General features: G+C 69.5%; 45 protein-coding genes and 6 pseudogenes (1 of these 51 only partly in view). 26 read left to right on the forward strand and 25 right to left on the reverse strand.

All coding sequences use genetic code 11. The annotated features are described in order from the left end of the window. The 4 genes from AB0E98_RS27440 to AB0E98_RS27455 all read right to left on the reverse strand — a co-directional run. On the reverse strand, window positions 1–310 hold the 5' portion of the coding sequence (locus AB0E98_RS27440; RefSeq protein WP_361707549.1) for an amino acid adenylation domain-containing protein. 1,424 nt of this gene lie to the left of the window's left edge; the window shows 310 of its 1,734 coding nt (coding positions 1–310); its start codon is at window positions 308–310; its stop codon lies beyond the left edge, outside the window. Then, window positions 307–2,121 carry an asparagine synthase (glutamine-hydrolyzing) gene (gene asnB, locus AB0E98_RS27445; protein ID WP_361707551.1) on the reverse strand — a complete coding sequence of 605 codons (1,815 nt, stop codon included), beginning with the start codon at window positions 2,119–2,121 and terminating at the stop codon, window positions 307–309. Before asnB ends, AB0E98_RS27440 begins: the two co-directional genes overlap by 4 nt. Window positions 2,122–2,258: 137 nt before the next feature. After that, window positions 2,259–3,527, reverse strand: a complete 1,269-nt coding sequence (locus tag AB0E98_RS27450; protein WP_361707553.1) for a cytochrome P450 — start codon at window positions 3,525–3,527, stop codon at window positions 2,259–2,261. 110 nt (window positions 3,528–3,637) lie between these two features. Next, complete coding sequence (locus AB0E98_RS27455) at window positions 3,638–7,423, reverse strand: beta-ketoacyl synthase N-terminal-like domain-containing protein (protein ID WP_361707556.1); 3,786 nt, start codon at window positions 7,421–7,423, stop codon at window positions 3,638–3,640. 899 nt (window positions 7,424–8,322) lie between these two features. Here AB0E98_RS27455 and AB0E98_RS27460 point away from each other — a divergent pair. Both AB0E98_RS27460 and AB0E98_RS27465 read left to right on the forward strand, forming a co-directional pair. Next, window positions 8,323–8,535, forward strand: a pseudogene (locus AB0E98_RS27460) (hypothetical protein); the annotation flags it as partial. Between the two features lie 147 nt (window positions 8,536–8,682). After that, entirely contained in the window at window positions 8,683–9,000 is a 318-nt protein-coding gene (locus AB0E98_RS27465; RefSeq protein ID WP_361707558.1) for a LuxR C-terminal-related transcriptional regulator, read from the forward strand. Window positions 9,001–9,063: 63 nt separating this feature from the next. On the opposite strand, the gene AB0E98_RS27470 is transcribed toward AB0E98_RS27465, so the two are convergent. Then, window positions 9,064–10,521, reverse strand: coding sequence for a prolyl oligopeptidase family serine peptidase (locus AB0E98_RS27470; RefSeq protein ID WP_361707560.1), 1,458 nt, complete (start codon window positions 10,519–10,521; stop codon window positions 9,064–9,066). Between the two features lie 72 nt (window positions 10,522–10,593). Then, window positions 10,594–11,067, reverse strand: coding sequence for an ArsR family transcriptional regulator (locus tag AB0E98_RS27475; RefSeq protein ID WP_361707562.1), 474 nt, complete (start codon window positions 11,065–11,067; stop codon window positions 10,594–10,596). A 331-nt stretch (window positions 11,068–11,398) separates the two neighbouring features. Here AB0E98_RS27475 and AB0E98_RS27480 point away from each other — a divergent pair, with 331 nt between their 5' ends. Together AB0E98_RS27480 and AB0E98_RS27485 are read left to right on the forward strand one after the other, a co-directional pair. Next, the gene (locus AB0E98_RS27480) at window positions 11,399–11,962 is read left to right on the forward strand and encodes a sigma-70 family RNA polymerase sigma factor (protein ID WP_361707565.1); all 564 of its coding nucleotides are present in this window, start codon (window positions 11,399–11,401) and stop codon (window positions 11,960–11,962) included. Continuing rightward, complete coding sequence (locus AB0E98_RS27485; RefSeq protein ID WP_361707568.1) at window positions 11,959–12,636, forward strand: hypothetical protein; 678 nt, start codon at window positions 11,959–11,961, stop codon at window positions 12,634–12,636. Before AB0E98_RS27480 ends, AB0E98_RS27485 begins: the two co-directional genes overlap by 4 nt. A gap of 123 nt (window positions 12,637–12,759) precedes the next feature. Here the strand turns inward: AB0E98_RS27485 and AB0E98_RS27490 are convergent, their stop codons facing one another. The 3 genes from AB0E98_RS27490 to AB0E98_RS27500 form a co-directional block, all read right to left on the reverse strand. Next, the gene (locus AB0E98_RS27490) at window positions 12,760–13,236 is read right to left on the reverse strand and encodes a DUF3592 domain-containing protein (RefSeq protein ID WP_361707571.1); all 477 of its coding nucleotides are present in this window, start codon (window positions 13,234–13,236) and stop codon (window positions 12,760–12,762) included. 338 nt (window positions 13,237–13,574) lie between these two features. Beyond that, a complete protein-coding gene (locus AB0E98_RS27495; protein ID WP_361707572.1) occupies window positions 13,575–14,753 on the reverse strand; it encodes a Cmx/CmrA family chloramphenicol efflux MFS transporter in 1,179 nt (392 codons plus the stop codon). 721 nt (window positions 14,754–15,474) lie between these two features. Then, the gene (locus AB0E98_RS27500) at window positions 15,475–16,278 is read right to left on the reverse strand and encodes a hypothetical protein (RefSeq protein WP_361707575.1); all 804 of its coding nucleotides are present in this window, start codon (window positions 16,276–16,278) and stop codon (window positions 15,475–15,477) included. Between the two features lie 451 nt (window positions 16,279–16,729). Between AB0E98_RS27500 and AB0E98_RS27505 the strand changes: the two genes are divergently transcribed. Beyond that, window positions 16,730–17,188 carry a DUF6221 family protein gene (locus AB0E98_RS27505; protein WP_361707667.1) on the forward strand — a complete coding sequence of 153 codons (459 nt, stop codon included), beginning with the start codon at window positions 16,730–16,732 and terminating at the stop codon, window positions 17,186–17,188. Here the strand turns inward: AB0E98_RS27505 and AB0E98_RS27510 are convergent. Both AB0E98_RS27510 and AB0E98_RS27515 read right to left on the reverse strand, forming a co-directional pair. Beyond that, window positions 17,166–17,369: an NUDIX hydrolase gene (locus AB0E98_RS27510; protein ID WP_361707577.1), complete on the reverse strand. Its 204-nt coding sequence runs from the start codon at window positions 17,367–17,369 to the stop codon at window positions 17,166–17,168. The genes AB0E98_RS27505 and AB0E98_RS27510 overlap by 23 nt on opposite strands. Window positions 17,370–17,391: 22 nt before the next feature. After that, a complete protein-coding gene (locus tag AB0E98_RS27515; RefSeq protein WP_361707578.1) occupies window positions 17,392–19,293 on the reverse strand; it encodes an ABC transporter ATP-binding protein in 1,902 nt (633 codons plus the stop codon). Between the two features lie 173 nt (window positions 19,294–19,466). On the opposite strand from AB0E98_RS27515, the pseudogene AB0E98_RS27520 reads away from it, so the two are divergent. Beyond that, window positions 19,467–19,822: pseudogene (locus AB0E98_RS27520) on the forward strand (transposase); the annotation flags it as partial. 18 nt (window positions 19,823–19,840) lie between these two features. Here AB0E98_RS27520 and AB0E98_RS27525 read toward each other — a convergent pair. Further along, the gene (locus tag AB0E98_RS27525) at window positions 19,841–20,311 is read right to left on the reverse strand and encodes a contact-dependent growth inhibition system immunity protein (RefSeq protein ID WP_361707580.1); all 471 of its coding nucleotides are present in this window, start codon (window positions 20,309–20,311) and stop codon (window positions 19,841–19,843) included. Window positions 20,312–20,422: 111 nt separating this feature from the next. Here AB0E98_RS27525 and AB0E98_RS27530 point away from each other — a divergent pair, with 111 nt between their 5' ends. Then, the gene (locus AB0E98_RS27530; protein ID WP_361707670.1) at window positions 20,423–21,169 is read left to right on the forward strand and encodes a dienelactone hydrolase family protein; all 747 of its coding nucleotides are present in this window, start codon (window positions 20,423–20,425) and stop codon (window positions 21,167–21,169) included. Window positions 21,170–22,180: 1,011 nt separating this feature from the next. Here AB0E98_RS27530 and AB0E98_RS27535 read toward each other — a convergent pair. Further along, window positions 22,181–23,041 carry a leishmanolysin-related zinc metalloendopeptidase gene (locus tag AB0E98_RS27535; protein WP_361707583.1) on the reverse strand — a complete coding sequence of 287 codons (861 nt, stop codon included), beginning with the start codon at window positions 23,039–23,041 and terminating at the stop codon, window positions 22,181–22,183. Between the two features lie 712 nt (window positions 23,042–23,753). After that, on the reverse strand, window positions 23,754–24,125 hold the full coding sequence (locus AB0E98_RS27540) for a hypothetical protein (RefSeq protein ID WP_361707586.1): 372 nt from the start codon (window positions 24,123–24,125) through the stop codon (window positions 23,754–23,756). A 197-nt stretch (window positions 24,126–24,322) separates the two neighbouring features. On the opposite strand from AB0E98_RS27540, the pseudogene AB0E98_RS27545 reads away from it, so the two are divergent. Next, window positions 24,323–24,472 (forward strand): annotated as a pseudogene (locus AB0E98_RS27545) (serine/threonine protein phosphatase); the annotation flags it as partial. 817 nt (window positions 24,473–25,289) lie between these two features. On the opposite strand, the gene AB0E98_RS27550 reads toward AB0E98_RS27545, so the two are convergent. Both AB0E98_RS27550 and AB0E98_RS27555 read right to left on the reverse strand, forming a co-directional pair. Then, on the reverse strand, window positions 25,290–27,086 hold the full coding sequence (locus AB0E98_RS27550; protein ID WP_361707587.1) for an asparagine synthase-related protein: 1,797 nt from the start codon (window positions 27,084–27,086) through the stop codon (window positions 25,290–25,292). Between the two features lie 28 nt (window positions 27,087–27,114). After that, window positions 27,115–27,255, reverse strand: coding sequence for a lasso RiPP family leader peptide-containing protein (locus tag AB0E98_RS27555; RefSeq protein WP_361707589.1), 141 nt, complete (start codon window positions 27,253–27,255; stop codon window positions 27,115–27,117). An 817-nt stretch (window positions 27,256–28,072) separates the two neighbouring features. Here AB0E98_RS27555 and AB0E98_RS27560 point away from each other — a divergent pair. The 4 genes from AB0E98_RS27560 (at window position 28,073) to AB0E98_RS27575 (ending at window position 30,781) form a co-directional block, all read left to right on the forward strand. Continuing rightward, window positions 28,073–28,300: a lasso peptide biosynthesis PqqD family chaperone gene (locus AB0E98_RS27560; protein ID WP_361707591.1), complete on the forward strand. Its 228-nt coding sequence runs from the start codon at window positions 28,073–28,075 to the stop codon at window positions 28,298–28,300. Then, window positions 28,297–28,746 carry a lasso peptide biosynthesis B2 protein gene (locus AB0E98_RS27565; protein WP_361707593.1) on the forward strand — a complete coding sequence of 150 codons (450 nt, stop codon included), beginning with the start codon at window positions 28,297–28,299 and terminating at the stop codon, window positions 28,744–28,746. The genes AB0E98_RS27560 and AB0E98_RS27565 overlap by 4 nt, the downstream gene beginning before the upstream one ends. Before the next feature lie 14 nt (window positions 28,747–28,760). Further along, window positions 28,761–29,747 carry an ATP-binding cassette domain-containing protein gene (locus tag AB0E98_RS27570; RefSeq protein ID WP_361707596.1) on the forward strand — a complete coding sequence of 329 codons (987 nt, stop codon included), beginning with the start codon at window positions 28,761–28,763 and terminating at the stop codon, window positions 29,745–29,747. A gap of 197 nt (window positions 29,748–29,944) precedes the next feature. After that, complete coding sequence (locus AB0E98_RS27575; RefSeq protein ID WP_361707600.1) at window positions 29,945–30,781, forward strand: ABC transporter permease; 837 nt, start codon at window positions 29,945–29,947, stop codon at window positions 30,779–30,781. A 703-nt stretch (window positions 30,782–31,484) separates the two neighbouring features. Here the strand turns inward: AB0E98_RS27575 and AB0E98_RS27580 are convergent. Next, window positions 31,485–32,228: a class I SAM-dependent methyltransferase gene (locus tag AB0E98_RS27580; RefSeq protein ID WP_361707602.1), complete on the reverse strand. Its 744-nt coding sequence runs from the start codon at window positions 32,226–32,228 to the stop codon at window positions 31,485–31,487. Between the two features lie 1,171 nt (window positions 32,229–33,399). Here AB0E98_RS27580 and AB0E98_RS27585 point away from each other — a divergent pair. Beyond that, entirely contained in the window at window positions 33,400–33,939 is a 540-nt protein-coding gene (locus AB0E98_RS27585) for an HD domain-containing protein (protein WP_361707605.1), read from the forward strand. A 663-nt stretch (window positions 33,940–34,602) separates the two neighbouring features. Here AB0E98_RS27585 and AB0E98_RS27590 read toward each other — a convergent pair. Together AB0E98_RS27590 and AB0E98_RS27595 are read right to left on the reverse strand one after the other, a co-directional pair. After that, window positions 34,603–35,043, reverse strand: coding sequence for a hypothetical protein (locus AB0E98_RS27590; protein ID WP_361707608.1), 441 nt, complete (start codon window positions 35,041–35,043; stop codon window positions 34,603–34,605). A 44-nt stretch (window positions 35,044–35,087) separates the two neighbouring features. After that, entirely contained in the window at window positions 35,088–35,972 is an 885-nt protein-coding gene (locus tag AB0E98_RS27595; RefSeq protein ID WP_361707610.1) for an aminoglycoside phosphotransferase family protein, read from the reverse strand. A 329-nt stretch (window positions 35,973–36,301) separates the two neighbouring features. On the opposite strand from AB0E98_RS27595, the gene AB0E98_RS27600 reads away from it, so the two are divergent. Continuing rightward, on the forward strand, window positions 36,302–37,417 hold the full coding sequence (locus AB0E98_RS27600) for a serine/threonine protein kinase (protein WP_361707613.1): 1,116 nt from the start codon (window positions 36,302–36,304) through the stop codon (window positions 37,415–37,417). Here the strand turns inward: AB0E98_RS27600 and AB0E98_RS27605 are convergent. Both AB0E98_RS27605 and AB0E98_RS27610 read right to left on the reverse strand, forming a co-directional pair. Beyond that, window positions 37,387–37,659, reverse strand: coding sequence for an OB-fold nucleic acid binding domain-containing protein (locus tag AB0E98_RS27605; RefSeq protein ID WP_361707672.1), 273 nt, complete (start codon window positions 37,657–37,659; stop codon window positions 37,387–37,389). The two genes, AB0E98_RS27600 and AB0E98_RS27605, sit on opposite strands and share 31 nt — an antisense overlap. A gap of 90 nt (window positions 37,660–37,749) precedes the next feature. Beyond that, window positions 37,750–38,406, reverse strand: a complete 657-nt coding sequence (locus AB0E98_RS27610) for a rhomboid-like protein (RefSeq protein WP_361707615.1) — start codon at window positions 38,404–38,406, stop codon at window positions 37,750–37,752. 469 nt (window positions 38,407–38,875) lie between these two features. Between AB0E98_RS27610 and AB0E98_RS27615 the strand changes: the two genes are divergently transcribed. From AB0E98_RS27615 to AB0E98_RS27640, 6 genes and pseudogenes are all read left to right on the forward strand, one after another. Further along, a complete protein-coding gene (locus tag AB0E98_RS27615) occupies window positions 38,876–39,436 on the forward strand; it encodes a hypothetical protein (RefSeq protein WP_361707618.1) in 561 nt (186 codons plus the stop codon). Between the two features lie 6 nt (window positions 39,437–39,442). After that, window positions 39,443–42,301 carry a M48 family metalloprotease gene (locus AB0E98_RS27620; RefSeq protein WP_361707621.1) on the forward strand — a complete coding sequence of 953 codons (2,859 nt, stop codon included), beginning with the start codon at window positions 39,443–39,445 and terminating at the stop codon, window positions 42,299–42,301. A 106-nt stretch (window positions 42,302–42,407) separates the two neighbouring features. Continuing rightward, window positions 42,408–42,610, forward strand: a pseudogene (locus AB0E98_RS27625) (IS5/IS1182 family transposase); the annotation flags it as partial. A gap of 316 nt (window positions 42,611–42,926) precedes the next feature. Next, window positions 42,927–43,598, forward strand: a complete 672-nt coding sequence (locus AB0E98_RS27630) for a hypothetical protein (RefSeq protein WP_361707674.1) — start codon at window positions 42,927–42,929, stop codon at window positions 43,596–43,598. Further along, window positions 43,595–43,768 (forward strand): hypothetical protein, encoded by a 174-nt coding sequence (locus AB0E98_RS27635; RefSeq protein ID WP_361707623.1) that lies wholly within the window; start codon window positions 43,595–43,597, stop codon window positions 43,766–43,768. Before AB0E98_RS27630 ends, AB0E98_RS27635 begins: the two co-directional genes overlap by 4 nt. A 304-nt stretch (window positions 43,769–44,072) precedes the next feature. Beyond that, window positions 44,073–45,296, forward strand: coding sequence for a glycosyltransferase (locus AB0E98_RS27640; RefSeq protein WP_361707624.1), 1,224 nt, complete (start codon window positions 44,073–44,075; stop codon window positions 45,294–45,296). 77 nt (window positions 45,297–45,373) lie between these two features. Here the strand turns inward: AB0E98_RS27640 and AB0E98_RS27645 are convergent, their stop codons facing one another. Then, entirely contained in the window at window positions 45,374–45,997 is a 624-nt protein-coding gene (locus tag AB0E98_RS27645; RefSeq protein WP_361707627.1) for an SMI1/KNR4 family protein, read from the reverse strand. A 103-nt stretch (window positions 45,998–46,100) separates the two neighbouring features. On the opposite strand from AB0E98_RS27645, the pseudogene AB0E98_RS27650 reads away from it, so the two are divergent. Together AB0E98_RS27650 and AB0E98_RS27655 are read left to right on the forward strand one after the other, a co-directional pair. Beyond that, window positions 46,101–46,735 (forward strand): annotated as a pseudogene (locus AB0E98_RS27650) (IS5 family transposase); the annotation flags it as partial. Window positions 46,736–46,996: 261 nt separating this feature from the next. Next, window positions 46,997–47,344: a VOC family protein gene (locus AB0E98_RS27655; protein ID WP_361707630.1), complete on the forward strand. Its 348-nt coding sequence runs from the start codon at window positions 46,997–46,999 to the stop codon at window positions 47,342–47,344. Window positions 47,345–47,796: 452 nt separating this feature from the next. On the opposite strand, the gene AB0E98_RS27660 is transcribed toward AB0E98_RS27655, so the two are convergent. Beyond that, the gene (locus tag AB0E98_RS27660) at window positions 47,797–48,837 is read right to left on the reverse strand and encodes a vWA domain-containing protein (protein ID WP_361707633.1); all 1,041 of its coding nucleotides are present in this window, start codon (window positions 48,835–48,837) and stop codon (window positions 47,797–47,799) included. A gap of 549 nt (window positions 48,838–49,386) precedes the next feature. On the opposite strand from AB0E98_RS27660, the gene AB0E98_RS27665 reads away from it, so the two are divergent. Beyond that, entirely contained in the window at window positions 49,387–49,854 is a 468-nt protein-coding gene (locus AB0E98_RS27665) for a hypothetical protein (RefSeq protein ID WP_361707635.1), read from the forward strand. On the opposite strand, the pseudogene AB0E98_RS27670 reads toward AB0E98_RS27665, so the two are convergent. After that, window positions 49,835–50,307 (reverse strand): annotated as a pseudogene (locus AB0E98_RS27670) (GNAT family N-acetyltransferase). The gene AB0E98_RS27665 and the pseudogene AB0E98_RS27670 overlap by 20 nt on opposite strands. A 142-nt stretch (window positions 50,308–50,449) precedes the next feature. Between AB0E98_RS27670 and AB0E98_RS27675 the strand changes: the two are divergent. From AB0E98_RS27675 to AB0E98_RS27685, 3 genes are all read left to right on the forward strand, one after another. Continuing rightward, the gene (locus tag AB0E98_RS27675) at window positions 50,450–51,133 is read left to right on the forward strand and encodes an IS5 family transposase (RefSeq protein ID WP_361707638.1); all 684 of its coding nucleotides are present in this window, start codon (window positions 50,450–50,452) and stop codon (window positions 51,131–51,133) included. Window positions 51,134–51,197: 64 nt separating this feature from the next. Next, a complete protein-coding gene (locus AB0E98_RS27680) occupies window positions 51,198–52,433 on the forward strand; it encodes an IS4 family transposase (RefSeq protein ID WP_361707641.1) in 1,236 nt (411 codons plus the stop codon). 246 nt (window positions 52,434–52,679) lie between these two features. Beyond that, window positions 52,680–53,555, forward strand: coding sequence for an IS5 family transposase (locus AB0E98_RS27685; RefSeq protein ID WP_361707644.1), 876 nt, complete (start codon window positions 52,680–52,682; stop codon window positions 53,553–53,555). Between the two features lie 21 nt (window positions 53,556–53,576). Here AB0E98_RS27685 and AB0E98_RS27690 read toward each other — a convergent pair whose 3' ends face one another. Further along, window positions 53,577–54,032: a VOC family protein gene (locus tag AB0E98_RS27690; protein WP_361707646.1), complete on the reverse strand. Its 456-nt coding sequence runs from the start codon at window positions 54,030–54,032 to the stop codon at window positions 53,577–53,579. Between the last annotated feature and the right edge of the window lie 146 nt (window positions 54,033–54,178).

The following is a 54,178-nucleotide window of genomic DNA, read 5'->3' on the forward strand; positions in this document are numbered from 1 at the left end:
CGGCCCCGCGCTCCAGGTGCAGCCCGACCAGCGCCCCGGGCCGCGGGCAGCGACGGTGCAGCTCGGCCGCCAGCCAGTCGGAACGGAGCCTGAGCCGGGCGTAGGTGAGCGAGCCGTGGGCGTCGCGCAGCGCGACCCGGTCGGGGTGGCGCCCGGCACGCTCGTCGAACAGCTCGTGCAGCAGCGGACGGTCGGGTCCGGTCATCGTCACGTGGGCCTTCGCTGGTGTGGGGGTGGGGGTGGTGGGGTGCGCCGGGCCGGCGGAGTACGAGGCCGGGGCGGTGACGCCGGGCGCGGGAAGGGCGTTCACAGCGCCAGCACGATCTGGCGGGTACGCAGCCAGCCGTCCAGTTGGAGCACCATCTCGACGTCGGCCCGCCCCAGCCAGCCGCCGCGGTCCAGCGACTTGGGATCGTCCGCCGTGCGTTGGGCGGCCGACAGGTCCAGCAGCGGCAGCACCGGCGCGCCCGGGTCCTCCAGGACCCGGCGCAGTCGGGCGGTCAGCGACTCCTTGTAACCCGCGTGGTAGGTGATCGGGAACGGCACCTTGGGCCGGTCCAGCACGGAGGCGGGCAGCAGGTCCCTGGCGATCGTCCGCAGCAGGCTCTTGTCCCGGCCGTCGAAGGACTTCATCCGCCACGGGACGTTGTACAGGTAGCCGAACAGCCGGTGGTCGGAGAACGGGAAACGGACCTGGAGCCCGGCGGCGGCGCCCAGCCGCTCGGAGTGGTTGACCGCCTGCTCGTACAGCCTGGTCATGTGGAGGTGGTCGATCTCGCGGGCCCGCCGGTCGTCGGCGGGCGCACCGGGCAGGTGCACCACCTCGTCCACGGCCTCCTCGTAGCGCTCAGCGCAGAAGGACGCGAAGCCCAGCTCGTCCAGCAGCTCCGCGTCGAAGAGCCCGTTGCCGATGCCGTGCGTCATGCCGAAGGTGCGGGCCCGTTCGATCCACGGGAAGGTGCGGTGCCCGGCGGACGCCCGCTCCTGCTCGCTGATCAGCCCGCCGAACACCGCGTCGGCGGCCTCCCCGCTGAGCGCCACCGGAGAGTGCTCGGCGACGCGCCGGTAGAACAGGTACGGGGTGAGGTTCTTGTCGCCGAACGGCGAGGGGAAATCCTTGGCGGCCAGGACCGCGTCGAGCACCAGCGGATCGGTCAGCTCTCCCGGCTCGACCAGGACCTCGCGGTGGTCGCAGCCGACGCGGTCCACCACCGCCTGGGCGAAGGGCCGGTCGGGCACCGCCGCCGCGCTGTCCCCGAAGGACACCGTGAACGTGCGCGGGGCACCGCCCGCGACCCCGGCGACCAGCCCGGTCAGGGCGCTGGAGTCCAGGCCCCCGGAGAGCAGCACCGCCGGCGTGCCCGCACCCGCCTCCCGGGCGATCGCGTCGTCGAGCAGACCGCGCGCGGTCTCGACGGTCCGCGCCAGGTCGTGGGTGTGCGGACGGGCCTCCAGCGCCCAGTAGCGCCGCTCGGTGATCCCGTCCCGGCCGAACCGCACCACGTGCGCGGGCCTGACCTCGCGCAGCCCGCGCAGCACCGCGTGCCCGGGACGGCGCACCTGGGCCAGCACCGAGCACAGCCCCTCGGCGTCCAGCTCGGTGCTCACCAGCGGGTGCGCCACCAGCGCCGCCACTTCCGAGGCGAACAGCACCCCCTCGGGCAGCGGCAGATAGCTCAGCGGCTTCACCCCGAAGCGGTCGCGGCACAGCAGCAGCGCCGACTCCCGCACGTCCCACACCGCGAACGCGAACAGTCCCTCCAGACGCTCGGCCACCCCGGGGCCCCAGCGCAGATAGGCCCGCAGCACCAGCTCCGCGTCGGTTTCCAGCGGCCCCCGGCGACCGTCCGAGGCCAGCAGCGAGCGGAGCTCGGAGGCGTTGTAGAGCACCCCGTCGAAGGTGATCACGGCGATCGGCTCGCCGTCCTCACGGAACACGGCGGGCTGCGCGCCCACCCGGTCCAGCGCGTCGGAGCGGTGGCCGAGCACGGCGGAGCGGCTGGACCACAGCCCCTCGCCGTGATGGCCGCGGGTGACGAGGCGGGCCGTCATCACAGCGGCGGCCGCACCTTCACGGGTCAGGTCGCGGCCGCGGTCGACCCAACCGGCGATCCCGGACATAGCAGTACCTCTCGGAGGAAGAACAGAGCGGAGAGCAGAGCGGAGAACGAAGCGGAGAACGAAGCGGAGAACGGAGGGAATGACGAGGGGAGCCGGCGGCGCGCCGCGCTACGGGCGCCGGTGCCGGCCGGCCCCGGTCAGTCGACGCGCAGCGGAAGCTCGGACACTCCGCGCACCGACCCGGCCCGCCACTGGAGCTTGTGGGCCGGCACCGCGAGCCGCAGCCGCGGGTAGCGGCGCAGCGCCGTGGCGAGGGTGATCTCGACCTCCAGCTGCGCCAGCCGGGCACCGATGCAGTAGTGCAGTCCGTAGCCGAAGCCGAGCTGCTTGGCGGTCGCCGTCCGGGTGACGTCGAAGCGGTCGGGCTCCGGCCAGTGCCGCGGATCGCGGTTGGCGGCGGCCACCCCGAGGACCACATAGGAACCCTGGGGGATCGTCACACCGCCGATCTCGACATCCTCCAGCGCGTAGCGGTTCAGACCCGGGTTGACCGGGCCCTCGAAACGCAGCACCTCGTCGACGGCGCCCGCCAGCAGCGCGGGGTCGGCGCGCACCGCCGCCAGCTGGTCGGGATGGCGCAGCAGCGAGAGCACCGCGCTGCTGATCAGCTGCGCCGAGGTCTCGTAACCGCCGAAGAGCAACAGCCCCGCCATGCTGACCAGTTCGTCGTCGGTCAGCCCCTGCCCGTCCTCCGGCACCTTGGCGAGCTCGCTGAACAGGTCGGGTCCGGGCTCGGCGCGGCGCGCCTCGACCAGCGAGCGCACATAGGCGTCGAAGGCGTCCAGCGCCTCGATCGTCCGGCGGGCGGCCTCGTCGTCCGGCACGAAGCCGCCGAGGACCCGCGCGGCGGTGCGGAACAGGTCGGCGTCCGAGGACGGCACGCCGAGCAGCTCACAGATCACCGTGATCGGCAGCTGGTTGGACACCGCCTCCACCAGGTCGAACTCGGTGCGCCCGGCGAGCGCGTCGAAGAGTTCGTCGGTGATCTCCTGGATCCGCGGGCGCATGCCCTCGATCCGCTTGGCGCTGAAGGCCCGGACCACCAGCTTGCGCAGCCGGTCGTGGTCCGGCGGGTCGAGGTTGGCCATCGCGCGGCCGAGCAGGGCGCTGGTGCGCAGCGCAACCTGCCAGCTCGGCGGCAGCGGCTCGGGCGGCAGCACCTTCCCCAGGCCGCGGGCCAGCTCGTTGCTGAGCCGGGGGTCGGCCAGGGCGGCCATCACCTCGTCGTAGCGGGTGATCAGCCAGCGCTCGGTGCCGTTGGGCAGCCGCACCCGGTGGACCGGGCCGGCCTCGCGCAGCCGGGCCAGGTCGGGGAAGGGGTTCTGGGTGAAGCCTGCGCCCAGTTCCTGGACGGTGTCGGCGGCGCCCGCGAGGTGCGGACAGCTCGCCCGGTCGGTATCTGACACGGGAATCCTCGTCTCGGATCGGTGGGTTTCGTCGGTGTTCATCAGGGGATCGCTGGGGTGGGCCCGGTGGGCCCGGTGGGCCCGGACCGGCCTGGGCGCCCCGGACGCGCTCAGTCCAGCGCGTCGAGGTGCGCGCTCAGCCGGTCGGCGAGGCCGGCGGCGTGCTCGGGGCCCAGCGCCGACCAGTGGTCGCCGGGCACCGGCTCGACCCGTACCCCGCCCCCGTACAGCGGGGTGAGACGCCGGACGAGCTCGGCGCACGTGGCCTCGTCGGCCGCCGCCTTGAACAGCACCAGGTCGCACGGCGCGGGCCGGGGACGGTGCCGCAGCATCGCGGTGAGGTTCGCGTTGTGCACGCGGACGAGATCGGGAACCCCGGCGGAGCGGCCGGTCCGGTGCCCCGCGCCCCGCGCCGGGCCGCCGTCGCCGATGAGCCTGGAACGGCCGCGCTTGACGCTTGCCTCCAGCTGGAAGGAGAGGGCCTGCTTCAGCCAGCCCGGCCGCGTGGCGACCGGGCGGCCGCCGGTGTCCGGCAGGAAGCCGTCGATCGCCAGCAGAAGTTCCACCCGGGCGCCCTCGGCGGCCAGTTGACGGGTCATCTCATGGGCCACCATCGCGCCGAACGACCAGCCTCCGAGCAGATAGGGGCCGTCCGGGCGGGCACGGCGCAGGACGCCGATCTGGTGGGCGGCGATCTGCTCCAGCCGGTACAGCGTGCGGCGCCGGTCGAGCATCCCCGGCGACTCGATGCCGTAGACGGGACGGGAACCGTCCAGCGCCGCCGCCAGGTGGCGGTAGCTCATCGTGCCGCCGTCCGACGCCGCGAGCAGGAACAGCGGCGCGCGCGGTCCGCCATCACGCAGCAGCGTCAGCCCCGGCACGTCGGGCACGGTTGTGCGGGCGGGCGCCGTGGCGGTGACCGTGGGCACGGCGGGTCCGGTGACGTCCGGTGCCCGCTCCCGCACCATCGCGACGAGCTGACCGAAGGTCAGGGAGGTGGCCACGGCCGCGGCGGGGATCTGGACCCCGGTCCGCGCCCGGACCTCGCCCAGCAGCCCCACGACCATCAGGGACGAGCCGCCCTGGTCGTAGTAGTCGTCACCGGCGAGCGCCGAGCCGGTTCCGAGCGAGGCGCGCCACACGCCGGCCAGCTGCTGGGTGAGGGCGTCGGCTGCGTCCGGGCCGGTCCCGGTCCGTCGTACGGCAGCGGCCGGACGTACGGGCGTCAGCCCGACCTGGACGGGCTCCGCCCCAGCGGCGTCCACCCGGTCCCGTTGCGGCGCCGGACGGCTGCGGCTCCCCGCCATCGGATGGGCCGGCAACGACACCATCCGGCCCCGGCCACTGCCCGGACGCGGCTCGTCCTGACCGAGCTCGTCCCAGGGCACCTCCACCCCGCTCTCCCACAGCCGGCCCAGACCGCGCAGCACGGCGGACTCCTCCCGCTCGGGGTCACGGCCGAGCAGGGGCACGGCCGTGACCCCGTCGGTCCGCGCATCGCCGATGGCCTGCCGGCTCAGCCCGTCGCCCGGCCCGAGTTCCACCAGGACCCGCGCGCCGCCGTCGGTGAGGGTGCGCAGCCCGTCCGCCAGCCGGACCGTGCCCAGGAGCTGTCCGGCCCAGTACGCGGGGTCGCCCACGGCAGCCGGTTCGGCCCAGCCGCCCGTGAGGTTCGAGACGAACGGCACCCGGTGCGCCCGGTGCGCGGTCCCGGCCACGGCCCGGCGCAGTTCGTCGGCCGAGGGGGCCATCAGCGGCGAGTGGAAGGCGTGCCCGGTCGTCAGGAGGCGCCCTTCGACGCCCCGTTCGCGCTGTGTCACGGCCAGCTCGGTGATGGCCCGTACCGGCCCGGAGAGGACGACGTGGTCGCCGCCGTCCACGGCGAGGGACACGTCCGCGCTGAGCAGGGCGGCGGCCCGCTCCGCGTCGATCCGCAGCGCCAGCATCCGCCCCGGAGGGGCCTCGTGCATGGCCCGGGCACGCTCCCAGACCAGACCGAGCGCGTCCGCCGGGCTCCAGACCCCGGCCACCGCGGCGGCGGTGTACTCGCCGACGCTGTGCCCGAACAGCGCGGCCGGCCGTACCTCCCAGCTCTCCAGCTGCCGGGCGAGGCCGTAGCCCAGGACGAACAGGCCGAGCTGCTGGTGCCTGGTGTCGGCGAACCACTCCGCCGGGGTGGCCGGGTCGAGCACGGGCGCGAGCTCCACCCCGAACCGCCGCCGCGCCTGCGCGCGGAAGTCCTCGAAGACGTCCCGGAACACCGGCAGCAGGGCGTGCGCCCCCCGTCCGTACCCCGCCCGCAGCGCGCCCTGGCCGGGGAAGAGGAAGGCCGTCTCGGGATCCCGCCCGGCGACCGCGGACCGCTCGGCCTCGCGCAGCCGCAGCGCGGCCGTGGCGGGCCGGTCGGCCACCACCGACACCCGGTGGCGGAACCGGCGCCGGGCGGCCAGGGTGCGGGCGACGTCGACGAGGGCGGGGGCGTCCGGCGCGTCGAGCCGGTCGGCGAGCCGCTCGCGCAGCGAGCCGAGCGCCTCGTGCGAGGACGCCGACAGGCACAGGACGGCCGGCTCCGCCACCGGCTCGCCCCCGGGCCCGGCCGGTGGCGCCTCCCCGAGCACCAGGTGCGCGTTGGTCCCGCCCACCCCGAACGAGCTCACCCCGGCCAGCCGCGGACCCTCGCTCACCCAGGGCCGCAGCTCCGTGCTGATCCGGAACGGCGTGGTGTCCAGCTTGAGTTCGGGGTTGGGACGCTCGAAGTGCGGGGTCGGCACGAACTCGCGGTGCTGGAGCATCAACGCGGTCTTGATCAGCCCCGCGACTCCGGACGCGGCACCGGTGTGACCGATGTTGGCCTTCGCGGCACCGAGCAGACAGGTCCCCGCGCCGCCGGCTTCCGTCCGGTACGCGGCGGTGAGCGCGGCCAGCTCGACGGGGTCGCCCACCCGCGTCCCCGTCCCGTGGGCCTCCACATAACCGATCCGCTCCGGCTCCACCCCGGCCTGGGCCAGCGCCAGCTCGATCACGTCGCGCTGCCCGGTCACCGAGGGAGCGGTGAACCCGATCTTCTCGCCGCCGTCGTTGTTGACCGCCGAACCGTGGATCACCGCGATGACCCGGTCCCCCTGGGCCAGGGCGTCGGACAGCCGCTTGAGCACCACCACGCCGACGCCGCTGCTGCTGACCGTTCCGCTGGCGGAGGCGTCGAAGGGACGGCAACGCCCGTCCCGGGAAAGGATGTTGCCGTCCTGATACAGATATCCTCCGGCCTCCGGCAGCCGCACCGTCACACCTCCGGCCAGCGCCGTGTCGCACTCGTAGCCGAGCAGCGCGCGGCAGGCCTGGTGCACGGCGACGAGGGAGGTGGAGCAGGCGGTCTGGACGGTGACGGCGGGCCCGCGCAACCCCAGTTTGTAGGCGACGCGGGTGGCCAGGAAGTCCTTCTCGTACCCGATGATCCGCATGGTGGCCCGGGCCGGATCGCCACCGGGCACCGGCGGCGCGGCGGCGATGTCGCACCCCGCGTACACACCGATCCACCCCTCGGCCCGGGCGGGGTCGACCCCGGCGTCGTCCAGCGCCTGGGCCGCGCATTCCAGGAACACCCGCTGCTGCGGGTCGATCCCCTCGGCCTCGGACGCGCTGTACCCGAAGTGCGCCCAGTCGAACCGGTCGCCGTCGGCGATCACACCACGGGCCGGTACGAAGTCGGGGTGGTCGGCCAGCGCCGGGTCCACGCCCGCGGCGAGCAACTCGTCCCGGCCGAACCGGCTGATGCTGTCCGTACCGGCCCGCAGGTTGCGCCAGAACTCCTCGACGTCCCGGGCGCCGGGGAGGCGGCAGGACATTCCGGTGATGGCGATCGCGTTCTCCTGGCCCGTCGCGTCTTCAAGGCCCATCGGGACAACCCCTCTCCGGGGCAAACACGTATTCGCCCGCTGACGTCCTGGGACGCTAGCCGCGGGATATCTATGGAAGATCTACGCGGGGTTGATGAATCCCGGCACAGCCACTACGCGAGCAGCGCGCGACCTGGCGGCGGACCGTCCTCACACCACCCGTCAATTCACCGGGCCCTGATCAAGTTGCGGACCGTACTGGTCATCCTCGCCGACCGTCCACCACTACTACGAGCAACCCCTCACCCGGCGCTGGGCCCGCCCGAGGCGAAACCTGCCCTCCGGCACCGACTCCACCCTCCCTGCACCGGTCGAGTGAGCCACCAGCCCCGTTCCACCGTGGCGACTGTCGCCAGGCCCGGCACGGAGGCGATCGCGAATCGTTCGCTCGACTGACCGGGGTGCCGTTGGCCGAATGGCCGCAGCGGCCGGACGGCCGGGCGTGGTGCTGCTTCCAGCGTTGCCGCTGGCCGCCGTCGACGCGCTGCTCGGCCTGGAGCGGGGGGTACGCCGCGTGGAACAGGTGGGACGGCCGTGGTGCAGGCTGCGGGTACGGACGTGTGGACCGGGTTCCGGCGGGCGGCGTCTCGACCGGCCAAGGCGGCCCGGCCGCTGGTGGGGACCTATTGGTCACCGCCAGCGGCGTCGGCGCGATCGCGGTGGGCGGCAGCGTCACCGGACCCGTCACCAGCAACGCTCCGCGCCCGGGCCCCAAGGCCGGGGCTTCCTCCTCGCCTCCCGCACCGGGCCCGCAGCCGAGCCGAGCGGCCACCCGGACGGCACTTCCGGCTCCCCGCACGCGGCAGCCAGTGGCGCGGGGTCGACGGCCGTTGGCCGTGACTTCCACCAGCGGACACACCACCATCACTACGTGGGAGTGCCTGCCGCCCCCGCACCTCGACGGGAACCAGCACGGCTTCTACTGGTGGAACAGGCTGCCCAGCGGTGTTGAACTCGACCTGACGCGGGAGCAGTTCCGGCAGGGACAGTCCGTCACCGCGGCCCGTGTCGTCGAGCGTCCGCCGGGCCCCCTCCGCCGCCGGGAGGAGTACCTGCTGCTGCGTAAGCGCGTGACCAAGCATCTCGGCGACCTGCCGGGACCTGCCATCTGACCTTGCGGGGGGGGGAGCGGGGTCACGATCGAGCGTCGTCCGTGGGCAGTATCGGACCACTCGGTGGAACGCTTCGGCTGCTGCCTGCCGAGGGACGGCCCCGAGGTCGAAGGCGGCTTCACGCGCACGTTGTACTGATCCCTGCGCGTGGAGGGACGGCCTCGAAGCCCCGCAGAGCGCAGAGGTGATCCCGGGGCGGTAGGGACAGCGAAGCAGCGCGGCCGGCGGCAGTGCAGCCAGGGTGAAGGTGACGGCGCGCAGCCAGGGCCACTGGCCCCGGGCGGTCGGCAGGGTGGGCCGGCGGCGGACGGCCTCACCAACGCCGAGATCGCCGAACGCCTGCATATCTCCTTCGGCACGGTCAAGAAACACCTCGCCGGCGCACTGCTGAAACTCGACGTCCGCAATCGGGTCGAACTCGCCGCCTGGGGCTACCGCCACGGCGACATGGACGGACCTTCGTAGTCGCTGGAGCACCGATGGCCGTCCATCCAGCGCGAGCGGGGGCCAGCGTTCTCCCGCAGACTGTCAGGGGCGTAGCAGGCCCCACCACGGCGCCCAGAGCGCGAAGCCTGCCGTCGCCGTCAGGGCCGTCAGCGTCTGGAGGCGTAGGGTGCGGCCCAGTGCCTGTCGTTCGCGCCAGGCCGTCGCCGCCGTCGTGGCCGCAAGCGCGAGCAGCCCGATGGCGAGTGCCTTCAGGAGCAGCCAGATTGCCGGGCTTCCCGCCACTACGGGCGTGGCCGTCGCGTCGCCTGCCGCGAAGACGGCGAGCGGGCAGAGCAGTGCGCCGGAGACCTCGATGATGCCCAGCACGGTCAGCCAGCGCAGCAGGATCGTGCTGCGGATCGTGCGGGTGCGGGTGCGGGTGCGTGGACGCCGGGCGATCCGTCGTAGTGCCCCGACCGCCGGGTGGATGGCGAAGCCGAGGAGGAGCAGCGCTGGGGCGAGCCATGCGTACTGCCCTTGGGGGATGGGGGTGCTCGTGACGGCCTGTGGCGGGGCGGGGGCCGCGTGGGAGATGGGCGGGTGATCGGCGGCCACTTCGTTCACCCACGAGGTCATGGTGTCGGCATAGCCGGGGGCGAGGGCGCCCAGGGGTTTGCCGTGGTAGAGGGGGCCTCCCAGCCGGTCGAATCCGTCGGATGTGCGGTGTCCGTTGTGCGCGGCGCCGGCGACGAAGCCGATGACGGCGTGCTCGTTGCCGGCCCCGGCGAGGGCGCGCTGGAAGATCTGGGCGCTTTCCTGTGGGGGTACTTGTGTGTCGTGCCGGCCCCACAGGGCCAGTACCGGTGTGTGCCGTAGGCGTTCCAGGACGGGCAGCGGGTCGTGGTCCGCTGCGGGGAAGGCTCCTATGGAGGCGATGAGTCGGGCGGCTGGTCCTGCGACGGTGTCCGGGAAGAAGCCGGTGACTCCGCGGTGTCGCAAGTGGGTGCTGAGATTCCATGCCTGGGTGCGCAGCGGGGAGTGTCCCGGGCCGCCGATGGTGATGACGAAGGCGACGTCGGAGGAACGGGTGGCGGCCAGTGGTGCCACCCAGCCGCCTTCGCTGAACCCCCACAGACCCACGTGGTGCGGATCCACGCCGCCCCGGCCGCGCAGCAGGCGCACTCCGGCCAGGGCGTCGTCGGCCAGCAGCCCGAAGTCCCGGTGCGTCGTGGAATAGCGAACCGTCCGCTTGTCGAAGACGAGCGTCGTGACGCCTGCGCGGGCGAAGGCTTCGGCCTCTTGCCGGTATTCCTCCCGGGGGCCGGGGCCCGAGCCGCCGACCAGGACGATGCCCGGCCGTTTTCCCGGGGCTGTCGCGGAGGCGAGGACGGTGCCGTGCAGAGTGAGGCCATCGCCGCCGGCGAAGGAGACCTCTTCACGGACCAGACCGTCACCGTCGGCACGGGCCTCGGCCACCGGCAGGAGGAGGATGCCCAGCACGGCCCACACCAGGGCGAAGGACGGCAGGCGTATCAGGGCTCGGGACGAGAGCAGGAGCACGCTGCTCTCCCTTTTGAAAGTCTGTGGACGTCCGTTCGCAGGACGGTGTCAGGGCCCGGGCTCGGGCCCTGGTCAGTCGGTCTCGGGCAGGCGGACCAGGCGGACCAGGACGGCACGCGTATCCGGCGCCTGGTCCTGCTGCGGTGCGGAATAGCGCTGGATCAGCGCGACGTACTCCTCGAAGAACTCCGCGAGCCGAGCCGGGTCCACGCGCAAGGTGGCGCGGGAGAAGAGGGCAGCGTCCGCCCATGGGCCGAGGGCGTCGCGGGCGCTCTCGAATTTCCTGGCTTCCTCCACCAGTTCGGCCAGGTTCAGCTTGTGCATCTGCGTCAAGGCCTCCCGCATCTCGGGGCTCTGACGGCTGTACGGCGGGAACCTGCGGTCACTGGGCACGGCGCGCCACCAGCGCTCCCGGCCCTTGGCCAGCTCGGGCACCTCCTCGACGAACCCGTGCTCTGCCATCCGGCGCAGGTGGTAGCTGGTCAGACCGGCTCCGTCGGCGGCCACAGCACCGTCACCGGCCTCCGTCGGCAGCTCGCCAGACACATGAGGTGAAGACTGCGGCGGACTTCCTTGAGCTCACGGCCCGGCAAGCAGCATCGCCGCTGGGCGCTTCTGTCGGAATTGGATCAAGCCTGCCATCTCCTGCACTCCAAGTGCCCGATGAGACGCGAGTGCCGACTGAGCCTGCCGCTGATTTGATGTAAATCTTCCGATGGGTGACGGCGTGAGTATTCGGAGCCTTGAACCGCTTCGATAGGAGATAGGAGGCGTTCCACTCGCCTCCACCGCCACAGGGGTCAACCGTCGGAGGTCCGATGAATGCCTTGCCCCACATGAGTCTTTCGACGCGTGCCTCAACTCCGGCAGCAGCACAGTGACCGACGTCAGCACCGGCCGCTTCGAGAACGACCCCTTCGACCTGCCGCTGGACTTCCAGGCCTTTTATCTGAACTCCCAAGAGTTCTTCCACTCCTACGCTGCCGAGCTCCTCGGAAGCCGTCGTGACGCTGAGGAAGCCGTTCACGAGGCCTTCTGCTTAATCCACACTGAATGGAACGATCTGCTCGGAAGCAGAAGTTTCGAGGAAGAGACATGGTCCATCCTGCGGATGATCACCATGCGGTGGCTGCGCGCGAAGGGCACCCGGCCCGCGTTCCTGGCCAAGGGCGCCTTCACCCAGACCATGGACGCCACCCGTGACCAGCTGACGGTCCTGGAGGAGAGCATCGGCCTGTACTCCGCCATCGCCCAGCTTCCGGACAGACAATTCGACGTCATCGTCCTGAGGTACGTCCTCGGCTACCCGACACGCAAGATCGCCTGGCTCCTGGGCCTCGACGAGCGCACTGCCGACTACCACGCCCGGAAGGGGAAGGAACACCTGCGACGACAGCTGCACCTGCCGGAGAGCCCCCGGATCAAGGAGGCCAACGTATGACCGGCGGATCCAGCGGATGGGGAACCGGGATCGACGAGCTGCTGGCGGACGCCACGGTCCCCGCGCCCCCGGTAACGGGTTTCGATACGGCCACAGCGCTCAGCCGATTGGCCCACGACACGTCAAAGCCGAGCCCCCGTCGTCAGGTACGCGACTGGCAGGCGCGAGAGGCACGAACAGCGCAGGTCGCGCTCGACTGGATCTGCCGGTGGTCGGTCAACGACACGGAAGCACGGAACCGCCTCAGCCACTTCGCGAGCGGGGCCGGCATCGAGGCGGAGGGCGCCTTCGCCTTCGCGTGTCTGCTGGCCGTCCTTGGCTACCCGCGCAGCGCCACATTCTGGTGGCAGCTGGCAGCGGGCGCCGACCACCGGGGCGCCGCCTACTGCCTGCACCTGCACCACCTACAGGCTGACGTGACCCATGAGGCGAGCTGGTATTGGTACGAGCAGTTCGCAACCTTGCCGGCGGAGTTCAGTGATGACGGGGTGGTCCACTACGAGCTACTGGCCGCGGAATCCCGATACCGGCGTCGGCACCTGCCACCCGGCGGCGGGGTGCCTGAACCGGTAGTGGACGAGGTCCACCGCTTGGCCGCAGCCACCCTGCACAGCTTCGGCGTTGTCGGCCGCCCCGGGGAACGCCTTACTCAGTCCCTAAAAGCCATCCTGTGACATGGCCAACGAGCACTCCGCCGGCCACCTGGGCGTTGCCGTCAGCACGGTCGCCGCCTCCAGCCCCCGCTGCGGGGCCGGCGTGGGGAGCCGGCATCCTGCGCGCCTACGGCAGCGACTTCCCTAGGAGCGTCGGCGGGTCACCAACGCGATACCTGTGCCGATCCCCGTGAACACCAGCCCGACCCCACCGAAGATCAGCGGCAGCAACCACAGCGAGAGAAATCCCTTGATCCGCGCATCCTCAGGGGCATCCGGGCGGTAGAGCACCTCGACCTGCTCACCGACCTCGTACGCCGGTGGATTGGATCCTGAGGAGTCCCGGAACTTCCTCGGCGTGCCGTCCGCCGGGGTGAACTCGACCACCGGGTACGCCGCGGGCGAGTTGTCGGCCCGTGTCCTGCGAGATCCGCCGTCGTGGTCCTCTCGCCAGTCCAGGGCCACCACCGTGCCTCGGACCCGCTTCGCATCCGTCAGGAAGGAAACCGAAACACCGGCAAAGATCAACCCGACGACCAAGGACAGCGTCCCGATTGCGATCATCCCAAACGTCAGCCACCGGCGGGCGCCCTGCCCACGCGTCTGAAACTGGATCTCCATACGTCCCCCTTACTCCGGACAAGCGAGAGGGACGTTATCCCAGGTGTACCGGCCGCCGTGCTTCCGCCCCAGACGGTCCGGCACGGGGCTGCCACGGACCGGCCGGCCTATGACGTTCACCATGACCAAGATCACTCTGCCTCACGCACGTATGACTGAGCGCTGTAGGCGGCAGTAATCGCCGACTGGAGTACCCAGCCCCTTCGGCGCCGACTGTGAGGTGGGCGAGGCGGTGGTCCGACAGGTCTCCACGAGGTGAAAGCCGATGTGGCTGGTGAGGCGCAGTACGTCCTGGTGGTATCGGCCTCCCTCGACACGCAAGCAGGCGTTCGCAAGCGCTATCGGAGCACCTCGCTGCTCCGGCCTTCCACGATCGCGCCGCGGAAGCTGAATGCGACCAGCACCGCGATCGCGACAAGCAGTCCGCTTGCCCACAGCGGTCCGATGCCCCCGGCTTTGGTGCTGAGGGTGGCCGCGGCGATGAGCGGACCGACAACGGCGCCGATGTTGAGTGCGGCGGTCGCGTAGGAGCCGGCCATGGTGGGGGATCCCGCCGCCTCGTAGAAGACCCGCGTGATCAGCGTGCTGCCCAGAGCGAACGACAGCACGCCCAGTACGAATACCAGGGTGAGCAGAAAAACCGGCCTGTCGGCCAGCACGGCCAAGGTCGGCCAGCCGAGGAGCAGCAACGGACCGCCGACCGCGATGACCGGACCGGGGCGCTGGTCGGACAACCGACCGGCGATGGTGACCCCGATGAAGGAACCGACGCCGAAGAGCACCAGGGTGACAGAGATCCACAGCTCGCCCAGCCCCGCGGTATCGGTCACGACGGGGGCGAGAAAGGTAAAGCTTGCGAACGTCGCCGCGTTGACCAGCGCACCGAGCAGCATGACCAGGATCAACCGCGGGTTCGCGAGCTGTGTGAGCTCCGATCGCAAGGCCGGCTTGTAGACAGCGTCCTGCTGCACACGACCTGCGGGGATTCCTGTGAGAATGCCGATGGCTGTGGGCAGGCAGAGCGCGGCGATGGCCCAGAACGTGGCCCGCCAGCCGAGCAGCGCGCCGAGTATCGATCCCCCCGGGACACCGGCGATCGTGGCCACCGTAGTGCCCGACAGCAGCACGGCGAGCGCACGCCCCTTGTTGCCGGCAGGGACCAGCGTGGCGGCAGTTGTCAGAGCGACGGCGAGGAATCCCGCGTTTGCGACTGCTGAGACCACCCGGGTTATGAACAGGACAGGAAAGTTGGAAGTGGCGGCGCCCACGGCGTGGGCTGCCGAGAACACGAGGACGAAGACAAGCAGGCTGGCGCGTCCGGGCCAGTTGCGGGCAAGTGCTGCCATGAGCGGGGCACCGACGATCATTCCGATCGCGAAGGCCGGGGTGAGCATGCCTGCTGCCCCGACGGTGACGTCGAGGTCCGAGGCGATGTCCGGCAGGAGGCCGGCGAGCATGAATTCCGAGGTGCCCATGGCGAAGACCGCCATGGCGAGCAGGTACAGCGGAAGAGGCATCGAGTCGCTCCGAGGTGAGGAGAGGTACGAGAACGTCATCTCGTCACCGCGGTCAGCCCCAAGGGCGTGTTCGTCCGGCCGCAGAACGCGGTGGGACGGCAGAACTACGATCTCAGGGGCGCAGGGGGCTGACGGCGTGACCGAAAGCCCCCACCCTGTCCGACTCAGGACTCGACATGGTCCGCACGCTACCCGACTGATGCCCGTCGAAGCACCCCGATTCCCAGCGCGGAGGCGAACACTCCAGCGGTCGGCACCGAAGTTCGCGCACCTTACGACCAGGTGGATCGCGTCGGTGCCCGTGCCCTCCAGCGGGGGCCAGTTCGTCGAGTGTGCGGGCGAGATGCGGCAGACGGGCCAGAGCAGCAATGGCAATGCTGGAAGCACTCATGCTGCTCGGAGCGATCCGGGCGCCGGGCCATCTTCGGTATCGGCCGGCCACGGCCGGGCAGCGACATCAGCTTTCTCGAGCCTGGTCGTCGCGTGTCCGGCCCGTGGTCACAAGAACAGCGGACGACACTCACCGGCAGCGGCTCTCTGTCACGACTCGGCCGGCGCCCGCTGGCGGAGCGACTGGGCGCAGACGCCGAAATAGGGTGAGATGGCGGTGGCTCGGTCTCCTGACCGGAGGCCAGGCTGGTCATGAGGTACGACAAGCGTGCAGTGCGCTACGAGGCCACCATGCTCGTCGCGGCCATCAACGCGTGGCTGTAAGACCTGGTCACAGTGGCATGGGAACCCACTTGACCGCCTCGCGCCATCCCTGTTGATCATGCGCCCAATCATCCATCAGCTTTGCGATGGGGGCGGGGCCGATCATTTCAGGTGGCGTCGGGACGTGGGCCTGGTAGTGCTTGTCCGCGCCGCCTTCGCGGTACTCGATCTGGTAGCTCATGTCGTCGTTCAGGTAGACCTGCATGTAGTGCTGATCCGCAGGTTCGAGGTCGAGCCTTTCAAAGATCACGAAGCGATGGCGCAGGTTCATGTCCGCCAGTAGGTCGTGAAGGTCTTCCACGGTCGGGTTGTCCGCCGTGCGCCCACCCGCCTCGATCGCCCGTAGCCAAGGGTTCGGCCAGAACTGGAGCAGCCAGTGCTCGACGGGGTCTTCCGTCGGCCCGTCGAGCTCGGCTTCCTCGGTGGTTTCGGCAATGAACTGCGGCGGTTCTTCCTCTCGGACCGGTGGTTCGTCGTGTCGCCTCAGGAGGCGCAGGTTGTAGCGGCCGTCGGGGAGGTTGAGCCGCCCGAAGTGGCCGCCGAACAGGCTGAGTACTGACACATGGCCGCCGACCACAACACCGGTGAAGGTTCGCTGGTAGTCCCAGTTCCCGGTTGGTGTGCTCTGCGGGTCTCGGGAGAGGTGCTCCAGCCTCACCATGGGGTAGCCGGACTGGTCGTGACTGCTGAGGCGCAGTCCGTCTCCGGGTATCGCCACGACATCGTCGTCGTTGGGGCGTTCGGTGAAAACGATGGTGCCGATATCGATGGTGCTGTATTCGAGGAGAGGACGTATGTCGGCAGAAGACACCAGGGGCATGTTGTGGGACCTTACATCTTGCGGTGTGCTGACGAGGTCAGGTCGTGCTTGTGATCGCCTTGGGGCGGGAACCGGCCGGTAGCGATGAGAGCTTGCCAGCCGCTGTCACCATCGGCTGAACGCCGCTCGGCTTGTGGCTACGAACCGATACTGCGGCCGCATGCCCACCGAGACCGACGCCCCGTCCCCGCGCCGCCCCGGCGTGACACTGCCTGAACGCCTGCCTGAGGGCCCTTTGGCCAAGGCTCCGGGGGCGAGAGGTGACAGACGACCTGGTGGCTGGTGACCTTCCTGCGCGCCCGCCTCGATGAGGACGAGCGGAAAGCCTGCGCCGCCTTCCCCGCACTGTGGATCCGCCATGAGCACGTGGCCGGCGTGCACGGCGCAGGTGCCTCCGAGCATCGGCTGAACGGCACCGTGATCGCCGACTGCCGTCGCGTACATCGTCCGCCACCAGCCCGCGCGCGTCTTCGCAGAGGTCAATGCACGTCGAGCGCTCATCGACCTGTACGAGAACCCCGAAGCGAGCGATGCGCTGCCCGACTCCTTCAACCGCCTGACAAGCGCCACGCGGCGCAATGGACTCGCTGGAGTCTTCCGCCACCTTGCACTCCCGTACGCCGACCACCCGGACTACCGTGAGGAGTGGCGCCCGTTGGCGCTCGCAGGGGCGTCGGAGGCGACTTCGGCGGCGCGCGCTCGGGGACGGGAGATCGATCCGTCGGCATGCCGTCACGCTCGCTGTGTCCGCCAGCGGAGTCCGGACCGGAGTCCGGACCGGAGTCCAGACCGGAGTCCAGATTGGTGTCCGCGCGAGCGGAAGCGGCCCGCGGCCTGTCCCGAAGTACCAGCCGCAGCCGCAGCCGCAGCCACAGCCGTCAGGCGCGAGCGCGCTCGGTGACCGCGACCGTGCCCTTCTTGATGACGGCGCACTCACTCAACGTCTCGCCAGGCTGCTGACCACCGCCGGGCAGGAAGAAGGTGTCCGGGCGCGGCCAGTCCTCGCGGACCATCAGCAGATGCTGCTCCTTGACGACGATCCCGGTGGTCGCGTTCCTGATCCGCTCCTTGGAATCGGGCACGATCGATTCCCCCCATTGCCACTCATCGGTCGTGCGAGAGTTCGTACAGTTCCTGGAACAGCCCGCCCGCGGTGACGAGCCGGTCGAACGGCCCCTGCTCGGTGACCCGGCCGTGCTCCATGACGACGATCCGGTCCGCGATCCGCGTGTTGTCGAGCCGGTGCGTGACCACGACGGTGATCCGGTCGCGCGCGACCTTCTTCAGCTCGGTGAAGATCTGGTGCTCGCCGCGGGCGTCCATCTCGGACGTGGGCTCGTCCAGCACCAGGAGTGCCGGCTGCCGGTACAAGGCTCGCGCGCAGGCCACGCGCTGCCACTGCCCGCCGGAGAGGGTGACCCCGCCCCACAGCTCACGGGCGAGAAGCGTGTCGAGCCCGCGGGGGAGTTCCCGGACGACGTCCACCATGCCGACCTGCGCCAGGGCCTCCCACACCGCTTCGTCGTCCCATGTGCGGGGCTGGCCCAGGGTCACGTTCTCCCGCACCGACAGCGGCCAGCAGGCGAATTCCTGCGGAACCACGGCGGTCCGGTCCGACAACGTCCCCTGGTTCGCTTCGGCGAGGTCGATACCGTCCCACGACACGGTGCCCTTTTCGGCCGTGTACAGGCCGAGGAGGAGGCGGATGAGCGTGGACTTGCCCGAGCCGTTCTCCCCGACGACGGCCACGACCTCGCCCCGCTGGAACGTCAGCGAAACCTCGTCGAGTGCCGGGGCCGGCTTGTTCGGGTACCAGTAGGAGACCTTCTCCACCCGCACCGTCTCCACCACCGGCGGCACCGTCCTCCCGTCGGTACGAGGCACTTTCTCCGGGGAGCGGCCGTTGTCGACGAACCGCTCCCAGTCCGCCAGATACAGACAGTGCCGGAGCAGGCCGATGGTGTAGGCCAGCAGATCCCGGACGGAGGCCAGGGCCTGCCGGACGGCCACGATCACCGTCGCCGACACCGCGAGCGAGACCCGGCCCGAGACCGTCAGCCACGCCAGAACCCCGTACGCCCCGGCCAGGCACACACCGCTGGCCGCGTAGGACAGCAGATCCGTGCGCAGTTGCTTCGGTGTCTGCGCCAGGATCTTCACGTCGATGGTGTCGGTGATCCGGTCGTACCAGAACTTCAGGTACGGGATCATGCCGTTGCCGTGCATCTCGTCGCCGAAATGCCGGTTCGCCGCGTAGCCGCGCATCATCTGCTTGACCGTGCGGCCGGCCGACACCGTCAGGTGCGTGCGGTACTCGATCCGTGCCCGCACCACCGCGCCCACACCGGAGGGGAGCACGGCGAGCATCAGCACACCGAGCATCAACGGGTGCAGCCCGGCGAGGACCCCGCCGGCCGCCACGAGCCGGATGAGGGAGCCGAGGAAGACCTGCACCTCGGTCACCAGCCGCTCCGAGCGCACCACCCCGGTCTCGGCCTTCTCCCGGTCCTGGGTGAACGCCGGGTCGTGGTAGACCTCGAGCCGCACCGACAGAGCGGCGTGGATCAGCGCCCGGTCCGCCGCCGTGAGCAACTGCGGACGAAGCCGGTCCTCGGCCCACGTCCCGAACGCGTGCGCGCCGCGCGCGAAGGCCGCCGCGCACCCGGCCCCGATCAAGTACGGCCCCGCCTCATGCACCCTGGAGGCCACGGTTCCGGCGCCGACGAGCGGGCCCATGGCGTTGGCCGTCATCGTCAGCAGCACAGCGGCCCCGGCCCCGCTCGCGATCTCCGCGACGAACAGGACGATGACCGCTCCCCGGTCGGCCGACCACGCCATGCGCAGGAACCGCACCAGCAGCGCCGGTACCTTGCGCACGAGTTCGAGCAGCCCGTGCTCTTCCAGCACGTTCCGCTGGTTCGGGCCCTGGTAGGTGAGCGCGGCCGGCTCCGGCATCGGAGGCCGTTCGACCGTGCGGGCCTGTTTACCGCTTGATGAGTCCTCCACCTTCCGTTCTCCCTCCCCTTGGGTTAAGAGCGCTGGGTTGAAAGCTCCCGTTATCCAACGGTCGAGATCGGGGCAAGGACACGGCCCGGGGCTGTTTATCGCCTGATGGGCTTTGCTTCCTGGGCCCGATGGAGGGCGGGCGCGGTCGGACGCGCACTCAGGGGACGGCGGCCGAGCCGGACGACCACGCGCTCGGCGGTACACGCGGCGGTCCGACCACCAGGCTTCACCTGGCCGCGGCCCCCTCCGGGCACGTCCTTGCGATCGTGGTGACCGGAGGGGTCGCATGGCGACGCGCCGCGGCTCGTCGAGGTGATGAGCCGCATCCGCATTGCCCGCCCGGGCCGGCAGCGGGCACCACCCGCGCACCCGCCCCGGGCGCGTCATCGCCGACCGCGCGTATTCGTCCCGGAAGACCGGAAGATCCGCACCTACCCACGCAGACGACAGATTCCGCACACCACCCCGGAGAAACGCGACCAGGCCAGGCATCGACTCACGCCGGGGCCCGGCGGGCGGCAGGCCGCCCGGCGTGGCGACGGGGGCGTCACAAGCCGGCAACGACGACGAGGAAGTCGTCGGCCTCCCTCCGCAGCCCAGGTGACAAGTCGACCAGCCCGGAGACGATCGTTCGCAGCTCGCGCGCGGTGCCGGGTACCCCAGCCCATGCTTCCCGGCCCCTGGTCAAAACGGCGGAGAGCAGGTCGCCTTCGTACAGGTCCCCCTCGACCATCGGATCGGCACGCAGCAGCTCAACAGCCGGCGGGAGGAGGTGAAGCAGACCAACATCTTGGCTGATCAGCAGCCGCAGCTCTTCGGGGCTGAGCACGCTGATCGGCTTACGGCGTAGAGCATGCGCCGTGGCGACGAGACGAGTGGCGTCTGCTGGCGGGGCAGGCCGGCGGACACCCTCGATCTCCTCCAGCGAGCGCGAACCATTCACCTGCTCATTGTCCCCCGCCAAGATCTCAGCCGGTGTGGGTTCCATGGCGGTGGCGGGTTTGACCCCACGAACCATGGCGGTGATCGTAGATGATCGCCGGGTTGATCTTTGGTTGACCTCAACCCTGGCATCAGCCCCAGGAAGGAAGATCCGCCATTCCCGCCAAGACGCTGCATATTCCCACCACTGACGGCCAGGCCGACGCATTCGCCCACTGACGGCCAGGCCGACGCATTCGCCGCCTTCCCCGACGACGGCGAGCAGCACCCGGGTGTGCTGCTGTACATGGACGCCATCGGCCTGCGGCCCGTGCTGAGGGAGATGGCCCGCGAACTGGCCGAGCACGGTTACTACGTGCTCGTCCCCAACCTCTACTACCGGCACGGTCCGGCGCCGGTGGTCGAACTTCCCGAGCGCATCGGCGAAGACGTCCGGCCGGCGGTCTTCGCCCAGCTGATGCCCCTGGTCGAGGCGCACACCACCGAACGTGCCCTGCGCGACGCCGACGCCTACCTCAGGTTTCTCACCACCCAGCCCGAGGTCAGCGCCGGACCGGTCGCCGCGATCGGCTACTGCATGGGCGCCGCCTTGGCGATGCGCACCGCAACTGCCCACCCCGACCAGGTGGCCGCCGTTGCCGGATTCCACCCCGGCTTCCTGGTCACCGACGCGCCCGACAGCCCGCACCGCCTCGTCTCCAAGCTCACGGCCCAAGTCCATATCGGCCTCGCCGAAGGCGACTTGACACCCGAGGCCCTCAGCGAGCTCAACCAGGCCCTGGATGCCGCAGGCGTCGGCTACACCGCCGAGATCTACCCCGGCACCGTCCACGGCTTCACCATGGCCGACACCGACGCCTTCAACCCCTCCGCACTCCAGCGCCACTGGGACCGCCTGCTCCCCCTCCTCGACCGCACCCTGGCCAACAGCTGAGGCACCGGCTCGGAAGCCAGACCTGAAGCACACGGCTCCGAGCCGTCGCTCGCACGCCAGCCGCGAAGTAGCGGCCGGAATCTGGTTGATCGTGGTCATCGCGCTCTCTGCCGCCGCAGGGCGGTCACGGCCCCAGGACGTCGGCTGGTGCGGTGTTGCCGGTGCGTGCGACAGGCAGGCGGCCTGCGGTTCCATGGCGACCGGCGCGGTGACGAGCGTGTCGATGTGCTCGGTGGCGCCCTCGACGGCATCGGAGGGTTCCGGGGGCCGCGCGATCGGCGAGACGGAGGCCGGTTCGTCGGCGGGGGCTATCAGGGACGGCGGTGCGCTGCGGCCAGGCGGGCAGTCTGCCGCATCCGACAAAGCGAGGCCGGACCGGACTTCGCCCGGTGCGACGGGAATCGCGGGGCGCTGGCCGCATCAGCCTGCATAAGCCTCCCGCTCGTGTTCCTGCACGGCGACAGCACCTGAGGCAAGACACTGATCGCGGTCAGCGTCCGCGAGACGGCTCGGCCGCGCACCGTGCCCGTACTGATCGCGTCCCGACGCGACGGAGCCCCAGTCGACCACCGCTCTCCCGGAACGGGACGACGCCGCCCTGGTACGGGCCGGGGGTTCAGCGGTGCGGCATCACCTGTCGTCCGGCAGTGCCGGCAGTGTCCGCAGACCCGCCCGGGCAACGGTGACGTAGAGACCGGTTCCGGTGACCACACGGCAGTGGTCACCTTCCTCCCGTAGAAGGAGCACCGGGGTCCCGGCAGGCAACATTCCCTCAGGTTGAGGAGCCCGCTCGGACCGCTCGAACCAGTACGGATGCATCTCCTCAAGGACATGGCTGAACCGGTTGGGCGCCGGTCGTACGACGTTGTCCCGGGGAATCAGCGCCTCGGATCTGAGGACGGTGGCATCGGGCCTCAGGACGGCATGCGTCTCCTCTCCCCGTCCTCCGTGCGCGTCTTCGCGCCCGTCCCGGGCCCGGTGCTCTCGCTCACCGTTCATGAGCGCTGATCCTCACGCCGGCGTGAGCAGGCTGTCCTCGGGCAATATGACCGGAATGGTGCGCTGCACCGTGCCGGCGCCGACGGGCGCCACGTGGGTGCGCATTTCGCCGCGTTCGGCCAGCTCCAGGTGGTTGGGCAGCGCGTACTCGTCGGCGGCCTCTCTGTCCACGACGTAGCCGAGGTCTCCCAGGCTGCCCACCGTGAGACGGCTGAGCGGATTGGGTGCGCCGCCGACGAATCCGGTCATCAGCTCGTTGGCGAACACCGTCTCGCGCCAGTGTCCGTCACGCGTCCCCGGTCCACCCTGGTTCTCCACCGGTACCGGCCTGGACTGACCCGCCCCCACCAGCTTGCCGTACTCCTCCATGGCGCTCGTGCCACGGAAGACGGGGTTGTCGGTGCCGGCGCCCTGGATCAATTTCTTCTCCGTCCAAGGGCGAGTACCGATGCCGCAGACGTGCCCCATCTCATGGGTGATCACATCCACCAGCGTCCCGTTGGCCGCCATCTCCTCCAGATCGTCCGTGTCGAATGACATCGTGCCCTTCGCGGGCAGGAAAGCACCGGGGCCGTTGGCCGGTCTCAGTACCGTCGGTCCCGCTTCTCCCAGGATGTTCCCGGGTCCGTCGATCGACGTGCCCTGGGCCAGGATCAGGAGGTCGTCGATGACCTCGCCGTCGACGCTCACGTCCGGCAGGTCCCCGACGATGACCTTCGCCCAGCGGTCCGCCGCCTTGCTGAACGCGGCCTTCTGCGTCGCGTTCAGGCCGCCCAGGAACCGCACTGTGATCGTGTACGGGGATGTAGTGGCGGCGAGTTCACGCGCACGCCCCGTGTCCGCCCTCGCGTGGTAGGTCTCGTACTCGACCATGGTTCTCCCTCCTCGGAGGAGGAGTTGCTACGGCTGCGCCGGAGAACCACAAGAGACGTCGTGTCGAGAAGCCGTCTGAGGAGTGCCTGCCCAGGCTCATAAGGAGCGAGGAAACCGCCCAGGCAGGTTCGGCAGGTTCCCGGCGCCACGCGCACTACCGAGATGGTGTGCGCCTCGGTTTTTGCTGCTCTCTGTGTGGCACCTTCGCACCGTCCGAGCAGCGGACACCTGTGCTCCACTACTTTCCAGGCTACGCCTGTTCGTGCGGCTGGCAATCCGCGTTCACGAGACGCGGCGGGCTCGCCGGTCGAGCGGTACGGTGAGGTATCGGGACCCCGAGGTTTGCTGTCCGTCTGCGGTACTCGACCGGTCAGCGAACAGCAGACAGAGGTGGCGCAACGTGAACAGGGCCCTGCCGAGGCGGCGCCATGGCCGAGCATGCGCGATCTACTGTTCGTCCTGCTTCACTCGGCCGAACACGGTGGCAGTGCCTCGCCCGGCCAGCCGCCTTGACGTGCGTCGCCGCCCTGGACATCGGCAGCCCGGCCGGCCGAGCTGGGACTGGCCCCTGGCAGCAGAGCGACTCTCACAGGTCCTGGCCGCACCACCGCCGCACGCGTCCACGCGTACTCCTCGCGTTGCGCGCGGATCTTCCGGACCGTCGGCAGGCCGCCGTCGTGACGTAGCGACGTCCCGGCGTCTCCGGGAGGCACTAGCCGCAGTCACCGCCACCCCAGGTAGCAGCAGGTGTGTGGGCCATAAGGAGCGTCAGCAGCTCGAAGGGGATCGCCGTGACGTTGAACCACACGCTCACATACGCGAGCAGGCCCGGCTTCGTCGACCAGAGCCCCATCGCGGAACGCCGACGCACATTCTTGGCTGCCAGCACGCACACGACGACAGCGGCTGCACCGAAGACCAGGCCGGCCCATGCGGCGGAGTATTCCGTCAGCGGAACGGCCGCCCGCACGGCCTTGCAGGGTACGGACTGGTCGAGTCGGTGTCCTTCGACGACCTGGGCGAACCACGCACAGGCCACCCCGAGGACGGTGAGGACCGGTACCAGCACGGCTCTGACTGACATTCCGGAAGAGACGGGCCGTCGCGAGGTGGCCCCATCGGGTGCGGCGGCGGAGGAGGTGGTCGTCAGCACCTGGTCAGCCTAGTCCGGGCCCGCTGCCTTGGTTCCAGCCGCATTGGACGCGAACTGGACGTGCTCTACCCGATCGCGTCCGCGACCAGCGGGCTCCCGGCCGGTACTGCACGCCTTACAGGGGCACTACTGACTTCATCATCCGTTCCACTGCCGCCGGCCAGCGCCCGGCCGAGGTTCTACGGCTGCTCATCCACGCCATTCTCGATTACCAGTGCAACCAACTGTGCGATGACGCGACCATCCTGCCTTTTGAATGGCGCCCGCAGTACCAGTGACGCGGTATTGCGCCGAGCCTCTGCGTGGTCACACCGGCGTACACCGCGTCCACTCGGCAATAATCACTCACCATGCGATCACCCCAGACCGTCATCGCCCGCCCCCCTGGAAGCTTATTCGGCATCATGAAGCGACGGCTATTGTCCATGAAGTAGGCGGCACTTAACATGCGGCCATACCAAGGACCAAGCACAGCGTTCGTATCCGAGGCTTCACAGGCGAAGTGCCGTGCTCATCTTGAGCATTGAGCGACGGCACAGCACAGCACCGCCGGAACGAAAGGACGAGCCCTGACACCGTCGCCGTAGGAGGTGCGCGGAGCCGATTCGACGCATGAACGAGTGGACCCGTGCTCACGACCGCCGCGAAGTATCGGTTGGGACCGAATACGGCCCGCAGCCGTCAATATTCCCCTGTCGACGCACAGCGAGGAACTCGACAGGTCCTCGTCCTGTGGCTGATCGCCAGGCCGTAGCCATCGACAATGGGGACCGTGCAGGTGGGGAAGGCCGGTGCCTTCCCCACCCTGGTTGCACGAGATGGGCGTGCAGGATCAGTGTGCAGTCTGATGCGTGGCTAACGGCGGAGTTGTAAGCGGTGTGTCTGCGCATTTTTCCCTGAACTTCGTGCCCTCGGCCCAGTTGCGGGCGACGCTTCGCCATTCTTCGTCCGCACGAGAGCCGACGGGGGTGGCATTCGCGGCTAACGGCGTGCCCGAAGCGGACGGCCGCCGTGCAAGGCCTGGATGAGACTGGCCCTCTGCGCGCCAGCGTCCCGCCGTTCGACCTGAAGCGGCCGGGACTCGTGTTGCGGGGCCTACGCGCGGGCTGGGTAAGGGCGCGGAGGGAGGTGAGCGAGCCAGTATTCGACGGCCAGGGTGTTCTCCAAGGCTTGGACCGTGTGGGATCTGGGCGTCAGGAGGGCTGCACGCAGTGGGGCGGGGTCGATCAGGCCGCGCTGTGCGAGCTGGGACTGGGACACCAAGCCGAGAAGCCGCCGGCGGTGCTGATGCAGCCCCTGGTAGAAGTCGGCGCCGCTGCTGGCTTTGGTCGTGCGGTTCAGCAGCTCCGTCGGGACGATTCCGTCGAGTGCGGCGGCGAGCAGAGGCTTGTAGCGCCACGGTGTGCCGCGTTCATCCGGTCTCACCGCGAGGCAGGCCTCGAGCACGTGGTCGTCCAGGTAAGGCAGGGCGATCCACGGTTCGGTCAGATCTTGCCGCATCAGACGGTAGAGCTGGCTTGCGTTATGGATACGTTGAAGCGCGTGATGCTGGCTGTGTTCGGGGGCCAGTGGCTGGGCCTGGTGTGCGGCATCTTCCAGGAGGGAGGCGACTGCCTGTACCGCCCGGGGTGTCGCCCAGGGCGCCATACGCAGTGGAGGCCCCCAGCCGAAGAGCGGGCTGGCAAAGTCCGGCGACTGGAGGATACGTGCCTCGTCGGCGAGCCAGCGAGCATAGGTACGGCCGTCGGCCAGTCCCCGCAGCATTCGAGGCAGCGGCCAGCGGTAGCGCGCTTCGTGTCCGCGCGAATGCCGCAGAACCAGCAGTGGATGATGCCGCAACAGGTCCCGGAGGTAACTCGGCGGGGCTTGGAGCGCCTCGTCGCCGCCATGGCCGGCCAGGTGAACACTGACCTGGTGACGGGCGTACTGGTGGGCACAGGCGTTGAGGACGGCGCGGCTGCGCAGGAGCAGTGAAGGAGCGTCGGTCACCGATGACGCCTGCTCGAGCGCCGCGTACTGAGCGGGCAGTGCCTGTGGGCGGAGGACGAGCCGGGTGATAAGTGGAAGGTCACGTGCCGCGCGGTCGGCCCAGAGGACGTCGTCATTGCTCGGGTCGCGTAGCTGCACCGTCATCGTGACCAGGCGTGCCCCGGCCTGATGGGCGAGGAAACACAGAGAGGTGGAATCTACTCCTCCGGACAGGTCGGATCCGAGCGGTTGCCCGGCTCCGAGCGTGTTCACCCGTGCGCTGACGGCCGCCGAAAGAGCCTCTCGTACCACCGGTGCCCCATCGGCGAGAGACCGCTCCGGGGCAGGAAGCTTCCACCATTTGTGCACCCGCGCCCGCCCGTCGGGCGTCATCAGCAGGGCACTGCCCGGTGCGACGGCCTCGATCCGCTGCCAAGGGGAGAGGACGCTCAGCGGGTGTGGCAGCTCGGACGTGAGCAAGGAGGCCGCGAGCCAGCGGTCGTCGAGTTCGACCCCCGTCAACTCCGCAAGGACATCTGCCCGGTCAGCGGCCACCGTCAAGCCCCGCCACGTGGTGCGGTAGACCCGGCGCAGTCCGGAAGCCGTGCCCTGGACCCTTACGTGACCATTGACCGACAGCAACAGGTGGGAACTTCCCGGCAGGGTCTCGTCCGAGAAGGTCAAGTCCTCCGGCCGCCTCGGCCGGCGGACCAGCCGCGCGAGGTGGCCGGCGGTCCCCGGGCTCTGCCCGAACACCGCCAGCTGTTGATCTCCGGCTGTTAAAACGGTGCACTGGTCCGCCGGAATCCGCCCGACCAGCCACGGACGACCGGAGGCGTGTGAGGCGAGCAAGGTCGCCCCATTCGGCATCCTGGGAATGGTCTGGGCCGCGACGCAATCAGGTAAGACCACGAACCAGTGCACGGTGCCCTCACGGGGATGAATTAGGTGATCAGCCTTGAGATGTCGGGAAGTTGAAACGCCCGAAAATCGGCTCCTGGAAGTCGCCGGTTCCGCCGCGGGTCATCTCTGTGAAGTCCCCGACATCCGTCAGTGTCGGAGGCTCGTACAGAACCTCAGTGCGCTCGCTCATGGGAAATTCCTCCTGTTGGCGGGACGAGGCTGTCTCGTCTGCCTGTAAGGCGCACTGTCCGCCTTTTCCGCGAGAAAGCCATAGCGGGCGCCGGAAGTCCCCCGAAAGGGCTATGGATGAGTGAAAGGCGAGAGCCAGTGGGAACGTTGTGCCAAGGACTCCGGTTGGTTTGCTCCGCTCCACTGGCCCGCAAAGGGATGATGGATCGGCAGGGGGGATCTCGCGTCGGCCCCGCCTCGCACCCGATCGGTATGTGACCGGCAGTTCTGGACGTCAGCCGGCTTCTGTAGGCCCCGCGACTCATGAGTTCACTGACGCACCCGGATGTTGGGCTATTCGAGTGGCGTTTGGTTGACGCCATTCAATGAATCTTCCATGTAGTGCACCCTCCGATCCCAGGAGACTCTTCTCTTGCTCCGCTCCGCGAAGGAAGTATGCTCCGGGCCGGCGAGAGGGTGTCACTTGTCCGCTGTGATAGGTGGATGCACTCAAAATCTTGATCAACCAGGTTCGCTGGTGGCGTCTTGGGCCCGCTGTGCCGTCGAGAACGTACGCCATACGCCAATAGGAGATCGGGGAGGGTGCAACGAAAGCGGCCAGGCATGAGACGGGACCAATTGCACACGGCCCCACATTTGGTGAGATCGGTCATTAAGGCACAGCGGTCACCGGTTCAGACAACCTACTGATCGGCGTCGACTCCATCCGCAGCGCTTCAGTTGTCCTGCCGCCCGAGTGGAGACATGGCTTCACGTCGACCCGAAAGCCTCAGCGAGAAGGTGGCAGCCGGATGCTAAACCTAAGTCAGGACGTCTCGGTGGCTGTCGTCGAAGACGGCATGGTACTGCTGGACGGACGCAGCGGCCGCTATTACCAGGTCAACGACAGCGGCGCCCTCGTGCTCGGAGTCCTGATCGAGGGCGGTGGCGAGGAGGAAGCCGCTGATGCCCTCACCGAACGCTACGGGGTCTCGAGAAGCCGGGCACTGGCCGATATCGACAAGATCGTCCGCCAGCTGCGCAGCACAGGGCTGATGACGTCATGAGCGTGGCCGTCTCCGTGGACAGGCCACCGCGGATCCCGGTGCACCGTCGGCCGCCGGCACTGCTCGCGGTCGCCGCAGCCCACATGATCGGCCGACTGGCACCGTGCAGAATCCGCAGCATCCTCACTTTTTGCTCACGTGGCGCCCGACCGGCCGGCTATGCGGAGGCAAGAAGGGCGCGCGCGACGGTAGTCGCTGTCAGCGTGCGCTGCGCCGGAGAAGGCTGCCTGCCGCGTTCCATCGCGACCGCCCTGCTCTGCCGAGCCCGTGGTTCATGGCCCACCTGGTACTCAGGGGCACAGACCATGCCCTTCCGGGCCCACGCATGGGTCGAGGCAGAAGGCCGTCTTGTCGACGAGCCCCTGTCCACCACCCACCTGCAGCCACTGATCGCCGTCCCGCCCGGAGGCCGGTCGTCACCGTCGTGCAGGACGCAGAGTCCGTGATGCCCCCTGCCCCTGTGCCGACGGCTCAGCCGACGATTGTCGCCCGCGGCCTGTGCAAGTCGTACCCCGGGGTGAAAGCAGTACGCGGGGTCGACCTCACCGTCCACCGAGGAGAGACCTTCGGCTTCCTCGGCCCCAATGGTGCTGGGAAGTCCACCACCATCGCCATGCTGTGCACCCTTGCCCGGCCCACTGCCGGCCAGGCGAGAGTGGCAGGAGCGGACGTCACCGAGGACCCCGGCACCGTGCGCAGCCGTATGGGCCTCGTTTTCCAGGACCTCACCGTCGACGGAGACCTCACAGCGGGCGAGAACCTGCGCTTCCACGCCGATCTCTACGGTCTGCCGAAACGCACCGCGCGGGCCAGAACCGCTGAAATGCTCGAGCTGGTGGGCCTGGCCGATCGCCGGAACAGCCTTGTCCGCACGTTCTCCGGTGGCATGAAACGCCGACTGGAGATCGCCCGGGGCCTGTTGCACTCGCCACAGGTGCTGTTCCTGGACGAACCCACCATCGGCCTGGACCCGCTGTCCCGGGCACAGCTGTGGGAACACCTGCACCACGTGCGCGGAGAGCAGGCGGTCACTCTCTTCCTGACCACCCATTACCTGGACGAGGCCGAGCACTGCGACAGGGTCGCCATCATGGACGACGGCCGTATCGTCACCGAGGGAACACCGGCCGCGCTCAAAGCCGCGATCGGCACCGATCGCATCCGCCTCCACACCACCGATGACCGTGCGGCGGTAACCGCCTTGCGCCGGCGGTTCGGCCTCAACGCCACAGCCGGACCAGACGGGCTGTGCATCCAGGCACCCGACGGCGCGGCCTTCGTACCCGCACTGTGCGCGAACCTCGGCGTCCCGGTGCTGTCGATCACCGTGACCAGCCCCAGCCTCGATGACGTCTTCCTGCGATACACCGGACGAACCATCCGCGACGCCGAAAGGGCACCCCGGCCGGCAGCACCCACCGGGAGGCCACGGCGACAGGCGCCATGATCACGACCGCTTCACGCTCTCCGCACCACCACCCCGGAAGCCGACGCACAACAGTTTCCGCAGGTCGGAAGAGGCCGAGGACCTCTCGTGGCCCCGCACGCAGCTAAGCGCAGCTCCACCAGGCGTTCACGCGTCGACGAGACATGATCACACCGCTCTGACTGACCCTGAACCCTTCGTGAACCAAGGGACTCCGAATGCCCCTCTCGGTGCCACCCCCGGTCAGCCGCAGACTCACCGGAGAGCTGCGCGCCATAAAGGTCGTCTGGCAGCGCGAAATGATCCGCTTCCTGCGCAACCGGAGTCTGATGGCCATGAACCTGCTGCAACCGGCCCTCACATTGCTGGTACTCGGCACCGGGCTCAACTCCCTGGTCTCCACCCCCACCGGCACCGGCGACTACCGCGCCTACCTCTTCCCCGGCGTGCTGGTGATGACCGTGCAGACGCCCGCCATCGCCGCCGGAGCGTCCATCATCTGGGACTGCGAGACCGGCTTCCTGCGCGAAATGCTCGTCGCCCCCGTCCGGCGCGGCAGCCTGCTCCTGGGCAAGTGCGTGGGCGGAGCAACCGTCGCCAGTTGTCAGGGGGCTGTCGTCCTCAGCCTCGCCTGGACCGCTCACGTGCCCTACCGGCCGGCCCTGATCGCGACCCTGATCGGAGAGCTGGTCATCACCGCACTGACCCTGACAGCTCTCGGCACCCTCGCCGCCGTCCACATCACCCGTATCCAGACCTTCCAGGCCGTGCTGAGCTTCGCCCTGACACCGATGGTCTTCCTCTCCGGAGCCATGTTCCCCTTGGTCGGCCTGCCGGTCTGGCTTACGGCACTCTGCCTGGCCAATCCTTTGACCTACATCGTCGACCTCCTGCGCCAGGCTGTCACGGCACAAGTACCAGGACCGACAGCCACCCCAGTGACCACCTGGCCGACCGGCTGGCAACCGTCCATCGCCGCGGAACTCGCGATCACCGCCACGATCGGCCTGGCAGCACTCACCCTCGCCACCCGCCGTTTCTCCCGCCCCCGCTGACCGCGGGACGTCCTGCATACGCGACATCAAACAGTACGGGCACTGCCACCAGCCGATCCCCGGTCCCGCATACGCAGTCCCACAGCGGCCTGCCATCGGCGAACGTATCCGGCGACGCCGCAGTCAGCCGCTGGTCTCCGTGTACGTCGGCGACCGGTTCCACTGTCGTCACCTGCTCACCGAGGCCCGCCGCCTCGCCCTGGTCCTGCGCGGCCGACGGCGCGAGCCCGGCCTGGACGACCGGATCGTGGACGCCACCTGGCCGCTTACCGCACCAGCACCCAGCCCAGCACCGCGCGCGGACACTTGCCCGACTACCGCCTCTACACCGCCCTCTGGGGCCCCGACCGACTCACCGTGCCTTTGTGTCACCAGCCAGGCGAGTCCGGCGGCTACGCAATACGCGTGCGGCCCGGCGGCCTGTACCTCGACTACCTCGACGTCGCCGAATGTCTGGCCGGCGAGGCCGACAAGGCCCGCGTTGCCGGCGAGTACGGTCCGCACCCGCGCCCGCGACTTGATCAACCAAGCCCTGGCCTTGTGGGCCGACGAGCCCCTCCCGCCGTCTACGCCGACACCCGCCGTCTCCTCACCGATGAACTCGGGGTCGACCCCTGTCCGGAATCCGCCGGGCTTCGGCAACGCATCCTCGAGGCGACAGGAATTTGCGCCTGCGCGAGTGACGGCCGCCCGGTCCAGCTGGTCAGGCGCGGCAGCGCAACATCTCCAGTGGCGGGTTCGCGAGGAGGTCGGCCCAGAAGTCCTCACCGAACTCTTCGATGCCTGCTTGGGACACCTTCAGTGGGACCCATTCCACCTCACTGAACCCGGTCGTCCGCAGACAGTCCTCGTAGACCTCACGACGTGGGGCCGTGGCGACGATGCTGATCGGCTGCGGGTCGAGAAGAGCCGTGATCCGCTCTCGCGGGCCCGTCTCGGTTTCCTCGCCGGTCGGCTCGCAGCGGAATCCGTACTTGTCCAGGGACGGACAGTCGAACCCGTAATCGGGCCTCTGGGCGAGCACGAAGAACTTTCCATCCGGCACCAGGCTCCGGCGGATGTTGCGGCACATCCGTTCCATCGCCGCGATGTCCTCGGCGTAGTTGAGGCACTGCACTCCCGCCGCGATGTCGAAGCGTCGTTCGACAGGCCGCAGTTCGGCCACGTCACCGATCTCGTAGCGCACACCGAGCGGGTCACGCCGCTCGGTCTCCCGCGCTGCGGTGATCATCGCGACGGAGATGTCGACACCGAGGACATCCGTGGCGCCGCGCCGTTTGAACTCCCTGCTGTAGAAACCGGTGCCGCACGCCAGGTCGAGAACCGACTTGCCGCTCACGTCCCCGACCATGCTCAGGAAGCTCGGTACTTCCCCGTAGCGTGTCAGGGGAAGGGACTTGAACCCCTCGAATGCCTCGCCGATCTCGTCGTACTGCTGCGCGCTCACGTGTTACCCCCTCTGCGCTTCGTCCTGTATATGGCCACGCCGGCCTTCCGGATTCACAGGTCTGCCGGCTCGAGGCCGTGGCAGAAAGTCTCCTCCGCCCCGTCCGGCCGCCGTACTGGCAGATGCCACAAAGAAGCTGGAGCGGTGACCCTCCTATCGTCTAACGCCACCTCGCAAATCGTTCACAACCCATACCGTTTATAATGCAAGATTCTTTTCCGGCTCCCCTCCACTCTTCCGCTCCTGCTTAACTTCGATGGCGAGCGGCTCGAGATCAACCATCACAGGTTCGACGATCTTTCCCTCACGTGGAACACGATCGACCCCAGCCGCCCTGTCCGGTGACCTGGTTTCGACCGGCGATGGCGTTCCGAGCCCCTTCCCCGGATGCGGGCACTGTCGGGTCTGTCCCTCAGGGCTATCGAGCTGCTCGGGTGGGCCGCCACCCATCCCGTCTCCGGCGTGATCTCCAGAACGCCGCCGATATCGAGAATGACGCAAGGCGTAGTCATGCGGACCCCCTCTTCGACCTGATCCGACCGGCGAGCACCCGGTGCCGCTCCTGTGTTCGATGGGAGATGCTGTCGCCCTTCACCCCCAGGCAAGGCCAAGTGATCCCGGAGTTCTGTGACCGCCCTGTCGCGACCCGATGCCCCGGCCTGACCAAGTCGGCTGCCTTCAGTACTCGTGGTGATCTGTGCAGCCTCGGCTTGACGTTGACACCAGGACTGGCGGCAAACGCTGTTGCACGGAGCGATCCAAACCGCCGAGCGGTCCGGCCGCCTGGAAGAACTGGCTGTGCTCTCGACAGACCCTTCGCTGAGTGGGAAGGCGAACCCTGGGCCAGGCACCATATGCTCATGACAGTTGAGCAGCTCACCGTGACCGTACGCCTGTGGCATGCCGACGCCGTCGTGCTCTTTGGCTGGCTCACGAGCACCGACCTCAACGCAGTACCGGTTACGCATCCCTCTCAGAAACAGGTGCTGGCCGACCCGCTGTCACGACTGGAGCGGGACTCCGACACGGCCGTGCCATGTTCCTGGTCGACATCTCGCCCATTCCAGCCTGGCGTACGGCGGGGTGTTCACCAACGCGTCAGGCCGTCCACAGCACGCGGTCGCGGCCTGTGCTCGATTTGGGGGCTGACCCGATGAAGGAGGAACGACGTATGAAGTCCGTCGGCGAGGTCGCTGACCTTGCCGGCCGCGCGCACGCCGGGCAGGTCGACAAGATCGGCGTGCCCTACACCGAGCATGTCCGCGCGGTGGCCGCCGGCCTCGCCCCGCTCGGCGACGAGCTCGTCATGGCAGGTCTGCTCCACGACATCCTGGAGGACACCGACTGGACCGCCGAGCAGCTGCTGGAGGCCGGTGTCCCTGCCCGGGTCGTGGAGATCGTCCAGGCAGTGACAAACCAGGCGGGCATGCCCTATGAGGAGAAGATCCGCCGGATCACCGCCGACCCGCAGGCCACTCTCGTGAAGATCGCCGACAACGCGCACAACTCCCATCCGGACCGTGCCGCACAACTGCCGACGGACAAGCGGGAACGCCTTGCCACGAAGTACCGCGCCGCGCGCGCCGCCCTGTGGCCGGCTGCCGACCGGCGGGACATCGAGACGATCGTGCGCATCGTCAACCCGTCACTGCTTGTGGAGCTGGAGGAATGCATCGGCGCGCCCTCGGTTCGCGTGGAAGAGTCAGCGTGACCCAACGTTCCCATTGCCGGACTCTCGTCGACGCCTACGCCCTGATCGCGCTCAACGGCCACCTGTTCCTGCATCATCCGGCCACCGAGCCTCGGGCATGACTGCGTGGACGGTCTCCTCCAGTGTGCTGTCCTGGCTGATCAGGATCTCGTCCGTGCCGGCGAGGAGATCAACCGGCCGGTACCGGTCCCGCATCTCCGCCTCGCCGACTTCGAGACCCCCGAGCCAGGGGCGGCAGGGCCGCGGCATGAACGTCCGGCAGGGGGCGGTGGTCGCCCGCATCAAGTACACGTGGAAGGAGGGGACCAACGTTCCCTCCGACCGAATCAAGCCCATCACCACCATGACTCTCGAGCGGATCCAGCCGGCGCGGCACGGCCAGACGCCGACCGCATCGACCCGCCGGCCCATAGAGCACAGGGAGGTGGGGCCGGCCGAGTGGAGCAGGATCTGTGCGGGGGCGCAGCGCGGCGGCCTCGCAGACGGTGCTGGTGACTCAGGAACCGTCGCGCCTCAGGTGTGTATCGGTCGGCTGGTGCGCGGCGGCCCGGTGCCGGGCCGGGGCAGGAGCATGGCGACGGAACGCCTGGGATAGCGTCCCCCTCGCTCGTCCGGGGTGAGGGGACGTCGTGGAGCCCCAGGGAATCGTTTCCCCTGGGGCCCTTACTTCACCTTGTACTCGCACATTTTGTCGGACTTGCCGTCCTGGTTGTCCGCCACCTTCTTGCCATCGACGGTGATGACACAGGGCGCTGCGTGCAGCATGCCGTCGGACCCGGTGACGGAGCCGGGGACGACGGACACCCCGAGGCCGGCCCGCTTCTCGGCGTCCGTCGTCAAGGTGATGGTCGAGGTCTTCTTCCAGGGCAGCTGGACCTGTTCCATCTTGTTGGTGTCGAGGTTGTAGTAGACCGACGTGGTGCCGGTGCCGAGGACTTCGAGGGTGACCTCGTGCTTGACCTCGCCGCTTCCGCCCCCTGCCTTGGCCTTCGGCTGTGCGGACGTAGCGGGCTTGTCGGCGGGCGCCGGGCTGTCGTCGCTGCCGCACCCGGTCAGCACAGCCGTGGCCAGGACCAGAGCCGCACCCGTGATGATCTTGCGCATGTTTCCCCCTGTGGATCGGTCAATGATCCTAACCCTGGTCACGGTCACCACGCGTGCGGCATCCGGCCTGGCGGCATCGTGGGTGCCCTCAAGCCCGTGCCGAACCAGGCCTCGGCCAAGGCTGGCAGCGTCCCTTCGGCGGGCACGCACAGTTCCCGCAGATACCAGGGGAGGTTGCTGTACACGTGCAGCAAGGCGTATGCGAGCAGTTCGTCCGGCGCGAACGTGCGGTCGTACGCCGTGGCGAGCCGGGCCAGCAGCGACGGTTCGCCCCGGGGGACGAACAGGCCGACGGCGACGAAGTCGTAGGCCTGGTCACCGACCATGGCCGGTTCGAAGTCGAAGAGGCCGGTCAGCCGCCAGCCGTCCGGATCGACGAGGACGTGCCGGCGCATGACCTCGGTGTGCAGCAGGGAACGGCGTGGGGCCCGCGGTAGCGGGACCGAGTCCAGGAACTCCGGGATCTGCCGCGACCAGGCCGCCGGCAACCCGTGTGCGCGCTGCTGTTTCACGGCGCACTCACGCCGGCGGTCCAGGAAGGCGCCCCAGCCCCCGGGACCGAGCACGTCCTTCAAGGGGCCTGGATCGAGGGAGTGGAGCACGGCGAGCGCCTCGCCGATCCCGGCGACGAGCCGTTCGCGATCGGCCGGCGGTATGCGGTCCCAGCAGTGGGCCAGGTTCTCGCCGGGCAGCCGGGCAGCCGGGACATCAGGACGTACTGCCAGCCGTTCTCGTACGGGCCGCAGGCGCGCGCCTGCGGTGTCGCGACGGGCAACCGCCCTTCCACGTGCGACAGCACCCGCCCTTCGGCGACGCCGTCCCGGGTGGCGGCAACGGATTCGCCGCCGAGGTCCCGGCGGCCTCGCCGTCGCGCAGGAGCCGGCACAGGACACACGCGGGCAGGCGGGGGTACAGCGCCCCCCCGGCATACGGGCTCGCACGGGTCGTCGAGGAGCCACACCGCCGCCGCGGTCAGGCGCGGATCTTCCGCCGCCCGCAGCCGCACCTCCTCGTTCCCGTCACGGCTGAACCGCTCCACGAGCTCCGCGCCCGACGAGGGGTCGTCGAGCGCCAGCCGGCGCATGCGCGGATCCGGGTCGCCCGCTGGGCACTCCTTTGTCACTTCGTGCGCCCTGGGCTTGCCCTCTCCTGTTGCGGCCGGGCAGACGTCAGACTGGCCTTCGCCGCTTCCGGTTCCCGCTTCCGGTTCCCGCTTTCGGGGAGTGGGCCGTACACGGCAAACCCTGGGGGAGGGCCGGTGAGGGTTGGTTCCTGGAACGAGTGGGATCCGCTGAGGCATGTCGTTGTCGGCCGGGCGGACGGCACCGTGGTGCAGGCGCCTGAGCCGGCGGTCGTCCGGGACTGGCCCGAGCACGGTTTTCCGCGCGGGACGCATGGGCCATTGCCCGAGGAGATGACGGCGGCGGCCAACGAGCAGCTGGACAGCTTCGCGCGCCTCCTCGAAGGGCGCGGCATCCGGGTCGACCGGCCCCGTCGGCTGGACTTCGGCCGGCCTGTCGGTACTCCTGAGTGGTCGCAGCAGAGCATGTTCGGTGCCATGCCGGTGCGTGACGTCCTGGTGGTGATCGGGAACGAGCTGCTCGAGGCGACCATGTCGTTCCGCAGCCGCTGGTTCGAGTTCCTGGCCCACCGGCCACTGATCGAGTCATACTTCCGCGCCGACCCGGACATGAGGTGGGAGGCGGCCCCCAAGCCCCGGCTGACCGAGGCGTCGTACCGGCCGGGCTTCTGGGAGGCGTACGACGCCCTGCCGTTCGAGGAGCAGATCGCCCGGGTCAGGGCCGGGGAGCTGGTGCTGACCGAGGCCGAGCCGCTCTTCGACGCCGCCGACATCGCCCGCTGTGGCAAGGACCTGTTCGTCCAGCAGTCCCTTGCCACCAACGCGGCCGGCATCCGCTGGCTCCGGCAGCACCTGCCGGAACACCGTGTGCACGGGGTGACGTTCGGGAACGCACACCCCATGCACATCGACGCCACCTGGGTACCACTCCGCCCCGGCCTCGTCCTGCACTGCGGGGAACGCCCCGCCGAGGAAGAACTGATACACCACCTCGAGATCAACGACTGGCAGGTCGTCCAGGCCGCCGCCCCTGGACGGCAGACCCCACCGCCACTGTCCGCGTGCAGCCCCTGGCTGTCCATGAACGTGCTGATGCTCGACCCCAGTACAGTCTGCGTGGAAGCAAGCGAGACCGCACAAATGGAACAACTCGACCGGCTGGGCTTCCAGGTCATCCCGGTACCGTTCTGGGACGTGGCTCCCTTCGGCGGCGGACTGCACTGCGCCACCCTCGACATCCACCGCGAAGGCACACTGGAAGACTACTTCCCCAAGCGATCCGGGCGGTTCTGAGGTTTCGCGGCGACGTCGGACAGCAGCCCACCGTCCATCCACTCGCCCCCCAGCCGGTTACGGGCGGCGCGCTCGTCGGCCCCGCCCCGGACGGCGACGACACTGTCCTCCGTGAGGGTGGGGGCGACGAGCTGGTAGACGGCGGGGAAGAACAGCACCTCGAGGTTCGCGTCGCGGTCTTCGAGGGTGATGACGGCCCACTGGTTGCCCTGCTTGGTCATCTTGCGGACGACGCCGGTGATGAGCCCGGTGAGCTTGACGTCGTGCCCCCTACGGCCGGACGCCGCGAGCTCCGCGGTGGAGACGTCCCGGTCGCGGGCGAGGACGGGCTCCTATGGTGTCGTGCCCGTCGGGACGGTCCGGCCCTGGCCCACTGTTCTCCGGTCCCGTAGCCAACGGCTGCGCGAGGCCACGATCCCCAGTCCGAGGGCCACCAGGTGGCCGGCGTCGGCCAGTTCGTGGTCGATCACCCAGGCGAGGGTGAGCAGGGTGGTGAGTGCGGAGAGGCCGTAGAGGCGGGTGCGGTGGCCTGAGAGGGCCAGCAGGCAGGCGACGGTGGCGACCAGTCCGTAGCTGATCCCCACGTCGCGAGCCCGGGTGAGGGCTCCGGGTACATGGGCGAGCCGCATCAGCCACATCACGCCCTCCGTCAACAGGGTCGCCACGATATGGCCGAAGAGGAACGTACCCATGCCGCGCAGCGTGCCCCAGCGCCACTCGGCTATGCCGAGCGCCGCGGCCACCGCCGCGATGCCGAGTGGCACGGGCACACCGTCCACGACGAGCCCGCTGGTGAGGAGGGTCCACCACTTGCCGACCTCGAGGTGGTGGACGTTGCTGCTGTTGTGCCGGATGAAGCGGGCCTGCTCCCGCAGCGGCTGGCTTGCCAGCCAGGCCGCTGTCGCCAGGAGCAGCGCCGCGTACGCGGTCGTCGCAGGGAGCCGCCGGGCCAGGGCCACGGACCGGTCCACAGTCCGCTGAGCCGCCATCTTCACCTTTTACTCCGCCATCCGCTCGTATGCCGTCGCCCGCCCCCGGGGCGGACGCGCTCCAGGGCGTTCGTCTTGGAGGGTGACGACCCTAACCCGGCCGGTCGTCACGCCGGGATAAACGAGGTCCGGGACGGACTGCGATCCGTACGCCGTCGGCCCGCGGCATCGACAGCGGTGGTCATGCGACCTGTCGGACACGGCCTGGCCAGAGCTCCCGCAGATCTTCGTCGTCCCGGCCGACGGCACCGGGCCCCGGTCCGCGTGACCAGGAACCCCCACCACCTACGACGGCGCCCTGGCTGGCCCCCGGATGGTCTTCGAGTCCCACGAAGGGGGAGAGGACCGCTCCAGCTCCTTGCGGCGCATCCAGGCTCCCCGCGTTTGAGGACACGCCCGGCTCCCGCCGAACTCGAACGAACTCTCGTAATCGACGGTGGAGGGAGAGGCTCCGCAGTACCGTGCCCTTGTGGAACTCACGCCACAGGAGGGCACGATGGGCTCTGGAGCGACTTCGTACGACGGAGCGAAGGTGCGCGACGTGGTCCACGATGTCGTGGCTGAGGTCGCGCCCGAGGAACTGCCCCTGGTGGCGGCGCTGGTCCGGTTCGACGACGTGGCGGTCGTCCGGCGGCTGGGCCGCACGGGCGGGCGGCGCGAGCCCCTGGGGTTCGGGCTGGGCGAGGTCGTGGCGATGGCCGCGCCCGTGGTGTGGCTGGTGCTGGACGAGGCGGGGCGCCGGATGGCGGACGCCGCCGTGGACGCCGCGGCCACCAGGTCGAGGGCCGTGCTGCGCAAGGTCCTCCGCCGACCGTCCGCGCCGGTCGCTCTCCCCGCCGCCCTGACCCCGGAGCAGCTCGCCGAGATCCGCCGGCGCGTGGTGGAGACGGCTCTGTCACGGGGCCTGGGGGAGCGCCGGGCGGAGACGATCGCCGACGCGGTGGTGGCCAGGCTGGTGCTGCCGGAGCCGGAGCCGGAGCCGGAGCCGGATGACGGGGCTCCGGAGCCCCGTACGCCGGAGCGGGGCTAGAGCGGCATGACCACGACGCCTTCCCGGATACGGGTCGACGAGCGGGTGATGGGCGCGGGCACAACGGTGCGCTTCGTGCTGCTGATGGTCCTGTTACTGGTGAGCTGCTGGAATGTGATGGGCGGCATCACCCGCCGAGCCGCCCTCCGGACCGGGTTCGATCACTTCGGCTGCCTGTTCGCCGCCGGGGGCAATCCGTTCGGCGGCGATGTCGCGCGCGACGTGGTCGCCATAGACCTCCAGGGCCCGGCCTATCAGGCCTGCCTGGACCGCTACGAGCCGCCGCTGGCCTGGTGGGTGACCCTCTCCTGGCCGGTCCTGCTCGTGGTCGTGGCCTGGGCACTGTTCCAGGCCGTCCCCGCCTGGAGGACGCGGCGCGGCAGGGTCGTCCCGCTGGCGGCCGTCGACCCCGACGGCGGGATCCTGCGGCTCGTGGAGGAGCTGGCGGCGGTGGCCGGGCTGACCCGGGTGCCGCGCGTCGTTGTCGATCCGGCGGCGGCCTCGACCGGCGCGGTGGTGCTGGGTAGCGATCGCCGCCCCACGGTGTGTCTCCACGGGGGCCTGCTCGCCCGCAGGCACACCGACCCGGAGGGCTTCCGGGCGGTGCTCCTCCACGAATTCGCCCACATCCGCAACCGGGACGTGACGCTCACCTATGTCACCCTCGCCGTGTGGTGGGCGTTCGTCGCCGTGGTGCTCCTGCCCGCGCTGGCCGTCCACATCAAAAGCGCCCTCGCCATCGCGCCGAAGTTCCAGGCCGTCCAGGTCCCGTCCGCCGTACGGGGCTTCGGGCTGCTGGGACTCCTGGTCGTGCTGGTGTATCTCGCCCGCGCGGACGTGCTGCGCAGCCGAGAGATCTACGCCGACCGCGCGGCGGTGCGCTGGGGCGCGGATCCCCGTGGCTGGGCGGTCGCGACAGCGGGCCCGCCGCCGGGCGCGTGGCGGCGGGCGGCCGGGACCGTCGCCGAGCTGTGGCACACCCATCCGCGGTGGGACCTGCGCCGGAAGTCCCTCGACGATCCCGTCGTGCTCTTCGGTGTGCAGGCGCTGCCGCTCTTCCTGACCGGAGCCGCCGCCACCTTGATCAACTCTCAGGCGAGTGAGGAGGCGTCCGCCGTGAACGCCCAATGGGTGAACCATGTGCGGGTGCTGGCCTCGGCCGCGCTGATCGTCGGAGTGCTCGGGGTCGCGCTGTGGCGTGGGGTGGCCCACGCCGTGCTCACCTCGCGCCGTGTGCCCTCCGGTGTGCGCGCGGGGCTGTGGCTGGGGGCGGGGATGGCCGTGGGCGAGCTGGTCGTGAACGACGTGACGTCCTTCACCTGGTTGCCCGCACGGCCCTGGGTCCTCGTGCTGGTGGTGCTCGCGGGAGGGGTGTTCGCATGGTGGGCCACCCAGTGCGCGTACCTGTGGGTCCGGGTGTGGCCCGGCCGGACGATCCGCCCGGCGATGCTGCTGGGGCTGGCGTCCATGTGCCTGGTGCTGTCGGCGTGGTTCGAGTGGTGGCAGGCGAGCGGCAAACTGTACGCGGGCGGGGCGCCCTTCGACACGGGAGGCTTCATACAGTCGTCGGGGCTGGCGTCCATCGCGGACACGTACCGGTCCCTGCCCGCCAAGGTCCTGGTGGAGCTGTCGGCGGTGGCCGGCCGGCCCCTCGCCCTCCCCGCGGTCGCGGCGCTGTGGGTCGTGCCGCTGCTCGCCTGGGCGATGGGCCCGTCCGGCACCCCGCCGACCTGGATGCGGGATGCCATCGGCGGCGGTGCCGTGGCGGCGCGCGGGGAGGGTGTGCCGCCGCTGCGGCGCGTGTTCCTGGCCGTGTTGCTCGGCGGCGCGTCGGCCTGTGCCGCCCTCGTGGGCGTAATGGCCTTCCTGCACGACCGGCGGGCCACCGCGGACCCCCCGGCCTTCGTCGTGACCTACTGCGGATGGCTGCTGGTGGCCCTCGGGACGGCGGCGGCGGTGGCCGCCGTCGCCGCGAGCGCGCCGGCGAGGCGATACCGGCTGCTCGTCGCTCTCGTCGCCGCCGAGGCCGCGGTTCTGACGGGCTGCGCGGGGACGTTCACGCTCGCCTCGTTCGACGGGTGCGTCCAGCCGCTGAACACGCTCGTCCACACCTGCGGCTGGCACCCCGGCGTGCCCAGGCCGCTCTTCCAGCTCCTGCTCGGCCCCGCCCTCCTGTTGGGCGCGGTCGTCGCCGTCGTCGTGGCCGTGGCCGTATCGGTGGCCGCGACCGTGCGACGCCGGCCCGCCTCCCGCGACGCCGCCGTACGACGGTCCGTGCCGCCCGCCCGCCGCGCCGTCGCGGTGGGCCTGCTGTGCGCTGTGGCTGTGGGGGCCACCGTGGCGGCGGGGATTTTCAGGGCAGAGGGGAGCCAGGGCCGCGACGACAGGGCGCGCAGCCGCCCGTCGGCGGTCTTCCCCGGTCGCGGGGAGGCGGTGGGCGGCTCCGCGGGGCCGTCCGTATCCGCCCGGACCCGGGAGATCCAGGTGCTCTCCTGGTACATCTACGGCGGGGAAGAGCTGCTGAGGAAGCGCTTCATGCCCGGCACGACCGGTTTCTTCGACCTTCTCACCAAGGGGCGGGGGGAGGTGTCCGGAGCCCGTGTCCGCCCCTTCTGCGAGGACTTCGCGAGGATCGCGCGGGACGCCGGCGCGTTCTTCCGGGTGCCGGACGCGCGGGCCGAGGGGCTCTGGAAGGAGTTCACGGCGGGGGTGGAGAAGACGGGCCGGACGTGCGGCCAGGCCGTGGAACAGTCGAACGGCCGGCTCCTGGAGCAGACGATGGACCAACTCGTCGGGGCGGCCCGCCTGGCTCAGGCGGTGACCGCCCGGGTGAAGGCGACGGCGGAGAAGGGCGACATTCGGTAGGTGCGCGTGCCGCCGTCTTCATCTCCAGGTCGCCGACCTGGGTGGTCAGCAGCCTGTCCCGATGACCGTTGCGCCAGGCGGTGTGCTGGCCGGAGTGATCATCCGGGACGGCGGCCGTCGCCCACTGGCTGCCCTGGTCACCTCCCGGCAGCAGGGCGATGCCCCGCAGATGATCCCGGTCCTGGACCGTATCCGTGTCCCGCGACCGGCCGGCGGGCGCCGCGTACTCGCTCGGACCGCGTCTGTGGCGACAAAACGCACAGTTCCCGCCGCAACTGCCCTTACCTGCGGCGACGGCAGATCCGGCACAAGACCGGCCGACGAACCCCCGGTCGCTTCGCCCAACGCGCACCCCAGTGGGCAAGGAGAGCGGACCTGCTCGTTTCCCTGGGCGTACCCACGCCCCGGTATACCGCCCCCAGCGCCGCCGCGAGGTTCGTCCTCGGCGGCTCGCGGCCGATGGGCACTGCATTTTTCGCCCACCGTGCTCGACAGAGCCTCATACCCGTCACGGCGCGCGCGCCGACAACTGCCGGGCGAGCGGCTGGGTAGGACACCGCGCGAGATGTTTGGGCAGCGGAGCTCGGGACCGGGCAGTGGTAGTGCCGCCATTAGGGTGTTCCGCATGCTGTTTCCCGTACATGCTCTTGCCCACCGGCCGTTGACGGCCGGGGCCGTCACCGAACTTGTGGGTCTGCCGGCCGCGCCTTACGTCACCGAAAGCTTCGACGCGGTCGATGCCGAAGTACAGCGACGGGGATGGTCCTGGGAGGACGGCCTGGTCTGTGAATCCTTCCGCACCGCGGACCATCATGTGCTGTGCTCCGACGATGTCAGCCCGTTCGGGAACCCGGACGCACGGACCTTCCTGGTCTTCGGAGAGCTCTACCCCGTCGACCCGCAAGACGAGAACATGGCCAATGGGTCATGGCTGTACGGCCTCATGGACCGCTGGCAGGAGCAGCCCGGCTGGAGCGGCCGCAGACCATGCACGGACCAGGACTGCGAGGCCGTACTCGCGCAGGCCGCGCAGGTGGTGACCGAACACCTCGGCGCGCCACCTGAGCGAACGGTGTTGTCCTCTTCGACCGTGGCGACCGGGCCCGCGCTGACGCACCGTATCTGGCGCACCCTCACCCACGCCCTGATCCTCGGACCGGCAGCCGACAACGGCCCCTACGGTTACCTCACCCATCTGCAACTGTCCTGCACACCCCTCTCCTGCGGCCCCGATCTGCCCTCCGCAGGCGACGAAGACGGCCTGGCCGACTGGATCACCGCACACATCGACTGGTGACGCCGTCAGCCGGGGCCCGCACCTCTGCCCGGCCCAGGCCCACCGGCCTGCTGCCTCGGGATTTTCCCTCCGGCCGTGCGGCCGCGCTCGGCACGGGCGGAAGGCTCCTCGCCGTGGCCGAGGCCCGGCACACGGCCCTGACCGGGCACTCTGAGCACCTGCTGCGGTGACCACTTGCGGCCACGGCAGTGGTATCACCGGGCGCGAGACCCGGAACGGTGCCACCGCCGGCGGTCGCGCCGCCGGCGTCGCGGTGACGGTCCAGCCGGACCAGGCGACGAAGAGGTGTGTGGACGGTGTCGTGGATACGGCTCTGTGCTGTTGAACCGCAGCTGAACCGCGTGAGGCGGAAGAAGGAGCACCTGCCCCTTTCCATGATCAACATATAGCGCACAGGGGGGCTTGCGGCAAGGCCCCGGTCGTGACGCAGAATCGCCTACCGAAGCCGAAATACGAGGTCATGGGGGTTGCGGAATGCGTGTGTTGTTGCTGGCGTACGGGTCGCGTGGGGACGTCGAGCCGATGGTGGGGCTCGCGATGCGGTTGCGGGAACGCGGCGTGGAGGTGCGGGTGTGCGCGCCGCCGGACTTCGCAGAGCTGCTGAACGGTTTCGGCTTCCCGCTGGTGCCTCTCGGCCGACCGCTGCGCGAGATGGCAACCAAGGCGGTGACCGGGGCGGAGCCACAGCCGACGGAGACTCTGCCTCAGCGCGCGGCCCGGATGGTAGCCGAGACGTACGAGCAGGTCGTCACGGTGGCCGAGGGGTGTGACGCGGTGGTGGCGACCGGCTTGCTCCCGGCTGCGGCCGCTGCGCGGTCGGTGGCCGAGAAGCTGGGCATCCCCTATGCGTTCGTGGCCTACTTCCCGAACTACCTGCCGTCGCCGCATCACCCGCCGCTCGCGTGGCCGGGCCGGCCGCTCCCGGCGGACGTGACCGACAACCGGGTGCTGTGGGACCTGAACGCGGAGGTCCTGAACGAGCTGTTCGGCGAAGGGATCAACACCCACCGGGCATCGATCGGCCTGCCCCCGGTGGACGACGTCCGCGACCACGTCTTCACCGACCGCCCGTGGCTGGCGGCGGACCCGGCGCTGGCCCCGTGGGTGCGGCCGGCGGACCTCGACGTGCTGCAGACCGGCGCGTGGATCCGGCCGGACGAACGCCCACTCCCCGCCGATCTGGAGGCGTTCCTGGACGCCGGCACGGCACCGGTGTTCGTGGGCTTCGGCAGCATGCCGGTGCGCGACGCGCAGGACGTCGCCCGGGCGGCCGTCGCGGCGGTCCGCGCGCAGGGTCGCCGCGTACTGCTCTCCCGTGGCTGGGCCGGCCTGGCGCCGACCGACGCGGGGGACGACTGTTTCGTGGCCGGTGAGGTCAACCAGCAGGCGCTGTTCGGCCGGGTGGCCGCCGTCGTGCACCACGGCGGCGCGGGCACCACGACGACGGCCGCCCGGGCCGGTGTGCCCCAGGTGGTGGTCCCGCAGATGGCCGACCAGCCGTACTGGGCCGCCCGGGTGGCCGGGCTGGGCATCGGCGCGGCGCACGACGGTCCGACCCCGACCTTCGAGTCCCTGTCAGCCGCACTGAAGACGGCCCTGACCCCGGAGACCCGCGCACGGGCGGCCACCGTGGCCGGCACGATCCGTACCGACGGTGCGGCGGTGGCCGCGAAGCTGCTGCTCGAAACGGTCGGCTGAGAAACGCGTAACGACCTGACCCGCGATTGATGTGACCGTTCCCTGACCTGAACCGCCGTGTGTCTGCTCGGCGGCGTTCACCAGCCGAGCAGATCCATGGAACTGCGACCGAGCCAGTCCCTGAACGACACGGGCTGACCGCCGAGGTTCAGGGGCAGGATCTGGTCACAGGTCGCGCGGCCATCGAACCACATCGTGCCTCGGTGCGGACCAGTGACAACGAGCAGGGTCGAGAAGCCGCAGCCGTTGTCCTGGATGAACGCGGCACCGGACGTCTTGCGCTCCTGGAACACCTCGTACTCCGCGTCCCACTGCTTCCACGCTTCCTGGTAGGCGTCGTGATCCGGGAAGTTCTCTTCCAGCGGCTCGCGTGCGTCGAGCTCGTCCTCGTAAGCACGGTAGGAGCCGGGATGCGGGAAGGCGATGGTGAGCAGGTCGTAGTTGGTGGTTGAGTCTCCGTGCCAGCCCCAGCCTGCCGCGGTGCGGCGCAGGCGGTTCACCGCGCCACCGGCGCTCTGCCGGAGCAAGTACTCCCGGTACTCGTCCGGAAAGGTAATGCCCATTTCCGCCTCCGCCTCGCAGATCTCCGCTTCGGACAGCGGCGCCGGGGAGGAGTCCTGCCCCGAGGAAGGACAGGTGAGCTCGTCAAAGCGTCGCCCCCGTGCCAAGCGCTGGGCTTCCTCTATCCAGTCGATCGTCATGCGGGTGAGGATAAGCAGGAGCGGCTCGCCGGACTCTGCCGTGACATGACGACGCCCGAGCGGGTTGCTGGGGGTGTGAAGATCAAACAGGCTTGCGCCGTCATATCGCAGGTGGCCGGCCGACGGCACGCGGGAGAGGATCCTGCGGGGCGTTCAGGTCGTTGCCGATATGGAGGGCCGGATCGACTGGTCCGTGGCCAGCGCTGATTCCACATCCTGCCGCGCCCATCAGCATGCCACCGGGGCCCGCCACCGCCCGGTGCGGGTACCGGACGGCGCGGGCGCCCTGTCCACCACCGGCCGATGAGGCGATGGACTGCCCGCGCGTCGGGTTCACCACCAAGATTCACCTGGCGAGCGACGGAAGCCGTCGTCCGCTGGCCGTCCTGGTCACCCCTGGGCAGTGGGATGGCGCCCCGCAAACGATTCCGGTCCTGGACCGCATCCGAGTCCCGCGCCTAGCCGGGGGACATCCCAGGACACGCCCGGACCACGTCTGCGGCGACAAGGCGTACGGTTCCCGAGCGCCGGGACCAGCGAGCCCACCGTCAACGCCGTGGAAGCCGCGGCGGCAGACCCACCGGCTTCGACCGGGCCCGCTACGCCCGCAGGAACGAAGTCGAACGCACCGTCAACGCCCTCAAAGGCTTCCGGGCCGCAGCAACCAGAGACGACAAGAGAGCGTACGTCTTCCAGGGCGCGGTCACCCTCGCCGCGATCCGGCTCTGGCTCCGGTGAGGACCTGCCGGACCGGGCGGCGGCGGAGACGCCGTTGCTTGACCGAATCACACATCGACCCGGGCGGGACAGGCTGGTCAGTCTGTTTTTTGTCCTTCACCTGAGTCGATCAGCGTCACCACGATGAACAAAGACTGGAGTATGAGTATGCGCATGCGCGTCGCATCAGGGCGTGTTGCGAAAGTGTGTGCGGGGGTGGGCTTGCTGTAGTACTCCTGGGGAGGGACGTGGAGACGTGTTTGTTCTCATTTGGAGTCGTCGATGGCTGTTCGCCGTGTTGTGCCCAACATCCAGTCGGAGGCTGTTCAGGAGAGCCGGGAGTTCTATGGCCTGCTGGGTTTCGAGGAGGTCATGAACCACGGCTGGATCATGACGCTCGCCTCCCCGTCCGCTCCGGCGGCTCAGATCAGCGTCATGGCTGGCGACAGGACCGCGCCTGTCAGCCCCGATATGAGCGTCGAGGTGGACGACGTGGACGCGGCTTATGCGGTCATGCGGGAGAGCGGCGCGGAGATCATTCACCCCTTGCAGGACGAGGAGTGGGGCGTGCGGCGGTTTTTCGTCCGTGACCCCAGCGGATGGGTGGTCAACGTGCTGGGCCACCGCTGACGGCCTCTCCCGCACCCCTGGCGAAAACGCCGGTCGGAGCCATGCGTTGACGGCTGCGGCGAGGACGGCGACTTCGTGACGGGCGGCGGGTCTGGTCCTTCTTCCCTCGGGGATGGCCGCCCTGATGTCGTGTCTGCGCAGGCAGGCGCGGTTGGCGCGGGAGGGACAGGCCTTGCCGCCCCGGACCTTGTGGGGCCTGGTGCCCGGACGGCCGGGGCGGGTGCGACGGACGCGGACTCTTTCCGGCACGGGCACGGGCACGAGCTGGGGGCTGTTGTGCCAGTGGCCGGGAGTGATCGGCAGCGGTATCGGTTTGCGCCCCTGCCCGTTGGCGAGGCGGATTCGTGTGGCTGGCCCGCCGCAGGATCGTCCGGGCCCGTTCGATGGACGGATGCCGGAGATGGGGTGCCGGGGTGGCGAGGTCTCCGGGTCCCGGCGGAGCCTCCTGGGTATCAGAGCATGAGCAGTAGCCGCGTGTTGACGACGAGCTTGCGGTTGACGCTGGTGCTCTGTACGAAGATGGTGTAGTCGTCGTTGTGGTCCGGCTTGATGCGGACTTCCGTGTCCGGGAGGCCGAGGAGGCTTCGGGCCTGGGGGCCTGTGTACACCCTGTCCGTCTTCTTCTCCAGTACCGCGATCTGCTTCCGTGCCTGGATCTTCTCCGGCTTGCTCAGCTGGTAGAACGCGCCGCCGGTGCGGTAGGTGTGCCCGGATTCGGTGACCCAGTCCCGGATCGCCGCGTCACGCGCCACCGCAATCAGCTGGTATTCCGACGGATCCGCCGGGGTGAGGCCGGCGGCCTTGATGGTGTCCTTGTTGACCGCTTCCGCGCCGGTGGAGAAGACGGCTCGCGATCCCCGGATGCCCTGGGTGCGGCCCACCATGAATTTCTCGGTGGCCTGCTGGATGACCTGCCCGGCTTCCTCCAGGCCCTGGGTGCTCGTGGCGTCCCAGATGGCGATGTTGTCCTTGGGGAAACCGCAGTTCATGGCCTCGCGCTTGCCCATCTGGTCGGGCACGAGGACGGCCAGTGTCCAGTTGTCCTGCTGCGTCTGGAACATCTCGGCCACGGCCTCGACCAGTTCACGCGGGTCCTTGGCAGGGGCATCCGGGCAGCGGTGACTTGCGTTCTCCTGCCCGTCGGTGAGGACGAACGTCAGGAAGCTGTGGTCGCCGTACAGCTGAGCTGTCTGCGCCAGCTCCCGCTGTGACTTCAGCGCGGCCGACAGCAGTGCCGTCATCCCGCCGGCCCGGTACAGCTGCTTCAGCGACGGCATCCGCAGCACGTCCTTGTCGTAGATGACGCACTTCACCCTGTCGGCGAAGACGTACACCGTGACACGGGTCTCCTGGTCCAGTTCCCCCGACCGGCGGGCGAGATACGCGATCTGTTGGTCGGCGACTTCGACGACCTTGCGGCTCAGGTGCGACATGGACGAACTGGCATCCAGCACAAGAGCGACGTGATTAATGTAGTTCTGGTTCCCGGACATGACAGGTCCCCCTCTTTCTCCGGCTCGATGTTCCTACCGTCTCACCCACCACTGACAATCGGCCTTGGCTGCCGGACCGGCTGGAGAGCCCGTCCGGCCGGGGCGGGCCCGGATGCGGCGTGGCGCTCTGGTGTGGTGCCCGTCCAGGGGGGGCGTGGGCGCTGGCCCCATCGGCTCTCTCCTCAAGCGTGCCCGTTTGTGCGGGTTTGGGTTCTGGGTGGGGGGGGTCTTGCCATGGTTGTGTGTCATGCCGGGGTGGTTGCTGTGACGTTGTTCAGCGGCCCCGGCATGTTGGTTACAAGTGGCCCCGGTAGCCGGGGTCGCGTGGGCGCATGACGGGTGGTGACGGGGCGGAGTGGCTCCGAGTGCGTCGGGTTCGAGCTGCAGGAGCCGCGTGTACAGCGTGGGCCCCGGAGCAGTGGTCCCGGGCCGGAGCGCGATGGTTGTCACAGAGGCAGGCTTGCCGTCACCAAGGTCGCAGGTAGGGCGCCGGGTGCGAAGGGCGGATGTCCGCGAGCGCGAGGGGGACGGTCGTCGTAGCCTGTGGTCATGGCCTTGCACGGTGAACGGTGTGGTCTGCGGATGACCGCCGATCCACGGTATGGGGCCGGTGTGACGACTGTCCGGCAGTGCGTTCCCGGTCAGGTGCTGGCGTATCTGGCCGGCGGGGTGCCCGTGAGCGGGCCGAGCAGGACGTCGGTGCAGGTGGATGTGGACCGTCACCTCGAATCGACAGGCATCGAGGGCGTGCGCTACGTGAATCACTCCTGTGCGCCCACGGCGGTCCTCGACACCGGCCTGCTCGTGCTGCGGGCCGTGCGAGAGCTGGTTGCCGGAGACTCGGTGACGCTCTTCTATCCGGCGACCGAGTGGGACATGGCCGAGCCGTTCACCTGCCTGTGCCAGGAGAACGGCTGCCTCGGCCGCGTTGCCGGTGCCCGCTTCCTGTCGGACGCGCAGTTGTCCGGCTACCGGGTCAGTGCGCACATTCAACGGCTCAGATCAGGGGCTTGCTGAAGCAGCGGCTGCTGTCGTCGAAGCGGTAGAGGCCGAACTTCGCCGCCGCGGGCTCATAGCCGCAGGAGACGTACAGGGCGATCGCCTCGGGCTGCATCGCCCCGGCTTCCAGCACCATGCGCGTACGCCCCGCCTCCAGCGCGCTCTCCTCCAGCACGGCCAGAATCCTCCGGGCCAGGCCCCGGCCGCGCGCTCGGGGCAGAACGTACAACCGCTTCAGCTCCGCGTCTCCGTCCGCAAAACCCTCCGCATTGCGCCCCTGCGTCCGCCAGCCGCCACCGGCGTGCCGTCGTCCTCATAAGCGATGAGGAACAGGCCGTGCGGCGGCTCGAACTGTGCCGGATCCAGCGGGGTACGGTCTCCGTCGCCGTACTGCCGTACGTACTCGGCCTGCGCCTGGTCGTTGAGCTCGGTGGCGTGGGGGTGGTCGTATGCGACGGGCACGATCTGCATTCCGCATACCGTACGGGCTGGCCCTCTCCCTGAAGGGCTTCGTGGGACGCGTGTCCGACGACTCCGAGGCAAGCGTTACGTTGGGGGAGAGGCCCTGGGCTCAGGGGTACGCCGGCCCGGCGATCCGCGCACACCCAGGTCGGTGACACCGTTCCTGAGCGGAATCACCGGGACGCCGACCGGCTGCGTAGCACCTCGACGCCCACCAGCACTCCGCCGGGGCCCGCAGAACCCCTCCGCCGGCGCCAAGTTACCCAAAGGGGGCCGACACGGCAGAACGCCAGAGCGAGAGGCCCGGGTTGAGGCTGCCCGGCCGCTGGGTGGCGGTGGTGCGGCGGGCGAGGGCTTGGGCCGCTCCCGCGGCGGGTTCACCACCAAGGTCTACCTGAGTGCCGATGGCCGCTGCTGCCCGCTGTCCCTCACCGTCACCCCCGGACAGTGGGCGGACTGCACTCAGTTCGAACCGGTCATAGACAAGATCCGCGTGCCCCGCGCCAGGCTCGGCCGCCCGCGCCGACGCCCGGACAGCCTCAGCGCGGACAAGGCGTACAGCAACCGCACTATCCGTGCCTACCTGCGACGACGTGGCATCCGCCACGTCATCCCGGAAAAGAAGGACCACAAGGCAGCCCGCCTGCGCGGGGGTTCGCACGGCGGCAGGCCGCCCGGGTTCGATAAGGAGCGGTACAAAAAGCGCAACACGGTTGAACGCGCCATCAATAAACTCAAGGCCCACCGGGCCGTCGCGACGCGCTATGACAAACGCGGTCATGTCTTCCTCGGCGCTGTCACCGTTGCCGCGCTGGTCATCTGGCTCCACTCATGATCGCCCGGACAGGTCCTAGGCCCAATACCGGTGACTTTGGTGCTTGTTGGTCGTTGGGTGTGGTGTGCCGAGGCCTGGTCAGGTGAAGTCGTCGGGTGAGCGTCTGTCGGACCGGATTGCTCTGGGGGTGCTGACGCGGGTGTTTCCGCCGGAGCTGGTGGATGAGGTGGTTACCGAGTGTGGGCGTGTGGAACAGCGGTCGCGTCTGTTACCGGCTCGTGTGGTGGTGTATTTCGTGCTGGCGATGTGCCTGTTCTCCGGGCAGGGGTATGAGGAGGTCGCCCGGCTGCTGACACAGGGCCTGGAGCGGGTGCGGCAGTGGGAGAGGCCCTGGCGGGTGCCGACGACCGGGGCGATCGGACGGGCCCGCCGGAGACTGGGCCCCGAACCGCTGAAGGTGTTGTTCGACCGGGTCTGCCGGCCGGTGGCCACCACAGCGACGGTGGGTGCTTGGTATCACGGGTGGCGGCTGGTCGCGGTGGACGGCACCGTCCTCGACGTCCCGGACACCGACACCAACGCGGCGTTCTTCGGCCGGCCCGGATCGGCGCGCGGGCAGCAACGGAGCGCGTATCCGCAGGTGAGAGTCACGGCCCTGGTCGAGTGCGGAACACACGCGGTGTTCGCCGCCGCGACGGGACCGCTCTCGGTTCATGAACAACACCTCATCCCCGCCCTCCTCCACCGGCTTCAGCCGGGCATGCTGGTCCTGGCCGACCGGGGCATCACCGGCTTCGAACTGTGGAACGCGGCCACGGACACCGGTGCCGACCTGCTGTGGAGAGTCCGCAAGAACATCGTGCTCCCCATCGTCGAGCACCTCGAAGACGGTTCCTACCTGTCCGAGATCGTCGCCACCGAAGACCGCGGCCGGCGCCGTCATCCCGCCGTGGTCCGCGTCATCGAGTACACACTCAAAGGACACGACGACAAGGACGTCTATCGGCTGATCACCACCATCCGCGACCCCGGCAAGGCACCCGCCACCGAACTCGCCGCCCTCTACCACCAGCGGTGGGAGATCGAGAACACCCTCGACGAGATCAAGTCCCACCAGGGCGGACACCATCTCGTCCTGCGCTCTCGTGACCCCGCCGGCGTCGAGCAGGAGGTTTACGGATTCCTCCTCGTCCATCATGCGCTCAGAGACGTCATGCATCACACCGCCCACCAGGCTGGCCTCGACCCCGACCGGATCTCCTTCACCCGCACTCTCAACACCGCACGCCGCCATGTCACGGACCAGGCGGCACTTTCCCCCCTCACGACTCAGCCGGGCCCTGGCACAGACCGGCCGTGAGCTGCTGGAACGGCTCCTGCCACCCCGCAGACCACGCACCAACCCCCGTGTCATCAAACGCAAGATGTCCAACTGGAAGCTCAAACACGACCACCACCGCAACCCACCCCACCCACCGGACCCCGTCCCCACACTGGTGCCACCCACCAAAGCCACCAGCAAACGCCGGAAACATCCTTAAAACAGCGGTATTGGTCCTAGGCCGTGTATCGAAAGTGGATCTCGGGCTGTGAATGATCACGGTTCATGGGCCGGAGAGATCTGACAGATGAGCAGTGGGCGGTGCTGGAGCCGTTGTTGCCGAAGGGTGCCAGGACGGGGCGGCCACCCGTCTGGCCTCGGCGGCAGCTGATCGACGGCATACGGTTTCGTGTCCGGACCGGTGTGCCGTGGCGGGACGTGCCCATCGAGTACGGGCCATGGGGCCGGATCTACGACCTGTTCCGCCGATGGCAGCGAGACGGCGCCTGGCACCGGATCCTCACCCGGCTCCAGTCCTTGGCCGACGCGAAGGGTTCGATTACGTGGGGCCTAAGCGTCGACTCCACAGTATGCCGCGCCCATCAGCATGCGGCTGGGGCCCGCAAGCAGGGCAACCTGCAGAAGGAACCACCAGGCGGCGTGTTCACCGAGCCTCGTGATCACGGCCTGGGACGCTCGCGCGGCGGGTTCACCACCAAGCTGCACCTTGCCGTCGAGCAGGGCCAAAAGCCCATGTCATTCGTGGTGACCGCAGGACAACGCGGGGACTCGCCGCAGTTCGAACCGGTACTGGAGAAGGTCCGTGTGCCCCGCATCGGGCCGGGCCGGCCACGCGTCCGCCCCGATCGCGTGCGTGCCGACAAGGCGTACGCCTCCCGCAAGAACCGTGCCTACCTGCGCCGTCGCGGGATCAACTGCACCATCCCGGACAAGGCCGACCAGGCACGCAACCGCCAGAAGCTCGGCTCACGCGGCGGCCGGCCGCCGCGCTTCGACCCGACCGACTACCGCGAACGCCACGCGGTCGGGTGCGGCATCAACCGCCTTAAGAGAAACCGCGCCGTCGCCACGCGCTACGACAAGCTCGCCGTCCGCTATGAGGCGACCGTACTGGTCGCAGCCGTGAACGAGTGGCTATGACCAGTACCATCGCAACGGCCCTCAGACGACGTCGAACTCGTTGCCCTCGGGGTCCTGCATGGCCGCGGCGTAGAACCCCATGTCCGGCTCATCCTTGATCCTCAGCACGGTGGCACCGGCCTCGACCAGCTGGTCCACCGCGGCCCTGACCCGCCGCGCGCGGACGTCCAGCGGGACGTCACGGCCGCCACCGACCTTCAGGTCGAAGTGCCACCGATTCTTGGCGGTCTTCGGCTCCGGAACCTGCTGGAACCACACGCGCGGTCCGGCACCCGCCGGATCGACGATCGACTCCGGAATGTCGCCGGCGCCGGTCGGCAACTCCTCCGCGGGCACACCCATCGCCTCCCAGTAGGCGCGCCACGTGGCGTGCCCGTCCGGCGCGGGCTCGGGCACATAGCCCAGGGCCGGGGCCCAGAACGCCACCATTCTCTGCGGATCGGAGCAGTCGATCGTCAGTTGCACTGTTATCTCCATGCCCGGACCTTCCCAGACAGGTCTGACAGACGATCCACTTTCGCAACAGGCCCTACTGAGTTTTTCGTTAGTTCTGTGGTGGTTGGGGGTGGATTGTCAGTCCGGTGTGGGTGAGGAAGGACCAGGGGAGTTGTTCGTCGGAACAG

The organism is Streptomyces sp. NPDC037389, assembly GCF_040636475.1.
In the GTDB taxonomy this organism is placed as follows: domain Bacteria; phylum Actinomycetota; class Actinomycetes; order Streptomycetales; family Streptomycetaceae; genus Streptomyces; species Streptomyces hesseae.

What these genes read in the sequence shown, in the direction of transcription:
- AB0E98_RS27585 (WP_361707605.1), top strand. Translation starts at nt 33,400, where the DNA reads ATGAAGTCCGTCGGCGAGGTCGCTGACCTTGCCGGCCGCGCGCACGCC.
- AB0E98_RS27620 (WP_361707621.1), top strand. Translation starts at nt 39,443, where the DNA reads ATGACCACGACGCCTTCCCGGATACGGGTCGACGAGCGGGTGATGGGC.
- AB0E98_RS27640 (WP_361707624.1), top strand. Translation starts at nt 44,073, where the DNA reads ATGCGTGTGTTGTTGCTGGCGTACGGGTCGCGTGGGGACGTCGAGCCG.
- AB0E98_RS27655 (WP_361707630.1), top strand. Translation starts at nt 46,997, where the DNA reads ATGGCTGTTCGCCGTGTTGTGCCCAACATCCAGTCGGAGGCTGTTCAG.
- AB0E98_RS27685 (WP_361707644.1), top strand. Translation starts at nt 52,680, where the DNA reads ATGGGCCGGAGAGATCTGACAGATGAGCAGTGGGCGGTGCTGGAGCCG.
- AB0E98_RS27485 (WP_361707568.1), top strand. Translation starts at nt 11,959, where the DNA reads ATGACCGGCGGATCCAGCGGATGGGGAACCGGGATCGACGAGCTGCTG.
- AB0E98_RS27535 (WP_361707583.1), bottom strand. Translation starts at nt 23,041, where the DNA reads ATGGTCGAGTACGAGACCTACCACGCGAGGGCGGACACGGGGCGTGCG.
- AB0E98_RS27495 (WP_361707572.1), bottom strand. Translation starts at nt 14,753, where the DNA reads ATGCCTCTTCCGCTGTACCTGCTCGCCATGGCGGTCTTCGCCATGGGC.
- AB0E98_RS27525 (WP_361707580.1), bottom strand. Translation starts at nt 20,311, where the DNA reads ATGGTTCGTGGGGTCAAACCCGCCACCGCCATGGAACCCACACCGGCT.
- AB0E98_RS27630 (WP_361707674.1), top strand. Translation starts at nt 42,927, where the DNA reads ATGCTGTTTCCCGTACATGCTCTTGCCCACCGGCCGTTGACGGCCGGG.
- AB0E98_RS27555 (WP_361707589.1), bottom strand. Translation starts at nt 27,255, where the DNA reads ATGAGCGAGCGCACTGAGGTTCTGTACGAGCCTCCGACACTGACGGAT.
- AB0E98_RS27565 (WP_361707593.1), top strand. Translation starts at nt 28,297, where the DNA reads ATGAGCGTGGCCGTCTCCGTGGACAGGCCACCGCGGATCCCGGTGCAC.
- AB0E98_RS27610 (WP_361707615.1), bottom strand. Translation starts at nt 38,406, where the DNA reads ATGGCGGCTCAGCGGACTGTGGACCGGTCCGTGGCCCTGGCCCGGCGG.
- AB0E98_RS27595 (WP_361707610.1), bottom strand. Translation starts at nt 35,972, where the DNA reads ATGCCGGGGGGGCGCTGTACCCCCGCCTGCCCGCGTGTGTCCTGTGCC.
- AB0E98_RS27660 (WP_361707633.1), bottom strand. Translation starts at nt 48,837, where the DNA reads ATGTCCGGGAACCAGAACTACATTAATCACGTCGCTCTTGTGCTGGAT.
- AB0E98_RS27540 (WP_361707586.1), bottom strand. Translation starts at nt 24,125, where the DNA reads ATGTCAGTCAGAGCCGTGCTGGTACCGGTCCTCACCGTCCTCGGGGTG.
- AB0E98_RS27645 (WP_361707627.1), bottom strand. Translation starts at nt 45,997, where the DNA reads ATGACGATCGACTGGATAGAGGAAGCCCAGCGCTTGGCACGGGGGCGA.
- AB0E98_RS27665 (WP_361707635.1), top strand. Translation starts at nt 49,387, where the DNA reads ATGGCCTTGCACGGTGAACGGTGTGGTCTGCGGATGACCGCCGATCCA.
- AB0E98_RS27575 (WP_361707600.1), top strand. Translation starts at nt 29,945, where the DNA reads ATGCCCCTCTCGGTGCCACCCCCGGTCAGCCGCAGACTCACCGGAGAG.
- AB0E98_RS27490 (WP_361707571.1), bottom strand. Translation starts at nt 13,236, where the DNA reads ATGGAGATCCAGTTTCAGACGCGTGGGCAGGGCGCCCGCCGGTGGCTG.
- asnB (WP_361707551.1), bottom strand. Translation starts at nt 2,121, where the DNA reads ATGTCCGGGATCGCCGGTTGGGTCGACCGCGGCCGCGACCTGACCCGT.
- AB0E98_RS27690 (WP_361707646.1), bottom strand. Translation starts at nt 54,032, where the DNA reads ATGGAGATAACAGTGCAACTGACGATCGACTGCTCCGATCCGCAGAGA.
- AB0E98_RS27455 (WP_361707556.1), bottom strand. Translation starts at nt 7,423, where the DNA reads ATGGGCCTTGAAGACGCGACGGGCCAGGAGAACGCGATCGCCATCACC.
- AB0E98_RS27590 (WP_361707608.1), bottom strand. Translation starts at nt 35,043, where the DNA reads ATGCGCAAGATCATCACGGGTGCGGCTCTGGTCCTGGCCACGGCTGTG.